Raw genomic sequence first — 56415 nt, 5'->3', positions numbered from 1 at the left:
GCCTATATCCGCGAAAAGCATCCCGAACTAGTGCCTTTATACGAGGAGATCTACAACCGCCGCCGGACGGACTATTGGCAGGCGCTTGAACACGAGATGGCCGCCTATGCTGCCGCAAACGGCCTGCCATATCGCGTGAACGACCTGCCGTACGGCCGCTCCGAGAAGGGCCGTCCGGTTGTGGTCAACTACTTCTATCACGAAAAAATCCGACTCAACAACCGATCCTCGGAGCGGTAGGATGCCGTAAACGGAAAACCTCTTAAAACACGATAAACGATGAAACAGATTGAAAAGATCGCCGAATCCGAAAATTTCAGTGCAATCGGGCTCGGCAAATTGAGCGAACTGAACGAATTCGTGCTGGAGCTGAATCCGGCCGTCAAGATCCCGGGCAAGGTCTTCGGTGGTGCGGCCTTGCAGGCAACGGGTGCGGAGTTCTCCTTCCAGTCGTTCGCTCCCGGTACGGAAACCGGATTCCTGCACACCCACAAAACACACGAGGAACTTTACTTCTTTCTCTCGGGCGAGGGTAAATTCCAGGTCGACGGCAAGATCTTCCCGATCGGTGAAGGTTCGGTAGTGCGGGTAGCTCCTGCGGGACGACGTTCCGTCCGCAATACGGGCCGCGAGGCACTTGTCATGCTCTGCGTACAGTACAAGGGCGGGAGCTTTACGCCCGAGGACGCTACCGACGGTGTGATTCTGAACGATCCGGTCTGCTGGTAAGGCCTTCATACGGCAAACGACAGGCGTGATGCCGCTACAAACGGTATCACGCCTGTCGTATTTCCTCCCAGCACGCCGGAACCGGACACAGACCATGCAGACGGCAACAGCTGGATTTTGGAGCGGGCCTGTTACATTTCCGGTTCAATTGCCAGGCTTATGATCATTCGGTACGGTCTGCCGGTTCCCTTTTTCCGTATTTCCGTTCGAAAAGTTCCGCATTCCGGGTACCCCATTCGATCATCGCGTCGATGATCGGAATGAGCGTTTCGCCCAAAGGGGTAATGGCATATTCGGAGCGGGGCGGCAACTCGGCGTAGATGGTCTTGCGGACCAGACCGTCCTCGACCAGCTCCTTGAGCTGGAGATCGAGCACCCGGGGCGTGGCCTCGGGGAAGATGCGGTGCAATTCGCTCGGACGCAGCGCATGGTGGCGCAGTTCGTCGAGGATGCAGGACTTCCATTTCGAGTTGATCAGACTCATGGTCAGCCGCAGCGGGCATTCCAGATCGACGGGTAGCTTTCTCTCGTACATGTGCGTAGGGCCGTTTTCGGTTCTTGTGAAACAAAGGTAGCGATAATTGCCAAAAAGAGCATACCCGACAAATTTTTCGGTATATGAATCATTTTTCGGTACTTGACTGCACGGTGCCGCGGCCATATCTTTGTCCCGACAAGAACCTTTCAAACAGACCGATTATGAGAACTGAAATCAAAGAGTACCGGGCCGTCGAGGAGGCGGCCATGAAGTTCGTCCGAAGCGTTGCCGAGGGCAACAGCAGCCATGCGCGCGAGCTGTTCATCGACGAGGCCGTGCTGTTCGGATACCTCGACGGCCGGCTGGAGCATGGCGGCATCGAACAGTTCTACCGGAACGTGGACAGCGTGGGTGCCGATGCCGGATTCAGGGCCCGGATCGACGTGCTGGATGTCGAGGAGACGCTGGCCGTCGTGCGCGTGCTGGAGGAGAACTGGGGCGGCCGCATCGACTTTACGGACTACCTGCTGATGATGAAGATCGACGGCACGTGGCGCTGCGTGGCCAAGGCCTACAACCAGAATTCAAACACCATTCAAAAATAACACGCCATGAAAATAACGGTAATTACGGGCAGCCCCCGCAAGCTGGGCAACAGTTTCGCCATGACCGAAGCCTTCATCAGCGAGGCGGAGCGCCGCGGACATACGGTGCAGCGGTTCGACGCGGCATTCCTGAAGATCGGCGGCTGCCACGCCTGCATGACCTGCTACAAGACGGGTAAGGCCTGCTCGTTCGACGACGACTTCAACCGCATCGCCCCGGCCATTCTCGAATCGGATGCCGTGGTCTTCACGATGCCGGTCTACTGGTATTCGATCCCGGCACAGATCAAAGGGGTGATCGACCGATTGTTTTCGCTGGTCGTCGGCGGCAAGCCGGTGGACGGGAAGCGGTGTGCGTTGATCGCCTGCTGCGAGGAGGAGGATACGACGGTGCTCGACGGCGTGCGGATTCCCATGGAGCGCACGGCGGCCCTGCTGAAATGGGAGATGGTCGGCGAGGTGCTCATCCCGGGCGTACTGAACGAAGGTGACATCGCCCGGACTGACGGTTGCCAACAGGCGGCAGCTCTGGCACAGCGGTTCTAACCTCCGCTCGCGAACGTCCGGATCACATGCAGGCCGCAGCGGGATTCCACGCTCCATGCCGGAATCCCGCTGCGACCTTTTTCTATTGGATGAAATTATGGAGACGGTTGGCCGGGTTGAGCGGCGTCTGATCGATCAGTTCGAGCGACCGGACCATGTGGAGCGTTCCCTGCTTGTACTTCTGAAAATGCGCCGAGGCGATATGCTTCTCGTAAGCTGCACGGCTTGCGTAGGTTTCGAGGATGGTGATCCGGCACGGATTCTCCCGCTCGGCCACGGCATACATCGTCAGCACGCCCGGCTCGGTGCGCAGCGAAACTTCGCCCACCTCCGCGGCGAAGCGCATATATTCGTCGAGATACTCCGGCCGGACCTCGATCTTCGAGAGCCGCACGATACCGTCCCCGGCCATCGGCTCCTTGGCACACATCGAAGGCTCGCTGTCGAGCCGCAGGCAGCGGCCGATCACCTCGCCCGTGGAGAGGTAGGAGTAGGTCGGGAACTCGAACAGCACGGGCTTCAGCCGCGCGTAGTCGATCCGTCCGCGGTCGTCGAGCACCTCCGGCGAGGCGTAGGTCGCCGCAATCGAGCAGATGAAGTTGTCGAAACCCTCCGTCTCGTAAATATCCACGACGTCGCACGCCATCGTCAGCGGCGAGCGGTCGATCACCGGCGCGCCGTTCGCGCCCCGATGCCAGGAGAAAACCTGCGACTTGTCCTCGCGGGCTCCGCTCACACTCCCCACATAGTCGGCCGCAGGCAGCATCTCGCGGCTGACGAGATTGACCGAGAGTTTGCGCGTGGCGCGGATCCCCCGGTTGGTGTAGTGGCTCTGGCTCATGCTGACCAGAATCCGGTCGTGGCCGATAATCCCGACGTGCGCCACAACAAGCCAGTTTACGCGGCCTTCCACCTCGGCCCCGACAACCGTCAGCGGCATGGGATAGAGTGCCAACGTGTTTCCGATGAGTTTCTTTTCCATGGTGGTTGTATTTGATGGATTCGACGATTGAGTCTGTGCCAGCGTGCCGCCCGACAGCGTCAGGCCCAGCAGCAGGCACGCGAAAATGATCATGCGGTTTGTCATGGTTTGTCGTTTTATACATCCATCGCAAAAGTAGCGGTTTACCCGCTTCCGGATGTAACGAAAGCCGGGGCATTCCTACCCGTTTTACGGAATCCCGGGCCCACCGATTCGGAGATATGCCCGAAAATCGTTATTTTTGCGAAGACAACCCCTCAAAGCCTTCCTTGATGAGCAAGATTCTGAGAATAAACTGCGTGGGTGATTACAGCCGCTGGGTCGGACACATCGATCGCCATCCGCTGGTGAGCGTTATCGACTATGCCGAGGTTTCGCCCATCCGCCACAGTCTGAACAACTACGGCGTCTACGCACTCTTCCTGCGCGACGACGCCAGCGTGGAACTCGACTACGGCTGCGGACGCTACGACTACAACCAGGGCACGCTGCTGTGCGTGGCCCCGGGACAGGTAGGCGGCAAGGAGGACAACGGCGAGCGGGTTTCGATTACGGGCTGGGCGCTGCTCTTCCATCCCGATCTGCTGCGCGGCACGCCGCTCGAAAAACGGATCCGCGACTACTCCTTTTTCGACTATCGCGTCAACGAGGCGCTGCACATGACCGACCGGGAGCATGACATCCTGGTTTCGCTGATGCGTCGGATGCGCGAAGAGCTCGACAACGAACGCGATGCACAGCAGGATGCCATTCTGGTCGGCTACATCGGACTGGTGTTGAATTTCTGCCAGCGCTTCTACAACCGCCAGTTCCAGACCCGCAAGACGGAGAACTCCGACATTCTGGTCCGCTTCAACCAGCTGCTCGCCGACTATTACGAGCAACGGCTCCAGCTGACCCTCGGGTTGCCCACCGTGCAGTACTGCGCCGACAAGCTGTGTCTCTCGCCCAACTACTTCGGCGACGTCATCCGGAAGACGACCGGCGACACGGCCGGCAACCACATCCGCCGGTTCGTGATCCAGCTTGCCAAGGACGGGCTCTCCGCCGGAGAGAGCGTCGCGCAGGTGGCCGACCGCCTCGGATTCGAATATTCGCAGCACTTCAGCCGTATGTTCCGGAAGCAGGAGGGTATCACTCCGACGGAGTACGGCCGCAGGCGGCGCTCCTGACAAACAACCGTTCGGCATTCCGTCCCAGAATCCGGTCGGCATATCCGGCCAGCTCGCCGTCGGCGGCGAGCGTCTGTTTCAATCGTTCCAGATTGGCCTGCAACACGGTATCGGGCAGATAGGGATAGTCCGAACCGTAGAGGATGTGGTCGGGCGTGGTGATGGTGAGCAGCGCATGCAGGACCTCTGCCGTGGGATTCCCCGCCAGGTCGAAATAGAGGCGCGACAGGTTCGCGTCCCAATCAATCGGCTGCATGCAGCCCTGCGACACCATCGCCGGGAGGATGGATTTCATTCTCGGCAATGCCAGCGGCAGGAACGAACCGCAATGGGGCACGACCACCTTCAGATTCGGGTAGCGGGTCAGTACGTTCCGCGCCAGCATGTTCACCACGGCCCGAGTGGTTTCGGCCGGATATTCGTACATGGCCAGCGGTGTGGTGGCGATGATCTCCTCGGGACTGGGCGTCGGGCGGTGCGGATGGAGGATGACGACGGCATGACGCTCGTCGAGCACCTCCATCAGCGGATCCAGCGCCTCGTCACCCACATACTGCCCGCGGCTGTTGGTCGCCAGTTTCACTCCGTCGGCCCCCAGCGTATCGAGCGCATAGACCGCTTCGCGGATGGCGGCCTCCACATCGGGCAGCGGCAGGGCTGCACAGAACCGGAACCGGCCGTGGTATCGCTGTTTGATCTCCGCCGAGACCTCGTTCACACGGCGGATACAGCGGGCCGACTCCTCCGTATCGCCATAGTAGGGCTGCGGGGCCGGCATCGTCAGCACGGCCGTCCGGATGCCCGCACGGTCCATGAAGTCGATGTGCCGCGCGGCATCCCACACTGGCAGCGGGAAGGTCTCTTCGAGCTCCGCACCGTGTGCCTTCAGCACCTCCCGGTATTCGGGAAGGATGATGTGGGTGTGGAGATCGACCGTCTGTCCGTAAAGAGACGCCAATCCGAAAGGCATTTCCGCAAGCAGCAAAGTGAACAGTCGCTTTCTCATATCGCATGCTTTTTAATGCTCCTCGCGGTCTGCTCCGAGCGTCTCCAGCCAGGCCGGGATACGGGTCGTCATACTGCCCAACGAACCGGAGGTGAGCAGCAGCGACTCTTCGAATGTGGCTTCGGGAACCAACGCGGCAGCATCCCGTTCGGAGGTGCCGATGCCGCTGCTCCCGCTGCTGGCAAAGAGGGCAATCCGCTTTCCGGCCAGCAACGCGGCATGATCGTGCAGGAATGCCTGCATCGGCGAAGCCATGTGCCCGAACCAGATCGGATAGCCGACAAAGATAATATCATATTCGTCAAGACTCTCGACTGAGGTGGTAATGGCAGGGAAATTGCCTTGTGCAATGGCCTCCAGCTCCGTCTGTGCGCGGTCGAGCATTGCGTTGTAGTCCGTATCGTAGGGTACAGCCGGCTCCACCTCCGCCATCTCACAATCCAATGTGGACTGAATGGTCCGTGCCATCCGCTCCGTATTGCCCGTGCGCGAGCAGTAGAGGACAAGGTAACGCCCGTTGGCTCCGTTCGTGTTGCCGCCTTCCTCGTTGTCTCCGTTGTCCCCATTCCCGTTATCCTCGGGCGAGGTCTGTTCCGGCTCGTTCGATGACGGACTGGTCTCGCCGCAGGCCGTTGACACGGCAAGCGTCGACAGCAGCATCCAGAGGATCAAAAACAGCTTTTTCATACGCTTCTCTTTTAATGGTTTGACGCTTTCCAAAAGTCCGGATCGGGAATCGACTATCTGTACGACTCCCGGTAGATGCGCACGATCTCCTCGTCGCTCATCTGAACCCGGTCGCTGGTGAACATGACGCCCATCACCTCGCGCGTGTTGCGCATCAGCAACTCGAATTCGTCGGGCGTGATGCCGTAGTCGGACATCTTCAGGTCGGCCACGCCGCAAGCCTCCTGCAACCGGGTGAGGGCCGTGAGGAAATCTTCGGGCTTCGTGGCTTCGGGCATTCCCATGACCTGCGCCATGCGGACGAAACGTTCGTCGCAGGCGTGGTGTTCGATGAAGTATTTATAGTATGCCCGGCTGATCATGATCAGTCCTGCGCCGTGAGGCAGTGCCGGATGGTAGGCCGACAGGGCGTGTTCCAGCGCGTGTTCGCTCGTGATCAGCGTCAGGCACATCACCACGCCCGACAGCGTATTGCCAAAAGCCACGTGGGTGCGGGCTTCCATGTCCTTGCCATCCTTCACGGCGCGGGGGAGGTACTTCGCCAGATTTTCGATGGCCGTCAGGGCGTACATGTCGCTCATCAGGTTTGCTCCCCGGGCAATGTAGCCCTCGGTACTGTGGAACAGGGCATCGAAACCCTGATAGGCCGTGAAGGTCGGCGGCACGCTGGCCATCAGCTCCGGATCGACGATCGAGAGGACCGGGAAGAGCGAAGCATCGCCCACGAAGGCCTTCTCGAAGGTATCCTCCTTGGTGATGACGCCCGAGTTGTCCGTTTCCGAGCCCGTCCCGGCCGTGGTGGTGATGGCGACGATGGGCAGCGGACGGACGGCAATCGGTTTGCCTTTGCCCGAACCGATGGGCACATAGTCCCAAAGCTCCCCGTCGTTGGTCGCCATCACGGCGATGGCCTTCGTGCAGTCCATCACGCTGCCGCCGCCCAGCGCCACGAGGAAATCGCAGCCGTGCTCACGAGCAGCCTTCGCCCCGGCGTCGACATTGCCGACCGTCGGATTCGGCATCACCCCGTCGAAGAGGACCGTCTCCACGCCGGCCTTGTGCAGCTGCTCCTCCGTGCGCGAAAGATAGCCGTTGGCACGGGTCGATTTTCCGTTGGAGATCACGATCAGGGCACGGCGTCCCGGCATCGGCTGTTCATTCAGTTTGTCCAGCATCCCGGTCCCGAACATCACCCGGGTCGGAACATACATGTAGTACATAAGATTGGTTTCCATCTTTTAGAATTGTTTTATGTAAGAATATCTTGTTTGTCTGTCTTTATTTACCCATCGTCTCCCGAACCCGGGCCAGCAGATTCGGAATATCGAGATGTTGCGGACACTTGGCCAGGCATTCGCCACACGCAACACACGAGGAGGCCGGGTCGCCGCGCTGAACGGGCGACATCGACACGGTATAGTCGGCCAGCGCCCGCTGCCGGTTGCCGTGCAGCAGGTAGTTGTTGTACACATAGGCAAGGATGTAGCCGATGGCCACGTTGTGCGGGCAGGGAATACACTGGTAGCAACCCGTGCAGTCGATATGTCCCGGCGCTTGGCGGTAAGCATAGATGGCGGCCCCCAACGCCTCACGCTCGGCCGGCGAAAGCATGTTCGGCCGGGCCTTGGCAGCATATTTCAGATTCTCCTCCACATCCGCCATGGAACCCATGCCGCTGACGGCCACGCTCACCTCGGGAATATCCCACAGATAGTCCAACGCCCACTCGGCATCGGGCTTGCGAATCCCTGTCGAGGCCAGTGCATCGTGCATCGTCTGCGGCAGACGGGCCAGAAATCCCGTGCGGACGGGCTTCATCACCGCCAGCCCCATTCCGTTGGCTGCGGCATACTTCGGGCCGAGCACCCCTGCCTCGTATTCGTAATCCAGGTAGTTGTGCTGAATCAGGCAGAAATCCCAGGCCGGGGTGTATTCCACCACCTTTTTGAACAGCTGCAGGCTGTCGTGGAACGAGAAGCCCATGAAGCGGATCTTGCCCTGGGACTTCAGCCGCTCCATCTTTTCGATGAGCCGGTAGGGCAGCACATAATCCTTCCACGCGCGGTGCATGATCATGTGAATATGATAGAAGTCGATCACGTCCGTACCAATGGTACGGCGCGACTGGTCGAAGAACTTTTCGAAATCATCCACCGACCGCATCTCCCACCACGGCATCTTGGAGGTGACATACACCCGGTCGCGCCAGCCTCCGGCCAAAGCACGGCCCACCGCCTGTTCGCTCTCTCCGCCCAGGTAGACACGCCCCGTGTCGATATAGTTTACACCGCCTTCGATGGCACGGCGTACCATGGGCGTGGTCTGGTCGAAATCTACGTGTCCGTTCTTCATCGGCAGCCGCAGCATACCGAAACCCAGCGCCGAGACCTTCACGCCGGTCCGCCCCATCGGGCGGTACTGCATCTGCGGATTGTAATTGAGAATCTCTCTCGACAACCGCTCCCGTACGACTTGTTTTTCAACCTCCTGCGCCAGGGCTTTCGGACCGATTATCGCACTGGCAGCTGCGGCAAAAAGTCCGCTTTTAAGAAAATCACGTCTATCCATATCGCTTCCCGTTTATCTATCTGACCCCCGGTCAAACAGAATTATGACCGTTATGTCTGCTGCAAAGGTAATCTGGCGGGAAGCAACCGACGTAACGATTTCATGGAAGAATGTGCGGCTTTTACGGATTATGAATACCTATAAATTGAACGACGGGGATCTGCAATAGAACCCTCGCCGCCGCATCTTCGTTTTTCAAACGCCGGTTTATGCCGTCAGCACCTTGCCGATACGACGCATCTCACGGCTGATGTTCGCCTCGGAAATCTTCGCGTAGCGCCGCGTCATGTTCGTATTCGTATGGCCCAGAATCTTGGCGATGATATCGATCGGCATCCCGTATTCAATCGCCAGCGTAGCGAACGTATGGCGCGCCAGGTGCGTGGTCAGATGCTTGGAAATCTGACAAATATCCGCTATCTCCTTCAGGTAGGCGTTCATCTTCGTATTCGACGGGACGGGCAGCAGTTTGCCCCGTGCCCGACAGTTGGCGTCATCGCGGTACTTCTCCAGCAGGGCCGCCGCCTGCGGAAGCACCGGAACACGGCTCATCACCGAGGTCTTTTCCCGCGGCTTATGGATCCACAGTTGCCCCTCCTCGTCCGTCGTGAAGTGTTCCCGCCGCAGATGGTCGACATCCGTGAAGGCCAGTCCCGTCAGCGCGCAGAAGCAGAAGACATCCCGGATGCGGTCCAGACGCTCGTTGGGCATCTGTCTCCTTAGCAGCAGGTCCAGCTCCGCTTTCGTCAGCGGCACCTTGACGTTCGTCTTGTCGATCTTCATCTTATAGTAACGGAAGGGATTTTTCTCGATCCATTCGTTGCGGACCGCATAGAGCAGGAAGTTTTTCAAACAGCAGAGCAGATTGACCGCCCCATTGTTGTGGCAGTTGTAGGCCGTCTGCATGTAGGTGTTCAATCCATCGACGTAGGCGTAGTCGACCGTCTCCAGCGGAAGATCCTCTTTGTGGTAGATATCCCGGATATATTCAGTCATGTAGCGCAGCAGGCGGTGGTACTTGTTGGCCGTGAGCTGCGTGATACGGGTGCCAACCTCCTGCTGCCGTTTCTCGCAGTATTTACCGAACTCCGCCAGCACCATCCGACTCGATGAGGCGGAGCCCAGCAGCTGTTTGACGGCAAAGCAGGTCGGCGTCCTGTTCTCCTGGATCAGGCGGTCATAGGCAGCAAGGATAGAGGCCCGGTAGCTGGCGACGATGCGGTTGATCTGCTGGTCGACCTCATCCTTGTAGAGCGAGCGTTCGAGACGCTGGTTCCAGCGTTCCGGCTCAATCTGGCATTGTGTATAGATTTCGGTCGACTGACCGGTCGTAGTGATACGGGCATAGATCGGGGCCTTGCCCTTTTTCGTGACTTTGGTCTTCTTGCAGAAGAAGACGACGCTGAAGGTGGTTCGTGGCAACATGGCTGCTTGGTTTTTGGATAAATTAAACGTCTTCAGCACTGGAATGTTGCAGAGTAAAATGATGCAAATCAGCGAAATAGAGCTAAATCGTGACCTGTTTTCGGTCCGAGCAAAAAAGGTCACGATGAAGGCCTGAAATACTTGCTGCCTTTTGCGTCAACAAGAGTGGGAGAATATAAGAAAAAGCCTTGCATATCGCTGATATACAAGGCTTTTTGCTTTCTATCGAGGTTTCTTTCTGGCCCCCTCTGGAGCGGAAAACGGGACTCGGACCCGCGACCTCAACCTTGGCAAGGTTGCGCTCTACCAACTGAGCTATTTCCGCAATATGTATCCGAACTCGTGCTTCGAGACTGCAAATATAAACCGAATTTTCGATTCCGCAAAATTTTTCGTGACTTTTCCAAAAAACAAAACTCCCCGGTCGTACAAAGACCGGAGAGTTCCGTTGGATAATGATTCAGCGTGCGGTTTAGCGAACCTTGAATCCCTCGTCGGCACGCATCGGGATCGGCAGCGAAGCGTAGTATCCGCTTTCGAGCTTGCTCCGCACGGCCTTGAAGGCCTCGATCGTCACCTCTACGTCCTCCAGCGTGTGGGCGGCCGTCGGAATCACGCGCAGGATGATTTCGCCCTTCGGGATCACCGGATAGATCACCATCGAGCAGAAGATGCCGTGGTTCTCACGAAGGTCCACAACCAGGTTCGTCGCCTCCTGAATGCCGCCTTTCAGGAAGACCGGCGTTACGGGCGAGTTGGTTACGCCGATGTTGAAGCCGTTCTCTTTCAGGCTGCTTTGCAGGGCGCGGACGATCTCCCAGAGTTTCTGCTGGAATTCCGGGTGGTTGCGGATCAGATCCAGACGCTTCAAGGCGCCGATGACCATCGGCATCGGCAGCGACTTGGCGTAGAGCTGCGAGCGCATGTTGTAGCGGAACAGGTTGATCAGCCAGCGGGGACCGCAGACAAAGGCGCCGATGCCGGCCATCGACTTGGCGAAGGTGTTGAACAGCACATCCACACCGTCGACTACGCCGAAGTGCGAAGCCGTACCGCGGCCGCCCTCACCCATCGTACCGAAGCCGTGGGCATCGTCGACCAGCAGACGGAACTGGAAATCCTTCTTCAAAGCCACGATTTCGTCGAGCTTGCCCAGGTCGCCCTTCATGCCGAACACACCCTCGGTGATGACCAGCACACCGCCGTTCTGTTCGTCGGCGAGTTCCGTGGCGTGTTTGAGTTGGAGGCGGAGCGACTCCATGTCGTTGTGCCCGAAGACGAAGCGCTTGCCCTTGTGGAGGCGCAGACCGTCGATGATGCAGGCGTGAGCCTCGGCATCGTAGACGACCACGTCACGCGGGGTCAGCAGGCAGTCGATGATCGAGATCATGCCCTGATAGCCGAAGTTGAGCAGGAAGGCATCCTCCTTGCCGACAAATGCGGCGAGTTCGCGTTCGAGCTGTTCGTGATAAACGGTCTGGCCGCTCATCATGCGGGCGCCCATCGGGGCTGCCATGCCGAATTTGGCGGCGCCTTCGGCGTCGGCCTTGCGGACTTCGGGATGGTTGGCCAGTCCGAGATAGTTGTTCAGACTCCAGTTGAGCATTTTCTTGCCCCGGAAAGTCATGTGGGGACCGATCTCGCCCTCGAGCTTGGGGAATGCGTAATAGCCGTGGGCATAAGCCATGTACTGACCGATAGGTCCGCCGGCATTTTTTTCCAGACGTGCAAAAATATCAACCATATTGTTTTTGTAATTAAGTTTATGTGCCTTTTTTCGTTTTGGACGCGCAAAGGTACAAATAAAACGAATTTTGCAGTCAAAAGTAGCCGTTTTTTATTCCATGGAGATACGCATTTATACCTATTTTTCAAGGATTCAGCCGCCGGCAGCGGAAGGCAACCGGCGGCAAACGTCGTGAAATCTACGACGGTTACGGACAACGCCGGACGACCCGGACCGGATGTATTCCCGTGCGGCGGCTGCGGCGGCTGCGGGCTGGCGGAAGAGGCGTCGGTGGAGATCATCCTTGCAAAGAAGATGAAAACGGAAATATTTCGCTATATTTGCCCTTGTAATCTCAAAGGGGATTGCGACATTTTACGCATTGCACGAAAGTGTAAGTTCTATTCCTGACGAACGAAATCTGGTAAATTTTATTCAAGACGGGAGTAGGCATGGTTATTTCTGCGTCACGGTTCGTGGCGTGGAATTGTGTCCTATTTAGTCTTGAAGGTTTACCAGAGCCTGTTCGTCGAGGTAGGATTTCAGTTCCACGCTTTCTTTTTGTATGAATGGCTCCGATGGGACTGCGGGGCTTGAAAAACAGGATTTTATGAAAGATCTTTTCAAATTCGGACGGTTGCTGGTTGCGGCGGCTGTCCTGACGTGTGCGGCGGGCTGTTCGGACGACAAGGACGGGTCCGGCGGCGGCCCGGAACTTCCCGATCCCGAAGGTACGGTATTGGTCTCGATGAGGTACAGTACCAAAGATACCTACACTCATTCTTATGGGGGCTCCTATGTTTATTTTCAGGAGTATCCCGTATCGATTCCCGATTTTACCACAATACGTCTGACCTCTTCGGGGACGTTGAAAGGAGGAACTTTTGGGGGCATTATTACTGATAATTGGGATGAGCAAACCACAAATGGGACCAAATTCGTGACGATCGGCAAAACGAACGGCCTGGCAGCCGTGACGACCATCCCGCAGTCCGGTTGGGCCGAAGAAGTTGCGGCGCTGCCCGGATATGGCTGCGTGGCCGAATACAACGGTGTTTACTGCCGGATTTACGTGGTCGATTATATGCTCGACAACGCGGGAAACCGTATCGGGGTCGTTCTGAAATATCAGGCCCCTTTCACTCCTGAACCGTAATCTTCGAGGTTTATGACCCTTTGGGATTAATCGGCGGATGCGTAACCCGCCGATTTTTCGTTCGCGGCAGCCCTCAATGACAACCCCCGGAAGATTCTCTCCTCCGGGGGTTGCACTCCTATACGATCCGGTCCGCTTCCTCCCTTTCGCAGGGCGGCCGGCGGCCGGTGCAGCCTGCTACTTTTTCGACTTCGGGGCAAGCATCATGTTCATCTTCTTGCCGTCGAGCTTCGGCATCATCTCCACCTTGGCGACATCTTCCAGATCGGTGGCGAAGCGCAGCAGCAGGATCTCGCCCTGCTCCTTGAAGACGATCGAACGCCCGCGGAAGAAGACGTAGGCCTTGACCTTGGCGCCCTCTTTGAGGAAGTTCTGGGCGTGTTTGAGCTTGAAGTTGTAGTCGTGGTCATCGGTCTGGGGTCCGAAACGGATCTCCTTGACGACGACCTTCGTCTGATTGGCTTTCAGCTCCTTGGCCTTTTTCTTCTGCTGGTAGAGGAACTTCTGATAGTCGGCGATGCGGCATACGGGCGGTTCGGCCTTGGGCGAGATCTCGATCAGGTCGAGTTCCAGCTCGTCGGCCAGCCGCAGTGCGTCGCGGATCGACATCACTTGTGCCTGGGGGACGTTGTCGCCCACCACGCGAACTTCCGGCGCCGTAATCTGTTCGTTGATGCGGTGCGGATTCTCCTTTTCGGGCATCCGGCGTCCGTGAGGGTTGTTGCCCGGTGCGGGTTTCGGTCTGTTATTCCCGGGGTTGAACGGCCGCGGCGGGAATGGTTTCGGTGCTGCGATAGTTGTATGTGTTTAAGTTAATAATGTGTTGTCTCTCTGTGCGGGAGATCAGTTTTTGACGATCTTGTTGGCCTCGACCTCCTCCTTGACCAGCCCGGTCAGGAAGTCGCGGAAGGCCTCCATCGACATCTGACCCTTGTCGCCTTCGCCCTGTGCGCGGACCGAGACCAGTCCTTCGGCCTCCTCCTTCTCGCCGACGATCAGCAGGTAGGGGATGCGTTTGAGCTCGTTGTCGCGGATCTTGCGGCCGATCTTTTCGTTGCGGTCATCGACCTCGGTGCGGACGTCGTAGCGGTTCAGGAACTCGGCGACGCGCTGTGCATAGTCGTTGAACTTCTCCGAGATGGGGAGCACGACGACCTGCTGGGGCGAGAGCCACAGCGGGAATTTGCCGCCGGTATGTTCCAGCAATACGGCCACGAAACGCTCCATCGAGCCGAACGGCGCGCGGTGGATCATGATCGGGCGGTGGAGTTTGTCATCGGCGCCCTTGTAGGTGAGGTCGAAACGCTCCGGGAGGTTGTAGTCCACCTGGATGGTGCCTAACTGCCACTTGCGGCCGATGGCGTCCTTGACCATGAAGTCGAGTTTCGGGCCGTAGAAGGCGGCCTCGCCGTACTCGACGACCGTCGTGAGACCCTTCTCCGCAGCGGCCTGCATGATGGCCGACTCGGCCTTCTCCCAGTTCTCGTCCGAACCGATGTATTTCTCCTTGTTGTTGGGGTCGCGCAGCGAGATCTGGGCCGTGTAGCTGTCGAATTTCAGCGTCTTGAAGATGTAGAGCACGATGTCGATCACACGTTCGAACTCTTCGAGCAGCTGGTCGGGGCGCACGAAGAGGTGTGCGTCGTCCTGCGTGAATCCGCGGACGCGGGTCAGTCCGTGGAGCTCACCCGACTGCTCGTAGCGGTAGACCGTGCCGAACTCGGCCAGACGCACCGGCAGCTCCTTGTACGAACGGGGTTTCGAGCGGTAGATCTCGCAGTGGTGCGGGCAGTTCATCGGTTTGAGCAGGTACTCCTCGCCCTCGATCGGGGTGTGGATGGGCTGGAACGAGTCCTTGCCGTACTTGGCGTAGTGTCCCGAGGTGACGTAGAGCTCCTTGTTGCCGATGTGCGGGGTGATGACCTGCTGGTATCCGTACTCCTTCTGGACGTTGCGCAGGAACTGTTCGAGTCGGTCGCGCAGTGCGGCGCCCTTGGGCAGCCAGAGGGGCAGACCCTGACCCACGCGCTGCGAGAAGGTGAAGAGTTCGAGGTCCTTGCCCAGTTTGCGGTGGTCGCGTTTCTTGGCCTCCTCCATCATGGCGAGGTACTCGTCGAGCATCGACTTCTTGGGGAACGAGATGCCGTAGATGCGGGTGAGCATCTTGTTCTTCTCGTTTCCGCGCCAGTAGGCTCCGGCCACGGAGGTCAGCTTGATGGCCTTGATGTAGCCCGTGTTGGGGATGTGGGGACCGCGGCAGAGGTCGGTGAAGGCGCCGTTGGTATAGAAGGAGATGGTTCCGTCCGCGAGGTCGGTGATGAGTTCGACCTTGTACTGGTCGCCCTTCTCGGTGAAGGTCTTCAAGGCTTCGGCCTTGGGGACTTCGCGCCGGATGAGCGGTTCCTTGTTGCGGGCGAGTTCCACCATCTTGTTTTCGATCGTCGGAAGGTCGGCTTCGGTGATGGGCGTCGGGCTGTCGACGTCGTAGTAGAAGCCGTTCTCGATGGCGGGGCCGATGCCGAACTTGATGCCCGGGTAGAGGGCTTCGAGGGCTTCGGCCAGCAGGTGCGACGACGTGTGCCAGAAGGCGTGCTTGCCCTCCTCGTCGTCCCATTTGTAGAATTTGATCGAGGCGTCGGCGTCGATCGGGCGCATCATGTCTACCGTAGCGCCGTTTACCGAGGCCGCCAGGGAGTCAGCAGCTAAACGAGGGCTGATGCTCTCTGCGATCTGGTAGGCAGTTGTCCCTTCGGCGTACTCGCGTACGGAACCGTCGGGGAATGTGATTTTGATCATAAAATTTTATATTAAAATTTTCGGGGCCTTCGGCGCTTCCACAATTACGAGACGGAATACGCCTCCGGTTTGCCCGGTATTTTCGTATTTATTCTTTATCGGCGGCCGGGCGCTCTTTCGATGCGGCGTCACGGTTCGACTTCTCGCGTTCGGCGCGCGGCAGCGGATTGGACGACCATTCGCTCCATGCGGCCCGGTTGCGGACGATGTCGATAGCCGTGTAGATGGCGTTGCGCATCGACTGCGGATCGGCCTTGTCCTTTCCGGCAATGTCAAAGGCCGTGCCGTGGTCGGGCGAGGTGCGCACGGCCGCGAGTCCGGCCGTGAAGTTCACGCCGTCGGGCGAGAGGCTCTTGAAGGGTGCGAGCCCCTGATCGTGGTACATGGCCAGGATGCCGTCGTACTTGGCATATCCGCCTCCGGCGAAGAGCCCGTCGGCGGCAAAGGGTCCGAAGGCCAGCACCCCTTCGCGGAAGGCCTCGACGATGGCCGGGCGGATGATCTCCTGCTCCTCGCGGCCCAGCAGCCCGCCGTCGCCGGCGTGGGGGTTGAGGGCCATGACGGCGATGCGGGGCTCCACGACTCCGAAGTCCTCGATGAGCGAGCGGCGGAGGATGCGCAGATCCCCGACGATCTTCTCCTTCGAGATGCTGGCGGCGATCTCCGAGACGGGGATGTGCTTGGTCACGAGCCCCACGCGCAGCACGTCGCTGCACATGATCATCATCGACTCGCCCTCCAGCTCGGCGGCGAGGTATTCCGTATGCCCCGTGTACCGGAAGTCGTCCGACTGGACGGTCTCCTTGTCGAAGGGTGCGGTCACCAGTGCGTCGAGTTCCCCGGCCTTGAGGTCGCGCATGGCGGTGCGCAGGGCCTCGACGGCGGCGCGCCCCGCTTCGGGGGTGGGTTTCCCGGGCTGCACTTCGGCCATTTCGCCGCAGGCGACCAGGTTGATCTTTCCGCGCCGGGCCTCGGCGGCCGAGGCGACGGGCACGTAGGAGAACTGCTCGATCTCGGCGATGGCATTCCGGTGGCAGGCAGCAGCCCGGGTCGATCCGTAGATGACGGGTGTGAAGAACTCCGTGATGCGCGGGTCGGCGAGGGCCTTGATGATCACCTCCCAGCCGATGCCGTTGGGATCGCCCTGCGTGATGCCTATTCTGAATTTCTGTTCGGTCATAAATCGGTTCTTCGTTGCCGCCCGCGGGAATTCGCCCGCGGGATACGCGCCTGTGCGCTAATTGCAACTGTTACAACTTACAAAGTTATAAAAATTCGGAATATGCAATGCTTCGGGAGGGGATAAAAATGCGAATTCTGCCGCCGGAACTTCTATTTTGCGCCGCGGAGGGCGGTCCGGCGCCGGAATTCGGCGCAGACGATGCCCGTGGCCATGGCGACGTTGAGCGATTCCGAGCCGCGGCGGCCGGCGGGCCAGGGCGGGATGAAGAGTTTGCGGGTGACGCTCCGTGCCACGGCTTCGGTCACGCCGCGGCCCTCGTTGCCCATGACGACGATCCCCGTCGGTGAAAGTTCCTCGGTGTAGATATTCTCCCCTTCGAGGAAGGTCCCGTAGACGGGAATCCCCCCGGCGGCAGCCTCCGCGAGGAGCGGCGCCAACGGCGTGTAGTGCACCCTCACGCGCAGGATGGCGCCCATCGTGGCCTGTACGACCTTCGGGTTGAAGCAGTCGGCCGTGCCCTCCGAGCAGAGGATGTCCCGAATGCCGAACCAGTCGGCCAGCCGGATGATGGTCCCCACGTTGCCGGGGTTCTGCACCTCGTCGAGCGCCAGGGTGAGCTGCCCCCGCAGGTCGGCGGTTTTCAGCCCGTAATGCGGGATCTCGACCAGCGCCAGCGAGTTCGAGGGGGTTTTCAGCTGCGAGAGACGCTCCATGTCGCGCGGCGCGACTGTCTCGACCTCCTCTCCGGCGAAGATCCCCTCCAACGCATAGATCTTCCGCACGCGGAGGTGCGACGCGCGCAGTTCGCCGATGAGCTTCTCGCCCTCGGCCAGAAAGAGTCCGTGTTCCGCACGGCCGCGCTTGTCGGCCAGCGAGCGGACGAGTTGGATTTCGGCTTTCGTCATGGCTCCTTTTCAATGGTGTAGGTGACGCCCTCGGTGGCGGGCCACGTCTCCGGGAACAACGCCCGGGCCTCCTCGACCAATACACCCTCGTCCTTGTAACGCGACGAGTAGTGGCCGATGACGAGCCGCCGGGCTCCGGCTTTCAGAGCCGCTTTCGCCGCATCGACGGTCGTCGAGTGGCCCCGGTCGCGAGCCGACCGCTGTTCGGCGGCGGCGTACGTGGCTTCGTGGTACATCAGGTCGACCCCGGCGCAGAGCCCGGCGGCGCGCGCCGAGAAGTTCGTATCCGAGAGGTAGGCGTACGACCGCGCCCGGTAGGGGCGGTAGGTGAGTTCCCCGTTGGGGATCACCTCGCCCGTCTCCGTCACGATCTCCTCGCCGCGCTTGGCGGCGGTGATCTGCGCGATCGAGAGCCCGTATTTCACGATCTTGAACTTGTCGACATTCAGCGGCGGCTCCTTCTCGCGGAAGAGGAACCCGGCGCACGGCACCCGGTGGCGCAGCGGAATGCTCCACACCTCGACCGTGCGGTTTTCGAAAAGCAGGGCGTGCTTCGTGGTCCGTACCTCGTGCCATACGACCTCGTAGGGGAGCTCCGCGTCGAAGAAGCGCAGGTGCGTTTCGAGCATCTCGCCGAACGGTGCCGGGGCATAGACGTCGAGCGGCGTGCGGCGCCCGTAGAGCCCCAGCGTCGAGATCAGCGGGAAGAGCCCGAACACATGGTCGCCGTGGAGGTGCGAGATGAAGACGGCGCGGATTTTCAGCGGGTTGATGCCGCAGCGGATCAGCTGCTGCTGCACGCCCTCGCCCGCATCCACCAGATAATGCTGCTCGTGGATGTTCACCGCCTGCCCCGAGGGGTGGCGGCTCGGGGTGGGCTTGGCCGAGGCGCAGCCGAGGATGGTTACCGCGAAGCTCATGGGGCTATTTCTTGTTCTTGTACTTGATGAATGTTGCTTTCAGCCGATACGAAACCCTCTCGTCGCGTTTGGTTGTCGCCGTGCGGGTGCTGCTGCCGTCGCTGTTCTGTTCGATATGCTCGGTGGTCGTGTAGGTCGGGCTGGTGACCGATTGACCTATGCCTTCGAAAACCACGGCGTCGGCACCCTTCTCGCAGGCCTCTTTCTCAATGACGCTTTGCGCTTTTTCGAGTGTGCCGAAGAGGTGGGGCGTTGCCAGGATGTGGCCCATGGTCTCGTAACCTTCGGGCACGTCGTTCCAGCTGAAAAAGAGTTCCGGAGAGTTGGTTGCCGGATAGGCCTTGCCGATGTAGGTGGTCTCAACAGCACAGGATCCGGTCGCACAGACAGCGCACAAGGCGCCCAGAAACATCGGAATGCGTTTCATCGTATTATATTTTTTGTGGTTTTATCGCAGCAGGAATCGTTCGCAGTCCAGGGCGGCGACGCAGCCCGACCCGGCGGCCGTGATGGCCTGGCGGTAGTGCGGGTCCCTGACGTCGCCGGCGGCGAAGACGCCCTCGACCGAGGTCTTCGAGGTGTTGTCCTCGACCTTGATATACCCCTCCTCATTGAGATCGAGCTGTCCGGCAAAGAGTTCCGTATTGGGATGATGCCCGATGGCGAGGAAGAATCCGGCGATGTCGATCGTGCGCTCCACGCCGTCGTTGCGGCGCAGCAGGGCGCCCGTCACGCCCTGTTCGTCGCCCAGCACCTCGACGGTGTTGTGCTCGAAGAGCACCTCGATGTTCGGCGTGTTGAAGACCCGCTCCTGCATCGCCTTCGAGGCGCGCAGGAAGGGCTTGCGGACGATCATGTAGACCTTGCGGCACAGCGAGGCGAGATAGGTGGCCTCCTCGCAGGCCGTGTCGCCGCCGCCGACCACGGCCACGTCCTTTTTGCGGTAAAAGAATCCGTCGCACGTGGCGCAGGCGCTGACGCCCTGCCCGCGGAACTTCGTCTCGGAGGGCAGCCCGAGGTATTTGGCCGTGGCGCCCGTCGAGACGATGAGCGTTTCGGCCAGCAGCTCCTTTTCGCCGTCGACCTCCACGCGGAACGGGCGCGCCGAGAGGTCGACCTTCGTGACGGTGCCCGCACGCAGATCGGTGCCGAGGCGCTCGGCCTGCTGACGCATGCGTGCCATCAGTTCCGGGCCGTCGATCCCTTCGGGGAATCCCGGGAAGTTCTCGACCTCGGTGGTCGTGGTGAGCTGCCCCCCGGGTTCGATGCCCTCATAAAGCACCGGAGCGAGGTTGGCGCGCGACAGATAGATGGCGGCGGTATATCCGGCAGGTCCGCTGCCGATGATCAGTACCTTGATCGTTTCCTGATTGTTTTCCATGGTTATTGTCCGTTTTTGCTGTTCTTTCTTTTCGTGATTCGGGCGGCGGACGATTCTGGCCGTTGCCCCTGCGTCGTCAGGTCCGGGCTTCGCGCTCCCCGAACTCTGACTGCTGACGTCCCAGATAGTCGAATTCGGCCCAGAGCCCCTCCTTGCGGACGAAGACGTTGCTTTCGACCGGATCGTAGTCGATGATTTCGTAGACGGGCGGGATGATCCAGTTCCCCTGCCGGTCGATGAGTCCCATGCCCGTTTCGGTTTCGACCTCGGCGCGCCCTTCGTGGAAACTGCAAGCCCAGTGGAACGTCGAGGGGATGACCACGCGGTTCTCCGTGTCGACGAAGCCCCATCCGGAGTCATCCTCGACACAGGCCAGCCCTTCCGAGACGGGGTAGACCCATCGGTGTCCGGTGAGTTTCCGCAGCGGGTTGTACTCCGTTTCGACGTCCGAGACCCGCATCGGGTCGGAGTGGCGGAGAACCTCCTCCCGCAGGGCGTCGAAGGCAGGTTCGTCGATTTCGCACCGTCCGAAGCGGGCGTCGTGGTAGCGCAGCGGAATGAAGCGGTCGCCTACCCACCGGAGGTTCGTCTCCCGGAGGTTTCCGTGTGCGAAATCCAGCTCGCGGAGCGCTTTTTGGAGTTCGCCGAGTGCCGAGAGCAGCCGATCGGTGGGGAGTTTCCCGAGCGCCTCCCGGAAGGAGATTCCGTCGGGCAGGTGCTGGATCAGCAGGTCGCAGCGCCGCTCCTCGCCCGAGGGCCCGTACCAGCGCATCTCGCCCGGCAGGATGCGGCAGGGCGTGAGCCAGTCGCTGTTGAGGCGCCCGATGCGCGAGACGGTTCTTTCGATCGAGAGGATGGCCGACGACGACAGCGGCAGCGAAAGCAGCCAGCGGTGTCCCTGCCACTCAATTTCGGTATCGGCGAAGCGGGTCGTGCGCATGAGTTTCGGAAGCCCGTCCGCACCGACGACGGCCCGGGCGTCGGCCAGTTTGTCGAAGACGAGGTCGGGCGTCAGCAGCGCCCGGGTAAAAGTTTGGATCGTAGGAGTCATGGCTATTCGGTCTTTACGCTGATGGAGCCGATGTTGAGCATGGCGATGAGCTGTTCGGCCGAAGCGTTGTAGCTCATGCCGCGGAAGGGCGGCATGGCGCCGGGCCCTTTGGCTTCGCGGATCGCCTCGTTGAAGACTTCGGGCATGGGGCTCGAACATGCGTAGAGCAGCGAGGCGTACCGGTTGGGGTAGGCAGCCTCCTCCTCCGAGGGGAAGAAGACGGCCTGCTGCGAATCGCCTGCTGCGATGTGGATGTTGATCAGCAGCACGTTGCCGTCGCACGTGCGGAGCGCGCGGATCCGTTCGCAGACCGCGCGCAACTCCTCCTCGTCGCAATCCGTGGCCTCGCCGTCCGTGATGTTGAAGATCGTGGGCGGGAAGCTCTCGGCGTGCTCCGGCCGGCGGCACCACGCCTCGGCGATCTCACAGGCCTGATCCAGCGCCTGGTGCATGGGCGTCTGCCCGGCGGCTTCGGGGAAGACCCACGCCGGCGTGGGGATCTCGCGCAGCGAGGTGCTTCCGTCCGGCAGGTGGCATTCGATGACTTCGCGCCGCATGGTGACCTCCCGGGCGGCGAGCTCCGCGACGGAGATCATCTCCCGGTTGTCGGGCAGCAGCGAATAGACCTCGTCGTTGCCCGAGTAGGTCAGGACCGCGATGTCGTAGTAGTCGCGGACGCCGTCGTTGCGCCGGGCGCGTTCGATCAGTTCGAAGATCAGCGCATTGGTGATCGAGGCGACGGCTTCGGCCTTGGTTGTCCGCCGTCCGCGGAAGAGAATCTCTTCGGTCATCGAGCCCGAGCCGTCGATCAGAAGGATGAAGGCGGTCCGATGGGTTCGTGTGATGCTTTGCGTATACATGGGTCGTGACGTGTTTTCGGGTTTTTATTTCAGGCCGCGCACGGCGAAGTAGTCCTCGCGTCGCACCTCGTCGCGGTCGTCGTCGAGTCCGTAGCTGACGGCCATGTCGAGCGAGCTGTCGCGGTCGCGGTCGGCATCGGTCGTGCGGCGCATGGCGGCATGGGCGTTGTGTCCGGCCGCGATGGCTTCGTTCATCTCCGCGGCGGTGGGCGTATGTCCCAGCAGGGCGGTATAGACGTCCATGGCCCAACTGTGGGCGTAGTCGTCGTAGTGGACGTCGAAGACCCGGAAGCGGTTGTCGATGGCCGGCAGGCCGGCGAGTTCGCCGCGGTCCACGGCGTCGAGGATCTCCGTGACGGCGCGGTGCGTGATGTACTGCCCGGCCAGATCGGCCCAGCGTCCCGTGCCGTCATACCGTGGGTTGGACTCCCCGCGGTCGAGCAGGGCGCCCAGCGCGGCCACGATGGCGCGGTTGTAGAGTTTCAGCCCGCGTTGGAGCGAGGCGCTGCGGATCAGTGTCTTGTTGTAGGTGTAGACCGCTGCGTCGGGGTCCTGCTCCTGCAAGGTGTGGAGGATATTCACGGCCTCGATCATCGCCCCCGTGACGTAGGGGTTGTACTCCGCGAAGTCGATGACGTCGCGGCGGACGGTCCGGCGGTCGCGGGCCGGCCACTTCTCGATGTCGCGCACGGCACCGTAGCTGGTGAGGTTCGATCCGGGCATGAGGTGGCTGCGCCCCTCCTTCTCGATCAGATAGGAGTAGGGGAAGGCCGAGGTGTCGTGGTGGTAGGAGTGGTGCCCCATGACCATCGTGAAGGCCCCTTCGAGGGCCGGGGACATGATGTAGGCTCCGGATGCGAACTTGCAGCCCCGCAGGTGGACCGACTGATGGACGGCGCCGCTCTTGAAGAGGTGGTTGCTCTGGTTCGAACCGCTGCCGGCGTTGAAGAAGGAGAACATCCCGGCGATGAGCAGCGACGACTTGTGGTGCGAGACGGTGTAGGGGCCGGCGAAGATCGAGGCGGCTTCGCCGTTCTCGCAATGGGAGTTGGCGAAGAAGAGCGACTCGGCGGCCGAGAAACCCTTGTCGAGGATGCAGCTCTCGCCGACGAAGCAGCGTTCGACGATCGAGCCGTTCCCGATGCGGGCTCCTTCGGCGGCGATGAAGTCGTAGGCCTTGACGTCGACGCCGATGCGGACGCCGTTGCAGAGCGTGGCGTTTTCGAGGGCCGAGGCGCCGTCGATTTCGACGTCATTCCCGATGCGGACCTCGCGGATGAAGCGGGCCCCGACGATGCGGCAGTTGCGGCCCACGTCGCCGATCTCCGCCGAGCGGCTCTCGGCATGGGCGTCGATCATGCGTTCCAGCGCGGCGATGGTCTGCGGGCGGTGGCGGTAGACGGCCATGACGTAGGCCACCTGGGCCGACATCGTGTCGAAGATCCGGACGGTGCGCCCGCCGCATTCGTTCATCGTGGCGACGCCGACGCCGTTTCCGAAGGCCGAGCGGTGCCGGCATTCGAGGGCCGTGACGCTCTCGACGAGCGACCCTGCGCCGATCCGGTAGTTGCGCACGCGCGAGCGGATCACGCGGGCTCCGGAGGCGATCTCGACCATTCCCTCGAAATGGCTTCGGAGCAGCTGCTCGGGTCGGAAATCCTCCGCGACGCGTATCTGCGACCACTCCTCGGCCGAGTTGCCGAGGACTTGCAGGGCGGCGATTTCCGTTGCGGTCAGGGTTCTCATGGCTGTCATGTTTCGTAAGTTCCGGCTTCGGGCTGCGGCGAGTCCCCTGCCGATCCTGCAAAGATAATGAATTGCGTTCAAAAGTCAAATTCGCGACCCGAGCGGTCGATTTCGAACCGTTTCCCGTCGCGTTCGGCCTGTGCGCGGCCGTTGCGGAAGGGCTTCACCCACCGGCATCCGGGACAGCTGATCCGGACGCGGCCTTCGGGGTCGATGAAGTGCCACGTGCGGCCGAGCAGCACGGCGGCAAGCCCCTCCGAGAAGTCGAAGCCGCTGTCGTAGAGCGGCGGTACGACCACCCGCCGTGCGGTCCGGTAACCCCAGCGCCCGTTTTCGGCGAAGAGTTCCGGAACCTCCGGGTCCGGAGTTCCGCCGGTCCGTTTCCGGTCCGGGACCTCCTCCTCCGGATCGCTGTCGGCCGGGCTCTCCGCGCTCTTTCGGGCGGCTTCGGCAAGCAGTTCCGAAAGCCCGAAGAGTTGCAGACCGGGAGCCTGCAACAATTGTGCAATGCGATACGGACCGGCCATTCCCGCCCGCTCGAAAAGGCAGAATGTCTCCTGCAAGGCGGCATCGGCTGCGATCTTCCGCGGGTCGTAGAGCAGCATGTCGGGATTTCCGTAGCGGTCCCAGAGCGTCGGGTCGACGGCCAGCGCGTGCAGGGCCGTGGAGATCAGCGCCGCGGGATAATCGTCGAGCCGCTCGTTGAAATCCGCCGGCGTGCGGGCCGGATGCTGGTAGGCGGCCGTTCCCAGCTCGGGGCTTGTCTCGCCGGCGAACTGCGGCAGATACATGGCGTCGAGATCGATCGGGTGGAGGTGCCCCGCAGCATCGACCAGAATGTTTTCGGGTTTCAGATCGCCGTGTGCCCGGTCGTCGGCGACCATCCCGGCGGCGAGCCGGTCGAAGGCCGCGGCCAGACGGGCCAGCCGTTCCGTATCGCGGAGCACGGCGGCTTCGGTGATCGCCTCGTGGAGGTTCATGCCTTCGATCCACTCTCCGAGGACGACGTCCACCCAGACGCCGCTCTCGGGCGACGTGTAGAGGTAGAGCTCCCTTTCGAGCAGGCGATCTCCGTAGATCTCCCGCAGATGGCGCTGCGGCCGCAGGTAGCACCGCAGCGTGCGGATCCTTCCTTCGCGGCGGATGCGGAAAACGGCCGCGGAGTTTCCGACGTGGAACTCCGGGCGTCCCGTTTCGTCGCGGCATACGTCCAACTCTCCCAGCGTGCGGGTCAGTCCGCAGGGATCGTCGAGGGTCATCAGGTATTGGCGGAGTGTGAACATGGGGCGTATGGCCGTGGGGTTTCGGAGTTTCGGGCGGATCGACGGGTCGGACGGCGCATTTGTCGGTCGGCCCGGGGAAAGAAAAAAACCGGATTGGAAACCCGGTTTTTCGCATAGTCTGTGCCGCGTGCCGGTCAGTGGCAGGAGCAGTGTCCGTCGTGGTCGTTGCAACCGCAGCCGCAATCGTCCCCGCAGTCATCTCCGCAACCGTGGTCGCCGCACGAACCGCACGAGCAGTGTCCTTGCAGATCTTCGGGCGTGACGTCGCGCACCGAGACCACCTCGACCTCGAAGTTCAGGGTCTTGCCGGCCATCGGGTGGTTGAAGTCCATCTTGACGTGCTCGTCGCCGACCTCCTTGACCGTACCCATCATGCGGTTGCCCTGGGCGTCGCTCATCGGCACCTGGCTGCCCACGAAGAGGATGTCTTCGGCCAGTTTGCCGTCGACCATGAAGATGGTTTTCGGCAGGTCGACGATCGCCTCGGCGATCACTTCGCCGTATCCGTCCTTGGGTTCGAGCGTGAAGGCCACCTTGTCGCCGGGCTCCTTGCCGAGGATCGCCTCCTCGAATTTCGGGAGCAGCATGCCGGTTCCGAAGATGAATTCCAGCGGCTGTCCCGGACGGGACTGGTCGGCGATCTGTCCGTCGACGGTGAGTTTGTAGTCCACGCCGACCATCTTGTTCTGTTCTGCTTTCATATCTTTGTCTTTGAATGTTTGTTTTCGCTGGTTTTGGAGCCTCCAAAGGTACGTACTTCGGGGCGAGTTGCCAAATTCTCGGGCAAAATTTTCACCGAACGACACCCTGAAAACATCGTGCCGAATCCGACAAAAACGGCGGCAGGAATCCCCGCCGCCGTTTTCAGTGCGTTCCGCCGCCCGTTCAGTCGCAGTTGCGGCAGCAGAGGTTGCGGTCTCCGTAACCGTTGTCGATCTTCGAGACGTAGGGGAAGAATTTCGCCGTGCGGACCCATTCCAGCGGGAAGGCGGCCTCCATGCGCGAGTAGGGGTGTGGCCACTCCCCGGCCAGTTCGACGGCCGTATGGGGCGCATTGACCACCACGTTGTCCTTCCCGCCGGCGGCGGCCGCCGTCTCGCATTCGCGCTTGATCCGCACCAGCGCCTCGATGAAGCGGTCCATCTCCTCCTTGGGTTCCGACTCGGTGGGCTCGACCATCAGCGTCTCGTGCACCGGGAACGAGAGCGTCGGGGCGTGGAATCCGTAGTCCATCAGACGGTGAGCGATGTCGCCGCAGTCGATGTCGTACTCCTTCTTGAAGTGGGTCAGGTCGAGGATCATCTCGTGGCCCACGCGGCCCGTTTCGCCCGAGTAGTAGGTGCGGTACTCCGCTTTGAGGGCCGACGACATGTAGTTGGCGTTGACGATGGCCATTTCGGTGGCGCGGCGCAACCCCTCGGCGCCGAGCATCTTGATGTAGCCGTAGGTGATGGGCAGCAGCAGGGCCGAACCCCACGGTGCCGATGCCACGGCCGTGATGCCCTCCTCGCCGCCGGTGGCGACGATCGGGTGGGTCGGCAGGAAGGCTTTCAGGTGCTCGGCCACGCAGATCGGACCGACGCCCGGACCGCCGCCGCCGTGGGGCATGGCGAAGGTCTTGTGGAGGTTCAGGTGGCAGACGTCCGCCCCGATGTATCCGGGGTTCGTCAGGCCCACCTGTGCATTCATGTTGGCGCCGTCCATGTAGACCAGACCTCCGGCGTCGTGCACCGCGTCGACGATCTCGCGGATGCGGCTCTCGAAGACGCCGTGCGTCGAGGGGTAGGTCACCATCAGCCCGCACAGCTCCGAACTGTACTCCCGGGCTTTGGCTTCGAGGTCGGCGACGTCGATGTTGCCGCGCTCGTCGCAGGCCACCGTGACGATCTTCATGCCGGCCATCGCCGCCGAGGCGGGGTTCGTACCGTGGGCCGAGGCGGGGATCAGCACGACGTTGCGGTAGCCCTGACCGCGGCTCTGGTGGTAGGCGCGGATCACCATCAGCCCCGAATATTCGCCTGCGGCGCCCGAGTTGGGTTGCAGCGAGCAGGCTGCGAATCCGGTGATCGTGGCCAGGTCGTGTTCCAGTTCGGCGATCAGTGCCAGATAGCCTTCGGCCTGATCCGCCGGGGCATAGGGGTGCATGTTCTGGAATCCGGCCAGCGACAGCGGCTGCATGAGCGCCGCGGCGTTGAGCTTCATGGTGCACGACCCGAGGGAGATCATCGAGTTGGCCAGCGAGATGTCGCGCAGTTCCAGCTGTTTGATGTACCGCATCAGGGCGCTCTCCGAACGGTAGCGGTTGAAGACCGGCTCTTGCAGGTAGGCCGACTGGCGGCGCAGCCCGACGGGGATGCAACTTTCGGTGACGGCCTTTACGGTCTTGGCTTTCCGGCCTTTGGCGGCGGCGAAGATCCCGATGACGGTCTCGATCTCCTCGGGGGTGGTCACCTCGTCGAACGACATGCGCACCTTCCCCTCCGAGGGATAGAAGAAGTTGATGCCCTCGTCGAGCGCGAGCGACTGCACGACAGCCGCTTCGGCCTCGACCTCCAACGTGTCGAAGAACGCCTTCGCGGTGAGTTTGTAGTCCAGCGCTTCGAGGGCGCGGGCGACGGTCGCGGCGGCCAGGTGGGCCGTCCCGGCGGCGCGGCGCAGCCCCTCCGGACCGTTGTAGACGCAGTAGAAGCCGACCATCGAGGCCATCAGTGCCGAGGCGGTGCAGATGTTCGACGTGGCGCGTTCGCGCTTGATGTGCTGCTCGCGCATCTGCAACGCCATGCGCAGGGCCTTGTTGCCCAGACGGTCGACCGAGACGCCGATGATGCGCCCCGGCATGTTGCGCTTGAAGGCTTCGCGCGTGGTCATGTAGCCGGCGCTCGGACCGCCGAAGCCCATCGGGGTGCCGAGGCGCTGGGTCGAGCCCACGGCGATGTCGGCGCCCCATTCTCCGGGGGCTTTCAGCAGCGCCAGCGCCAGTGGATCGGCCACGGCCGTGACGAGCGCCCCCTTGGCGTGGGCCGCCGCGGCGAAGTCGCCGTAGTCGCGGAGCGAGCCGTCGGCGGCCGGATACTGCACGACGGCCCCGAACTCGCGGCCCGTGAATTCGTATTCGTCGTATTCGTCGATGATGAGCTCGATGCCGAAGGGTTCGCTGCGCGTGAGCAGCACGTCGAGCGTCTGCGGGAAGAGGTTGCGGTCGACGAAGAGCTGGTTGCGGCCCTCCCTGACGGCCTCGCGCGAACGCAGGGCGAACATCATCAGCATCGCCTCGGCAGCGGCCGTGCCCTCGTCGAGCAGCGAGCAGTTGCCGATCTCCATACCCGTGAGGGAGATCAGCGCCGTCTGGAAGTTGAGCAGGGCTTCGAGGCGTCCCTGCGAGATCTCGGCCTGATAGGGCGTGTAGGAGGTGTACCAGGCGGGGTTTTCGAAGACGTTCCGTGCCACGGCAGCTGGCACGGCGCACGGGTACCATCCCATGCCGATGAACGAACGCAGCGTGCGGTTGCGGTCGGCCAGCGCGCGGATGTGGGCCGCGAACTCGTATTCGCTCATCCCCTCGGCGGGCAGTGCCAGCGGTTTTTTCAACCGGATGGATTGCGGGATGACCTGTGCGATCAACTCGTCGACCGAACCCACGCCGATCACGTCGAGCATGGCCCGGAGATCCTTTTCGTTGTTGACGCCGATGTGGCGTCCGGAAAATTTGTCGAACATATTTTTGGTGTTAGCTGTTTGTTGTTTCCGTACTTGTCCGGACGGCGGATTCATTGTCCGTCGCTGCTTTTTGCCGTGCGCGGGCGCATCTTCCGGAATGCCTCGTCGGGCCACGGACAGGGCGCACCCGTCGCCCGGAACGAGGGGCGCTGGGCGTCGGCTTCGCGCAGCCGCTTCGCGAGCCGTCCGGCCAGCCGCCGCACCACCTCCGGATGCTCCGCCGCCAGATCATGCTGCTCGCCGATGTCGCGGCGGATGTCGTAGAGCCGCAGCCGGCCCGTCTCCCAGGTGTAGATCAGGTGGTAGTCTCCTTCGAGCCAGGCCGAATAGGCCCCGTAGCCCTCCTCCTGATTCTGGGTCTCGCCCCAGAGGTTCGGGAAGTGCCAGACGATCGGACGCTCATACCGTTTGGCGGGGTTGCGCAGCACGCCGGCGAAACTGTGCCCGTCGGTCTTCTGGCGGGTTCCGTATCGCTTCACGCCGGCCATTTCGAGGATCGTCGGGAAGAAGTCCTCAATCATCACCGGCTGGTCGCACGTCGTGCCGCCCCGCGTCACGCCGGGCCAGACGACGATCATCGGCTCGCGGACCCCGCCGAGGAAGGCCGAGCCCTTGCCGGCCCTTGCCGGCCAGTTCGGGTCGCGGTTCTCCACCCCCTGCCGGACGTTGTTCAGCCCCTGCCCGCCGTTGTCCGACATGAAGAGGATGATCGTGTTGCGGGCCGTTTCGGGGTGCTGCCCGAGGAAGTCGAGCAGGTCGCCCAGACTCCGGTCCATCCCCTCGACCAGTGCGGCGTAGCGCGTCTCGCTCTCGTTGAGCGGGGCGCCGAGCTGTGCGTCGCGGCGGCCGCGGTAGTGTGGCGTGAAACGGACGTCCTCCTCGTAGGGGGCATGGACGGCATAGTGTGCCATATAGAGGAAGAAGGGCTGTCCGCGTCGGATGGGCTCTTGCAGCGCCCCGATCGCCTCGCGCGTGAGCACCTCGGTCAGGAAGAGGTCCTGACCGTAATACTTTTCCAGTCCGAGGACCTCCTGTGGCGTACCCTCTCCGAAGTTCTTGCGGGCCAGGTAGCTGCCCGGAGCGCCGTTGGCGCCGCCGGCGATGTTGACCTCGAATCCCAGCGTCCGGGGGTCGGCCCCGGGGGTGGTCTTGGCTCCGAAATGCGCCTTGCCGCAATGGATCGTGCAGTAGCCGTGGTCGCGCAGCAGTTGCGGGAGTGTCGTCACCGGCGTGGCGTTGCGCGTGTTGTGCGGCGAGGCCGCCGTGTCGGGCTGGATGCCGTTCCAGTGCCAGTCGGGGAGTTCGAGCACGTCGCTCGCCGCATCGGTCGCCCGCCCGTAGTCGAGCGTCCAGTTGGTGACGCGGTGCCGGGCGGCGTTCATGCCCGACAGCAGGCTGCACCGTGAGGGCGAGGAGATCGCACAGGCGTAGGCCGCCGTGAAACGCACGCCCATTTCGGCCAGCCGCTCCATGTTGGGCGTCCGGTAACGGTCGTTGAGCGGCGTGCGGCATTCGTGGAAGGGCACCGAGGTGTCCTGCCAGCCCATGTCGTCGACCAGAAAGAGCACGATGTTCGGCGGAGCGGTCTGTTCCGTTGCGGTGTGCGGGGTTTCCCCGGCCTCCGAGCCCTGTGCGGCGAGCGGGAGTGCGGCGAGCGGGAGGATCAGGCGGCGGTCCATGACGGGTAGCGGTATGGGAGGTGTTTCGGACTCATGCGGCGGGGTCTCTATTGGAATCAGTATTGGAAGGAACTTCCGCCGATGAATTCGCGCAGGATCGACGTCGGCGGGATCTCGTCCGGCGGGATCGGGATGAAGTTGTCGAGGAATTTCAGCATCCGGCGCGCCTCGTCGAACTCCGGAACCGTGTCGGGAACCTCGCGCAGGATCTTCTCCGCAAAGGGACGCAGCACCGAGATTTCGTAGAAGAGCGACGAGTTGAGCATCACGTCGGCATTCTCCTGATAGGGGAAGATGTGCTTCTCCTCGCCGCGGCGCACCGAGGCCCACCGCGAGAGGGTCGACAGGGCGTCCGAACCGCGCTGCTTGTAGTCGCGCGTGAGGCGCCGCAGCAGGCGGTTGTCCGTGGTGGCGATCCGCGAGAGGTTGTCCATGGCCACCGACGTGAAGCACGAGATGTAGATGCGGAACTTCTTCGAGTCGGGGATCGAGGGGGTCAGACGCGGGTTCAGTCCGTGGATCCCCTCGATGATCAGGATCGAGCGGTCGTCGAGCGTCAGCGGCGTGCCGTGCTGCGTGCGCCGTCCCGTGATGAAGTCGTAGCGCGGGATGTCGACGCTTTCGCCGGCCATCAGCCGCCGCAGGTGGTCGTTGAACAGGTCGAGGTCGATGGCTTCGAGCGCCTCGTAGTCGTAGTCTCCGTTTTCGTCGAGCGGGGTCTTCTCGCGGTCGACGAAGTAGTCGTCCAGGGAGATCATCACCGGGTGCAGCCCCAGCACGCCGAGCTGGATGCTCAACCGTTTGGCCGAGGTGGTCTTGCCGCTCGACGAGGGGCCCGAGATCAGCACCATCCGGATGCCCCGTTCGCGGTTGGCCTGCTGGATGGCGTCGGCGACCTCGGCGAATTTCCGTTCGTGGAACGCCTCGGCGATCTTGATCATGCCGCCGGCGTCGCCCGCAAGGGCGCGGGCGTTGACCGCGCCGATCGTCGGGACGCCCATGAGCGTCACCCACGACTGGTACTCCCGGAAGATGCCGAACATCTTCTCCTGCCGGTCGTGCCGGTTGAGGCGGTCGGGTGCCGTGCGCGACGGCAGCACGAGGTAGAAACCCTTGTAGCAGGGTTCGATGTCGAACAGGTGGATGTATCCCGTCGAGGGGGCCAGCGATCCGTAGAAGTATCCGGCCGTGTCGCCCAGCGTGTAGAGGTCGCTGTAAAGCCGCGGCCGGGTGTCGAGCAGTTCGATCTTGTCGGCGAATCCCTCCTCGGCGTAGCGTTTGCGGACCTCGGTGGTGAGCATCCGCTGCCGGGTGATCGGCAGGTCCAGGGCGATGAGTTCGCGGATCCGGTCGCGGATCCGCGCGGTCTCCGCCGCGCCGAATTCGTCGATGCCCTCGATCTCGCAGTAGAAGCCGCTCTGGCCCAGCGAGTGGCGGATGTGGAGCGTCTGGCCCGGGTAGAGGTCCTTGACGGCCTTCTGCAACAGGAACCACACCGTACGCTGGTAGACGCGGATGCCGGCGAACGACGTGATGTCGACGAACTGCACCGTGGCCGGGCTGTATATCTTGTAGTTCAGTTCCCGGATGCGGTTGTTGACGAAGGCCGCCAGAAACGGGTGCTCTCCGGCGGGGAGCTGCCCGGCGATCTCCGACAGCGAGGTGCCCATCGGGACGTCGAGCGTCTCGCCGAGGTTTTCACAAATGATTGAAATGGAGTCGTTCATCGGATTTTTTCTCGTTCTGGATTCCAAAGATAGGAATAATTTGTACTTTTGACAACCGTTTCTCCGAAATGGGAAAGAAATTCGACGGATATGAAAACCTTCATCGGAAAGATCTTCACCCGGGGGCTCCTGGCGGGAGCCCTGTTTGCCGCGCTGGCCGCCTGCGCGCCCCGTGAAACGACTCTTGTGCTGCTGTCGACGAACGACATGCACGCCCGGATCCAGCACTTCCCCCGCCTTGCGGCAGCCGTGGAGGCGTGCCGCGACACGGCGCAGCTGGTCGTGGTGGTCGATGCCGGCGACCGCTGGACCGGAAACGCCTATGTCGACAAGGCCCCGACGCCCGGCATGCCGATCGTCGCCCTGATGAACCGCCTCGGCTATGACGTGGCGACGCTCGGGAACCATGAATTCGATTTCGGGCAGGCCTTCCTCGGCCGCATGATCGACAGCATGGCGTTCGAGGTCGTCTGCGCCAACCTCCGCAGCGACACCTGCACCTTCCCGCAGCTGCCCCCGTATGTCGTCATCGAGCGGCAGGGCCTCCGCATCGGCTTCGTGGGTGTGGTGACCAACTACGAGGGCCCGGGCCATCCGGCCGGGAATGCCGCCAACTTCGAGGGGCTCGAATTCCCCGATCCGCAGCAGGAGGCCCGCCGCTGTGCCGAGGAGCTGCGCCCGAAGGTCGACGTGCTGGTGCTCGTCTCGCACATGGGCGACGACCGCGATGCCGAACTCCTTGCCACGGAGACGCGCTACGACGTGGTGATCGGCGGCCATACCCACGAACTGCGCGACACGCTCGTCAACGGGACCCTCCTCACGCAGACCGGGAAGAACCTCGCCAATGTCGGCGTCACGACGATCCGCCTGCGCGGAAAACGGGTCGAGAGCGTCGACTACCGGATTGTGCCGCTCGCCGGCTATGCGCCCGATCCGGCGTATTGCGCCGAGGTGGAGCGTTATTACGCCGATCCGGAGCTGAACCGCCCCGTCGGGGAGTTCTCCGCGGCGGCCGATGCGTGGGGCGTGGCCAACTGGATGGCTGCGGCGGTGGCCGACGAGGCCGATGCCGAGGTGGGATTCTACCACGTCGGCGGCGTGCGCCTCGATTCGATCCCGGCCGGCGGCATGAGCACCGCCCGGGTCTACGATCTGGAACCCTTCGGCACGGAGATCGCCGTCATGCGCATGACTCCGGCCGACATGCGGCGCATGATCCTCTCGAAGTACAACGATACGGAGAACCGCAAGGAGGCGCACCGCATCGACCTCGTCTCGACGACCCCCTATGAGATCATCACCGATGCGCAGGACAACGCCCTCGATGTCCGTTTCCCGCAGCTGCGCGAAGGGCGCAGTTACCGGGTGGCCATCAGCGACTATGTCTTCAAGAACTACCGCGACCTGAACTATGCCGACGGTGCGATCACCGGCGTGAAGGTGGCCGACGTGCTGCTCGAAGAGTTGGAGGAGGATTCGCCGCTCGAACCCGACAACCGGCCCCGTCAGCGGATCACCCGGCGTCGTTGACCGGAGTGCGGACTTCGGGAAGAAATAAACCGCTGATTTTTTGAAGTTTTCGGAAAATTGACTACCTTTGTGGCCCTTGCGTGCGCGTACAAAGCCGCACGTGGGGGCTACAAACTTTATTATTAACCATTTAACGAGCGATTGCATCGCAAAATTTCCACACATGGAAGAACTGAAAAACGGAGTTGCCAACGAGAATTTCGACTGGAACGCCTTTGAGAACGACCTGGCCGTCTACGATCAGGACAAGGCCGCGATCACCGAAGCCTATGACAAGACGCTTTCGAACGTCAACGTCGGCGAAGTGGTCGAGGGTACCGTTACCGCCATCACCAAGCGCGAAGTGCTGGTGAACATCGGCTACAAGAGCGAGGGCGTGATCCCCGTCTCGGAGTTCCGCTACAACCCCGATCTGAAAGTAGGCGACAAGATTGAAGTCTACGTGGAGTCGGCCGAGGACAAGAACGGTCAGCTGGCCCTCTCGCACAAGAAAGCCCGTCAGCTCAAATCGTGGGACCGCGTCAACGAGGCCCTCGAGAAGGACGAGATCATCAAGGGTTACATCAAATGCCGCACGAAGGGCGGTATGATCGTCGACGTATTCGGCATCGAGGCCTTCCTGCCCGGATCGCAGATCGACGTGAAGCCCATCCGCGACTACGACGTATATGTCGACAAGACCATGGAGTTCAAGGTCGTGAAGATCAACCAGGAGTTCCGCAACGTGGTCGTTTCGCACAAGGCCCTCATCGAGGCCGAACTCGAAGCCCAGAAGCAGGTCATCATGTCGAAGCTCGAAAAGGGCCAGATCCTCGAGGGTACCGTCAAGAACATCACCTCCTACGGCGTATTCGTCGACCTGGGCGGCGTAGACGGTCTGATCCACATCACGGACCTCTCGTGGGGCCGCGTAAACCACCCCGAGGAGATCGTTTCGCTCGATCAGAAGATCAACGTCGTGATCCTCGACTTCGACGAGGCCAAGAAGCGCATCGCCCTGGGTCTCAAACAGCTCACCCCGCATCCGTGGGAGGCGCTGGACGCCAGCCTCAAAGTCGGTGACAAGGTCAAGGGCCGCGTGGTCGTCATGGCCGATTACGGCGCCTTCGTCGAGATCGCTCCCGGCGTGGAGGGTCTGATCCACGTTTCGGAGATGTCCTGGAGCCAGCACCTGCGTTCGGCACAGGAGTTCATGAAGGTCGGCGACGAGGTCGAGGCCGTTATCCTGACGCTCGACCGTGAGGAGCGCAAGATGTCGCTCGGCATCAAGCAGCTCACGCCCGATCCGTGGGAGAACATCGAGACCAAATACCCCGTCGGCACCCGCACGACGGCCAAGGTCCGCAACTTCACGAACTTCGGCGTCTTCGTCGAGATCGAGGAGGGCATCGACGGCCTGATCCACATCTCGGATCTGAGCTGGACCAAGAAGGTCAAGCACCCGGGCGAGTTCACCCAGGTAGGCGCCGACATCGAGGTGGTTGTTCTGGAAATCGACAAGGAGAACCGCCGTCTGTCGCTGGGCCACAAGCAGCTCGAGGAGAACCCCTGGAACGAGTTCGAGAACCAGTTCCCGGTAGAGAGCATCCACGAGGGTACGATCACCGAGCTTACCGACAAGGGAGCCGTCGTCGCTCTGGGCGAGAACATCGAGGGCTTCTGCCCGTCGCGCCAGCTCGTCAAGGAGGACGGCACGACGCCGAAGGCCGGCGACAAGCTGAACTTCAAGGTCATCGAGTTCTCGAAGGCCACGAAGCGCATCACGCTTTCGCACCTGCGCACCTACGACGACGCCCGCAAGGAGGCCGTTGCCGCCGAGAAAGCCGAAAAGCGTGCCGCAGCCGACGCTACGAAGTCGACCGTGAAGAAGATCAACGCTTCGGTTGAGAAGACGACCCTCGGCGACATCGCCGGTCTGGCCGCCTTGAAGAGCGCCATGGAGGCTGCCGAGAAGAAGGCTGCCGCCGCTCCGAAGAAGGCCGAGAAGGCTGAAAAGACCGAGGAATAATCCCGAGTGGGAGAGGGGGCGGATGGCCGGTCGGCCGTGTGAGACCCCGCTCCTGAACGACGACGCCCGCACTCATCGAGTGCGGGCGTTTTTTGCCTCTTTCCGGCCCGAATCCTTGCTCCGTGAATAAGAAATCGCTATCTTTCCACGTTACTTGGATAAAATCCCGAAACCATGAAAAATGCAGTGCTGTTGGGCGCTCTGCTGCTGATCGGAGTGCAGATGTGGACGGAAGAGGGGCGGGCGGCTCTCCCCGTGCCGCCGCCCAATCGTTCTCCGTCCTGCCCGGCGGGTATGCGCGGGACAACTGGAAAGTCTGGTACCGTGGACGTGAGACCCGCGGCGTGACGCCCGGAGGCCCCGGCCTGCCGTGGTAGCCGGGGCGGCGGATGGAGTCTCGTTGGCGCCGGATATGAAAAAGGGAGGTTTCCTGTGCAGGAAACCTCCCTTTTTGTTGTATGGATGGTTCGCAGGCCTATTCGGCAGCGGCCACCGAGAACTTGATCGTAGCCTTGACCTCCTTGTGCAGGCGGGCCGTAGCCTCGTACTCACCCACGGTCTTGATGGGCTCGACGCTGATCTGCTTGCGGTCCACGGTGATGCCTTTGGCGGCGAGGGCCTCGGCGAGGTCCGTAGCCGTCACCGTACCGAAGAGCTTGCCCTCCTCGGCCTTCATCGAGAGGGTCAGCGGCAGGTTCGAGATCGTCTCGGCCAGCGCCTGTGCGTCGGCGAGGATCTTGGCATCCTTGTGAGCACGCTGTTTGAGGTTCTCGGCGAGGATCTTCTTGGCGGCAGCCGTAGCGGCTTTGGCGTATCCCTGCGGGATCAGGTAGTTGTTTGCGTAGCCGGGCTTCACGTTCACGATGTCGTTTGCGTAGCCCAGATTCTCGATATCTTTGATCAGAATTACCTCCATGGTCTTGTCCTCCTGTTAATTATTTCATGCAATCGGTTACGAAGGGCAGGATGGCCAGGTGGCGTGCGCGTTTGACGGCCTGTGCAACCTTCTTCTGGAACTTCTGCGAGGTTCCGGTCAGGCGGCGGGGCAGAATCTTGCCCTGCTCGTTGAGGAACTTTTTGAGGAACTCACCGTCCTTGTAGTCCACATACTTGATGCCGAGCTTCTTGAAGCGGCAGTATTTCTTTTTCTTGACGTCGACCGATACGGGGTTGAGGTAACGGATTTCCGACTGTGCCTTGTTTTCCTGTGCCATGGTTTACTCCTCCTGTTTGTTAGAAAGTTTTGCACGACGCTTCTCCGAGTACTCGACGGCGAATTTGTCCTGCTTGAAAGTCAGGAAACGGATCACGCGCTCATCGCGGCGATACTGCGTTTCGAGGGTGTTGATCAGCGAGCCTTCGCCCGTGAACTCCATGAGGAAGTAGAAACCGGTGGTCTTCTTCTGGATCGGGTATGCGAGCTTGCGAAGACCCCACGACTCCCGGTTCACGATCTGACCGCCGTTTTCGGTGATAACACCCTGGAATTTGTCAGCGACCTCCTGTACCTGCGCATCGGACAGCACGGGCGTGACAATGAAAACGGTTTCGTAATTGTTCATAATGTGTTTAATTAGTTGTTAGTCCCATTTCGGGACCGCAAAGATACGAAAGAATAATTAAAAATGAAAAACAGGGGATTAAAAATTTCATGCACAGCGGAATTTCTCGTTTTTTTTCGTATCTTCGCATTACATATCGACAAACACGGAAAGTGTAAGTCTGTTCCCTCGGGATGAACGTAGGAAATTCATTTGGATGGGGAATGGGCACGCATCTTGCCGCGTCGTATCCGTATTCTGCGGATATAGGCGTGGGAGTTGTTGCTTATTTTGAATCCAAAGGTATCCTACGACCTATCCCGATAGAAATAGGCTTCGGCACCACGCTTTCTTTTTGTATTTTACCGTCGGGGTGCGGGCGGCAAAACTGATTTCTTCATGGAAAATACCTACTGGAAAAAAACCGTTGGTGCGCTGATCGGTGCCATTTGGCTCTATACGTTGGCCAACATTGCTGCAAACCTCTTGGATTCGATCGATTCCTTATTGAATCCCAATGGTTGGATGGGGACTTTCGCGGGAATGATGCAGGGAGAATCGATGTTTGATTTGTTCGATGTTCTGGGGTGGCTTTTGGGCTTTTTGACGATTTTCGGATACGTCTATTTTTATATCTTGTTGTCGAGGTTCATGTATCTTCAACCGCATGAAGCCGACCATGAAGGGGTACGCCGAATTAGATTGTCGTATATATTGATGGTTGTCGCTTTGTTTGCCGGATTTTTAGGAATGTTGGGAAAGATTGCCGCTTTCGTCATTATCGTCATCAGCTATATAAAGATGTTTTCGGGATGCCGGATGCTGAAAAACTCGGAGACATATACGATGGAAGCCCGCCGTGGGGCCGCTATGCTTTTCAAGGTTGCGATTTTTACGTTGGTTGCCAAAGTCGTCGGATTATTACCCCTTATCGGCGCACCTGTCGAAGCTATCATGTTGTTTATTCTCTTTTTCTGTACATTGGCAGGATGGCGCCGCATTCAACGTGGAGCCCCGGAGCTATCTTCGGAGATGATTGTTGTGCAACAATCATTTGCTGAAAAGGAGCAACGTAGTACAAGATGCCTGGTTTTCGCCGCTTGGGGCGCGTTTCTTGCTCTGGCTGCTGCGGTTTCCATGTTGCTTGGTCCGGATACATCCTATTTGTACGCATTGCTTATAGCTTCGGCACTCCTGTTGCTCATTTCTGGTATTTGCTTGAAGCAGAGCGAAGAGGTATAGCGGAAACCAACTTTTTGGAAGCGTTTCCACCTAATTTATTGGTAGGCCATTACGCTTTTAAACTGTCGCTTCCGGAAACCCCTGTGCCTTTAACTTGATGTCCGAGCCGTCGGGAGTGACGAGGTAGGCGCCGGTCGATTCGGCCGTGATGTGGCCGATCACGTCCACCAGCCCCAGCCGCATCACCTGCTCCTGCATCGCCAGCGGGACCGTGAACAGCAACTCGTAATCCTCCCCGCCGTTCAGCGCCGCCACCACCGGGTCGGTGTGCATCTCCTCGGCCAGCGCCGTCGTCTGCTTCGCGATCGGAATCCGTTCCAGATAGATCCGTGCCCCGCACTTCGACGACTTGCAGAGCTGCATCAGGTCGCTTGCCAGTCCGTCCGTGAGGTCGATCATCGACGTCGGCGTGATCTTCTCCTCGGCCAGCGCCTCGATGATGTCCCGCCGCGGACGCGGTTTCAGGTATTTTTCCAGCAGGTATTCGTAGCCCTTGAACTGCGGTTCGGGGTTTGCGACATCCGCGAGGACCCGTTTCTCGCGTTCGAGCAGTTGGAGCCCCATGTAGGCCGCCCCGAGGTTGCCCGTCAGGCAGATCAGGTCGTGGAGCTGCGCGCCGCTGCGGTAGGCGATCCGCTCCTTCGGGGCGTGGCCCAGCGTCGTTACGGTGATCACCAGCCCGGTCATCGAGGCCCGCGTGTCGCCGCCCACGAGGTCGATCTCCTGCTCCTTGCAGGCGAACGAGATCCCTTCGTAGAGATCCTGCAACGCCTCGACCGGGAGTTTCGACGAGACGCCCAGCGAGACGGTGATCTGCGACGGCCGGGCATTCATGGCCAGCAGGTCGCTCACTCCGGCCGTGACGACCTTGTATCCGAGGTGTTTGAGCGGGAAGTAGGTGAGGTCGAAATCCACCCCCTCGTAGAAGGAATCGGTCGAGCACAGCATGGTCTCGCCGGCCGGCGGGGCGATCACGGCGGCATCGTCACCAACGCCGCGGAGCGTGGTGGCGTGTTGAATCGAAAACTCCTTCGTCAGCAGGTCGATCAATCCGAATTGTCCGAGCGAGGCGATCTCGGTGCGTTTTTTGGGCTCCATGTTTCTGAATTTTTTTACAAAAGTAGCCAAACATTCTTTATTTGGACAAAAATAACCTATTTTTGTGTCGACCAAATCATAAAAACGGGTTAGTTATGGTAAATATCGTCTTATTCGGCGCCCCGGGGTGCGGCAAGGGAACCCAGGCCCAGCGTTTGAAGGAGCATTACGGAATCGACCACGTCTCGACGGGCGAGGTGATCCGCGACGAGATCCGCCGCGGTACGGAGCTCGGCCGCAGCATGGAGTCCTACATCAAGGAGGGCAAACTGGCCCCCGACTCGATCGTCATCGGCATGATTGCCAACTATGTGGCCGACCATCTCGACGCCAAAGGCTGCATCTTCGACGGCTTCCCCCGCACGACGGTTCAGGCCGAGGAGTTCGACAAGATCCTTGCCAGACACGGCTTGAAGGTCGACATCATGGTGGATATCCACGTTCCGGAGGAGGAGCTGGTCCGGCGCATCCTGCTGCGCGGCAAGGATTCGGGACGTGCCGACGACGCTTCGGAGGAGGTGATCCGCGGCCGTTTGGACGTCTACCACCGTCAGACGGCCGTCGTGGCTGATTACTATGCCGGACAGAACAAGTATGCTTTGGTCGACGGGGTCGGCACGATGGATGAGGTCTTCGACCGGATTGCTGCCGTAATCGACGGTTTGAAATAGCAGCGGTCCTCTCGGGCTGTTGCAGACCGGTTCGTCCTGTGGGACGGACCGGTTTTTTATGTGCCGGACGGTGCGAACTCCGGCGGGGCAGGGCGGTTTTTGTTTCTGTCTTTGTCGGGGCGGGATGGATGCTGCCCCGTTTGTTGGCCGCGGTTTCGACCCGGAGAAACGTTGCGGCGTTGAAATGACAAAGCCCGGACTTTACGGTCCGGGCTTTGCAGGTTGTTGCGCAAGTGTTTAGAGTGCGTTTACGTGGAGCTGGATGGCGCTCTTCAAGTTCGCAGCCTTGTTCTTGTGCATGATGTTGTGCTTGGCCAGCTTGTCGAGCATTGCCGTCACCTTCGGCAGCAGAGCCTCGGCGGCGCTCTTCTCGGTCGTCGAACGCAGGGCCTTCACGGCGTTGCGCGTCGTCTTGTGATAGAGCCGGTTGTGAGCACGTTTCGTCACCGTCTGACGAATCCGTTTCTTGGATGACTTATGGTTTGCCATAATCCCTTGTTGATTTATTTTTTACTTTTTCTGTTTCCTGCACTTGAACGGCCGTGGCCGCTGTCGGATAGACCTTGCGGTCCGCTCCTCGATGTTTTATACCCGTCATGGGGTTGAATCCTTCCGACTCTCTCTGCGGGAAAATCGCCGCGGGGAATCATCCGGCCCCCCCCTGTGTAGCCCATAGCAGAATCGAACTGCTCTTTCAAGAATGAAAATCTTGCGTCCTAACCGATAGACGAATGGGCCTCTACCACTATCGCGCTCCCCTGAATGGGGCGTTTTAGCGGTGCAAAGGTAAATAAAAAAGTGTCTTGAACAAAAAATATGCGGAAAAAATGTGAAAAAATAGTGTAAAATACCTGTGGACAAGGCCTAACGCAGACGTACACTGCGCGTTGCGGGATCAAACCGGGCCTCTTCGCCCGAGAAGAGACGTTCGAGAAGCCCGCTTTCGGCCATCTCGTCGGCCGGGAGGGTGTACAGGGTCGGAGTGTCGATCAACGCCACGCTGTCGCAGAGCGAAAGCGCGATGTCGAGGTCGTGGGTCGAGAAGAGGATGCATTTGTGCTCGTCGTGTGCCAGTCGGCGCAGGAGCGTTGCCAGTGCATAGCGGTTCGGCAGGTCGAGGAAGGCCGTGGGTTCGTCGAGCAGGATCAGCGGCGTGTCCTGGGCCAGCGCCCGCGCGATCATGACCCGCTGGCACTCGCCGTCCGACATCCGGTCCATGGTCTTGCGGGCGAAGTCCGACATTCCGACCAGCCGGAGCGCCTGCTCCACGACGGCGCGGTCCGTATCCTGCATCCGCCCGATCCAGTTGGTGTAGGGGGCGCGTCCCAGCGAGACGACATCCTCGCACGTGAGGTTGGCGATCCGTACCTTGTCGGTGGTGACGAATGCGACGGTGGCGGCGCGCTGCCGGGGCGTCATCTCTGCCAGCGGTTGCCCGCAGAGTTCCACCCTCCCCGCCGCGACCGGCCCCAGTCCGGCTACGGCCCGCAGCAGGGTGCTTTTGCCCGTGCCGTTGCGTCCGATCAGGGCGGTCAGCGATCCCGCTTCGAACGAGGTGCAGACGTCGGAGAGCAGCGTGCGGCTGCCGTAGGCGAGGTCGATATGTTCGAGACGGATGCTCATCGGTTCAGAAGAGGTTGCGGTTGCGGATGACGACGAAGATCACGACCGGGATGCCCATCAGCGCCGTGATGGTGTTGATCGGCAGGGCCAGCGTTTTGGCCAGCAGGTCGCAGATCAGCAGCAGGGCGGCACCCGCAAGCATCGAGGCCGGCATCAGAATGCGGTGGTCGGCCGAGGTGAAGATCATGCGGGCCAAGTGCGGGACGGCGAGTCCGATGAAGCCCACCGGGCCGCAGAAGGCCGTGACGGTCCCGGCCAGCAGGACCGTCGAGAGGAAGACCCGTGTGCGCGTGCGCTGTACGTTGAGCCCCATCGTGCGGGCGTAGTTCTCGCCCAGCAGCAGGAGGTTCAGCGGCTTGATGACGGCGACGGCCAGCACGAGCCCTGCCGCGACGACCGGCAGCATCAGCATGAGCCGGCTCCCGGTGACATCGCCGAGCGATCCCATGGTCCAGATGACGAAGGCTTTGAGCGCGGCTTCGTCGGAGAGGTATTGCAGGATCTCGACGACGGACCCGACGCCCGAACTGAACATCATGCCGAGGATGAGGATCACCATGATGTCCTTGATGCGGTGGCTGACGGCCATGACGACGGCCAGCACGAGGGCGGAGCCGAGCCATGCGGCGCCGATGATGCCGAGCGACTGGACGAACGAGTGTCCGGCGATGCCGAGCAGGGGCGCCCCGAGCAGGAACAGCGCCACGCCGAGCGACGCTCCGGAACTGACGCCCAGGACATAGGGTCCGGCCAGGGGGTTGCGGAAGAGGGTCTGCATTTCGAGCCCGCTGGCGGCGAGTGCGGCGCCGGCCAGCAGGGCCGTGACGGCTTTCAGCAGCCGGATTTTCAGGATGATGGTGCGGAGCGCCGGGTCGCACTCCCCGCCCGACAGTGCGGCCCAGACCTTCCCGAGGGGGATGTCGACCGACCCTACGGCCAGATCTCCGATGAAGAGCGCGGCGGTCAGCAGCGTCAGCAGCGTGAACAGCAGAGCAGGGCGCGTCATCGGCTATTCGAGTCGTTTATAATAATAGGTGGAGTCGTCCCCGCCGCAGAGGATCGTGCGCAGGTCGTGCAGCACGACATCGGGGCGCACGGTTCCCGATTCCCAGAAATCGGAGCCTCCGGCCGGAGTCTGACGGCGGTTGTTGTTCCAGACGCAGCGATCCACGACGGCCGGAATTTCGGCGAATTTCGGATTCTGGGCCGTGAGCTCTTTCAGGGAGTCGCAGGCTCCGACGTTGATCCAGAAATCGGCGCCGCTGGCCAGCAGATAGGCCTCTTCGAGTTCTACGGCCACCGAGGCGTTCGAACGGTTTTTCGGGTAGACGTAGCTTCCGCCGGCATCCTCGATCAGGCGGACCATGTAGCTTTGGACGGGCGGCATGAACCACGTGTCGCGGTAGGGCGTGTTCAGCATCACTTTCGGACGGGCGTCGGCCGGATCGAGCCGGGTTTTCTGGGCGTTGTAGCGGGTTGCGATTTTCCGCAGGGAATCGATGCCCGCCCCGCGCAGGTCGCAGAGCTCGGCGGCGGCGACGATCCATTCGGCTTTTCCCAGCGGCGACTCCTCGACATAGTCTCCGACGTAGAGATAGGGGATTCCCAACTCGCGGAGTTTTCCGGTGACGACCGTATTTTCACCCGAGACGCCGTAGAGCAGGATCAGGTCGGGATTCAGGGCCGTAAGGAGTTCGAAGTCGAGGTTGGAGTCGTACCCGACGTCGCGGAGCTCGCCGCAGAGACTGCGTTCCCGGATGATGGGGTTGTGGATGTATTCGATTCCGGAGACCCCGACGATGCGGGGAGCCTGTCCGATGGCATCGAAGAGCGCGACATGGCTCGATGACATGCAGACGACCCGTCGGACGGGCGCCCGTACGGCCTGAACATCGGTGTTCCGGGGGGCCTTTGCCTTTCCGCGCAGGAGGATCAGGTGCTGGTCGAGGTTTGCGGCACCCTGCCAGGGGCTGTGGACCGTGATGAGGGTGGAGGCATCCTTCAGGGTGCCTCGGATGTCGAATCTCGACGCATAGATCGGGGTGTAGACCTCGGTCGAGAAATCGCTGATGTGCCGCTCTGCGGAGCCGGAACAGCTGCTTGCGCATGCGGCAGCGAGGGCGAGTATGAGGGTTAAAAAACGTTTCATTTGTGCAAAAGTAGAAAAAAATCTTGCAGAAAAGTGTTTGTTTTTGAAAAATATCGTATATTTGCAGTCCCAAAGCGAAGGGTTTTGCTCTTTTGCGGGCGGAATCGGGGCGTAGCTCAGTCCGGTTAGAGTACACGTCTGGGGGGCGTGTGGTCGCTGGTTCGAATCCAGTCACCCCGACTAACCGAGAATCCTTGATATTCAATCGAATATCGAGGATTTTTCTTTTGTGATGTATAGCCGGAAAAATGGCGGTGGTACACAAGTGGTACATAAATAGTCGCCATCCGAAAATTTCAATCTCAGTCGTTAAGTATTTGGTTGTTGGGTGGTTGCTGTATTTGGGCCTATACAGTCGCTTCGAATAGGCGGATAATGAATTTAATCGGGTTCGTGGCTATATAAGCTGTAATCGCCCCGGAAACGCCTCTATCGGGATTTAATAAAACGACCTGCCGCATGACGGCAGGTCGAGGAACGGTCGGGATAAAAGTTGAATGAGGCGGGTGGATGGATAACAACTTACAACTATGGTTTTATCCGCGACCGGAATTATATATATATGAAACAATCAGAAACTACAATATCGAACACTATGCCCACCTCTTGTAATCTCATAATTGGTGCAGGGGTCTTCAAATAATGCTTGATATAAGACATGACCTAATATGGAACTTTGTCCTGTTTGAGACTTGGGATATCTCAAAAGGATCGCTTGCAGTGCATGATCATTAGCCCAGTCAATTTGTTTTTTGCCGACAAGGTCTCGTGCCGAAAAAGGCTTGCCATTTCGGTTGAATCCTTTTTGTCGGATAATCTCCATTAAATTTCTGCGAACATCGGTAAGTTCGTCTGCTGTCAATGCCCGTACCTGTTTGGGCTGAATGGCGGTCGGCTGTAATTTGCCGTTTAGCTTTTCGTATAACATGTGCTGTAATCAGTTAAAATTCGATTTCTTCAATAGCGGTAAAACGGGAGGTCCAGGGATCTTTATCATATGCATCTTTACATCCGAAGGGAACTCCCAGATAACTATACGCACTGTAACTTCCGAACGAAGAGGTCGAAACATCAGGTGGGGTTGTTGCTTTACAATACACTTTGGTAAAGTACAAAGGCCATCGGCGGTTGTAGGTGTCCAATCTGCAAAAAACATCGGTGCCTATTTGCTTTATTCCGCTGCCGATGGTCAGATACCCATTGAATCCGGTGCAATCGCGAAAAGCGCAGCCTTCAATTGTTGTTACCTGGTCGGGAATTACCAGATTACCGGTAAATCCGGAACAATTGCAAAAGCAATATTCTGGGATGGTAGTTATTCCGGTGCCGAACGTCAAAGAGCCGGTAAATCCGGAACATTCGTAAAAGGCATATGTCCCCAATGAGGTGACGCTGTTGGGAATGTGCAGGCTTCCGGTCAAGGCCTCGCATTGGTAGAAGGCGCGTTCTCCAATCGTCTGCAAGCCTTCGGGCAACACCAGATTCCCAGCCAACGAAGAGCACCCTTCGAATGCGGATGCTCCGATCGAGAGGACTGTGCCTGGAATTTCTATCGAAGTAATGCTGCTTTCCTTAAACGCATTGTCCGGTATGGCTTCCAGGTTCAGAGGCAGAATGACTATTTTAATCGTACTGCTTTTGAAACAGCTGGCCGGAATGGTCGTATTGTCGATCTGTGCCAGATCGACCGATTCCAAAGCGGGCATGGTGCGCATGAAGTCGTAGTCGAACGTGTTGAGTTTCCCGGTCAGTTTCAGCCCGATCAGTTTCTCTTTCTCATCGGCGGAAATGTAGTTTTCCAACGTCCCTGCCGTTTCGACATGGACCGTCTTGTATCCCGAAGCCTTTTGGGCGAACAGAATGCTTTGGGCAATCAACCCGCTGTCGTCTTTCAGATTGACGGTCGAGTAACGATAGGTGGTGTTTGGGTTGGCCTGTGCCGTAAAGGTGAGTGTCTCCTTATGGGTTGCCGCGCGTGTTTCAGCTATCGAAAGCCATGTCTGGTCGGCTTCCGGAATCTCTACCGAGTAAGTTACGTTGGTTTCTACCTCGACTTGCACCGTTTCTCCTTCTGCGGCGATTTCCACGGTGTTGGTCGAAACGAGGATGACGCTTTCGACAAAATTGAGGATGCGCATGATGGTATTCGTCCCTTTGGATACAAAGACCAGCACCCGGCTTGCCCCGAGATCAGCCGACGGGGTTGTGACGATGATTTTTCCGGATCGGTAATCCGTCGGTGAAACCGAGGCTTTATAAAGATCCTGCGCTACGACTTCAATCAGCGTGTTTTCGTCTGCTCCGGTAATTGTATACTCGATTTCATAGGTTTTGTCCGGCAAAACATTGATCGAATCCGTATTGCCGAATACGATATCCAATGTTTCGGATGCCGTTGCTTTCGGAATCGTAATCGTGCTGTCGTCATTCAAGGTGAATATAACGCTGTCGTCGGTTTCTTCAACATCCTTGAAAATACCTCCGGCCTGCCCCGGTTCACCCGGTTCTCCTTTGTCGCCGGTCGCTTTTCCAAGTTGTGTCCAGGAGGCTCCGTCGTTGTAGGAAACATACCAATCCCCATCCTCTATTTTTAACTGAGGAGTAATCCCATCTTTTCCATCTTCACCGGGTTTCCCGTCCTGACCGTCCTGACCGTCGTTCCCGTCTTCGCCTGGCTTGCCGTCCTGTCCGTCGTTTCCGTCCTCGCCTGGCTTGCCATCTGTACCGTCGCGACCTTCTGCCTGAATCTTATTGCCTGAATCATCCGTCAGCCAGTCGCCGTTCAGCGTCCAGTAATAAACCCCGTCGGTATCCTGCTTTACTCCGATTATCGGCGTTGATCCGTCGTTCCCATCTTCGCCGGGTTTGCCATCCTGCCCATCCTTGCCGTCCTCTCCATGATAGATGGTGATGGGTGCACTTTTGGCAAAAGAGATGGTGTAGCCGATTGTCTCCCCGTCTTTGGTGATGGGGGTAACTCCGGTAATGTAATCATTGTCTTGGAGGGCATTGACGAGGGCCTGCAAGGATGAGATGTTGGTATTCATCTGCTTGCACAACTCTTCGAGTTTGGAGACTCGATTTTCGAGGTCATCCACACGTCCGGTCAAAGCCGAATCGTCGTAGTCTTCGCCGCATCCCGATAAAACCGAGACGGCGAATAAAAAACAAAGAAGCTTTTTCATAATATGGCTGGTTTGGTTCGTGTTTATGCTTCGTCTCCTTTTACAACTTTGTTCTGATAATCCATATATCCGCAGTACTTGCAACGGCGTGTTATTTGCACTCGGTTGTGATGGACATAATAGATTTGGTTGTCTCGTTTTACCCGTTCGGTTTTTGCAAGTCCGAGAAACTTTTCATCGATCTCCTGCATGGCCCGGAGTTTACCGCAATGCGGACAACGACGAGATGTTATCCAATGGATAATCGAGTATACGATCGATCCGATGAAAAGCAGCAGAATTACGATCCCCCAACCGCTGTCGGAATTTTCTGTGTTTGCATTCGATGATGTTGATAAGGTTGAACTCTGATCCGATGTCTTGGATGTTTCCGATGATACGGAACTCGGGGCTGATGGCTTGGTCGTTGTTGCGGAAGAGCGGGATCCCCGATCATCGCGGGTTCCGACAGTTTGTGTGGCTCTTTTCGGTATTGTGTTATCAACGGATCCACGGGAGAGGCTGGCTCCTTCCTCCTGGGGCATTCCCAATATCGGATTTGTATCGCGGATCTCCTCGGTCTCGACTGGTTCCTGGCTGTCTTTTTTCTGCTGACGCTCCGCTTTACGCTTTTCTCTGCGGTCTTCCCGTTCCTGGCGCCGTTCTTCGCGTCGTTCTTTTCGCTGAACTTTCTTATCCGGCTCCTGGCTTTGTGGCATTGCGGATAAACCGGATAGGGTAAATGAGAAAATCAAGAGTCCGCAAATGATTCGCTTGTTCATAGCAACAAAGGTTGTTGCCATTCGACTCCGGTATGGCGGGATTTGTACAAAAAGAAAGTGTGGAGTCGTTAGTTTATCTATGCAGAGGCTCTGGTAAAGCCCGAATGTAAATAAACAGATACAATACCCCACCCCACACCTGTATAGTATGGGATCAAATCTCACATACCAATACAGATGACGAGTGTTGTAGCAATCCTTACATTCAGTGAAATTTACCAGATTTCTGCATAAGGATAAAAGCTAAACACTTTCATCAAATATGTACGCCGCTTGCGCGACATACAAAGATAAAAAATGTTTTTTAAACAGCACTCTTCGGGAGGGGTATTGTTGCCATTATGGCTGAATAACGGCTCGGGAAATGGGCGATACGTCACCTCCACGGTTCCGGAACTCTACCCATGCCGTCTTGTAGCCTGCCCTCATACGGATACTTTTCCATAAATTCCATTCCATGTTTGTTTCGTTTTATTGATTTCAGGGGCAAAACTATCATTGGAGTGTGCGGGAACGTGGCATACCGGGTCATTTTTGATGATAAATAACCTCAATGCGATGAAGTCTGTTTTTGTATGCGCTCGGGGAGAGTGGTGTGATTGGGCGTCGAAGCTATTGGGGAAATCCCGGGAATCCGTCCGCGGAACGCTTGGCTTGTCAGCCCTTTTTTCGTATCTTTGAACCCGTCCGGCGCCTTGTGGACAAGGAATATGCAAGGCCGGATTGACTCACTCCTTCAAGTAAAGCACGATGAAATCGGATCGGAATTTCCCGCTGGATCTGTTGCGGGTCCTGGCCTGCTACCTGGTGATCCATCAGCACGCCAGCGAATTTTTCTATGTCGGGGAGGCCGGAAGCGTCGTCCCCGGTGAGAACACCTTCTGGATCGGAATCATTACCAGCATCGCCCGGATCTCCGTGCCGCTGTTCGTGATGATTTCGGGTTTCCTGCTCCTGCCGATGAAGGGGGCCGGTTCCGAATTCTTCAAGAAACGCTTCGTCCGCATCCTCGGCCCCTTCGTCGTATGGTCCGCCCTCTATGCCCTCTATTATGTGGCCACCCGCGGGGATTCCTGGGGACAAGCGATCACGAATATCCTCCATATCCCGGTCAACTTCGGCGTGGAGGTCGGGCATCTCTGGTATATCTATATGCTGGTCGGGCTCTATCTGATCGTGCCGGTGATCTCCCCGTGGCTGGCGAAGTGCTCCAAAGCCGAACTGCAAGGGTATCTCGGGCTGTGGGGCGTTACGACGCTGATTCCCTATATTCATCTGATCTTCCCGCAGATCTGGGGCGAGTGTTTCTGGAATCCGACTCCGGCGTTCTATTATTTCAGCGGATTCATCGGTTATTTCCTGCTGGGATTCCATGCCCGCAGATACGGCCCGTTGTCCCTCTCCTGGGCCGTGCTCCTCACCGTCGTGGGATACATCGTCACGGCGGCGATCTTCTGCTCCCGGGTGGAGACGGCCGCCACGATCCCGGATCTGGAACTCAGCTGGGGATTCTGTACCGTCAATGTCGCGATGATGACCTACGGCGTCTTCTCGATCTTCCTGCATGTCAAGGCCCGGGGCGAAAGCCGCATGGGACGGCTGGTGCAGGACATCTCGTTGAAAAGCTATGGCATCTACCTTGCGCACATCATGATCCTGACGCTGTTCGTCGGATGGCTCCGGCCGCTGTTCTCCTCCACGCTGACGGCGGTTCCCGTTATGGCGCTCTGCTCGTTCGTCTGCACATACCTGCTGGTGCGTCTCCTGTCGTACCTGCCCCGGTCCAAATATTGGTTGGGATGAGCCGCGGTGTGATTGCTGCGGTCGGGCGGCGTATCGCTCCCGACCGTATCGCGGAACTCCGCGACGATGAGATCTTCGTTTTCGGGAGCAACCTCGCCGGCATGCACGGCGGTGGCGCCGCACGGATCGCATGCCGATGCTTCGGCGCCGTGTGGGGGCAGGGTGTCGGTTTGCAGGGGCAGAGCTATGCCATTCCGACCATGCAGGGCGGAGTGGAGACCATCCGCCCCTATGTGGACGAATTCATCGACTTCGCCCGGCGGCACCCGCATCTGAAATTCCTCGTGACCGAGATCGGCTGCGGCATTGCGGGCTTTACCCCCGACGAGATCGCTCCGTTGTTTGCTGCTGCGGCGTCGGTGGAGAACATCTGGCTGCCGGCCCGCTTCTGGGAGGTGCTGACCCGATAGGCTCGGCGTTCCCGCCCGGAATGCGGTTTCCATGAAAAACCGCCGGAACGCTTCTGCTCCGGCGGTTTTCTCTAATTTTTATTGGGCCTGCTTTTTTCGGGCGACTTCCGTCCGGTCTTCTTCGTCGGCCGTCCGTTCTTCTCTGGTGTCTTCTCCGTCTTTCTTCGGGACCCCTCCGTCTTTCTTCGGGACCCCTCCATCCTTCTCCGGTTCCCTCTGTCCTTCTTGGTGGCCTCTTCGTTGCTCCCTTTTGAGTCGCTCCTCCCCCCCCCTCTTCGGCCCCTCTTCGCTAAAATTCCGAGGTGAAGTGGAAGCGGATCTCCTTGAAGTTCTCCTGGGCCAGGGCCAGCGCGTAGCTCGTATCGGCCAGGAAGACGTCGCGGCCGTGCTTGTCCACGGCCATATTCGTGTGCTTGCGGCGTTTGAAGTCGGCCAGCTGGGTGGCGTTGTCGCTCTCGATCCAGCATGCCTTGTAGATCGAAATCGGCTCCCAGCGGCACGCGGCATTGTACTCGTGTTCCAGCCGGTACTGGATCACCTCGAACTGCAAGGCGCCCACCGTGCCGATGATCTTGCGTCCGTTGAGCGACGAGGTGAACAGCTGCGCCACGCCCTCGTCCATCAGCTGGTCGATGCCTTTGGCCAGCTGCTTGAATTTCATCGGGTCGGCATTCTCGATGTAGCGGAACTGCTCCGGGGCGAAGGAGGGTATTCCCGTGAATTTCAGCTTCTCACCCTCGGTGAAGGTATCTCCGATCTTGAAGTTGCCCGTATCGTGCAGACCCACGATATCGCCCGGATAGGCGAAGTCGATCACCGACTTCTTCTCGGCCATGAAGGCCGTCGGCGAGGAGAACTTCATCTGCTTGCCGCTCCGCACGTGGAGGTAGTTCTTGTTGCGCTCGAAGACGCCCGAACAGATTTTCAGGAAGGCGATGCGGTCGCGGTGGTTCGGGTCCATGTTGGCGTGGATCTTGAAGACGAAGCCCGTCATTTTGGGCTCTGCGGGCTCCACTTCGCGGGTTTCGGTCGGCGCGGGCCGCGGCGACGGCGCGATGCGGATGAAGCATTCGAGCAGCTCGCGCACGCCGAAGTTGTTCACGGCCGATCCGAAGAAGACCGGTGCCAGTTCGCCCCGCAGATAGGCCTCGCGGTCGAACGTGTCGTAAACCCCCTCGACCAGCTCGACATCCTGCCGCAGCTGGTCGGCGAACTTCGCGCCGACGTGCTCGTCGACGACTGCGGATGCGAGGTCCGTGATCTCGACCGTCGAGGCGTCGGCCGTGAGCTTCTCGTCCGAGGTGAAGAGCGAGAGCCGCTTCTCGTAGAGGTTGTAGACCCCCTTGAACGTGGGGCCGTTCGAGATCGGGAAGGTCAGCGGCCGTACGCGGATATGCAGCTCCTTCTCCACCTCGTCCAGCAGGTCGAAGGGCTCCTTCGCGGGGCGGTCCAGCTTGTTGATGAAGACGATGACGGGCGTATTGCGCATCCGGCAGACATCCATCAGCTTGCGCGTCTGCGACTCGACGCCCTTGGCGCCGTCGATGACGATGATGACCGAATCGACGGCCGTCAGCGTGCGATAGGTGTCTTCGGCGAAGTCCTCGTGGCCCGGCGTGTCGAGGATGTTGATCTTGCGGCCCTCGTACTCGAATCCCATGACGGAGGTGGCCACCGAGATGCCGCGCTGGCGTTCGATCTCCATGAAGTCGGACGTCGCGCCCTTCTTGATCTTGTTGCTCTTGACGGCTCCCGCCACGTGGATGGCGCCGCCGAACAGCAGCAGTTTCTCCGTCAGTGTGGTTTTTCCCGCATCGGGGTGGGCGATGACCGCAAAGGTCCGCCGCCGGGTGATCTCTTCCTGTAAGGTCATGTACTATTCTTTCGGGTAATCCATGTTGTAGTGGCAGCCCACCGACTCCTTGATCTCGCGGCCCTGCTTGATGATCAGGTAGGCCACGGCGATCATGTTGCGCAGTTCGCACAGTTCGCGGTTGGGCTTGGTCTTGCCGTAGAGCTCCTCGGTCTCCTCGAAGAGGATCGACAGCCGCCGCATGGCGCGTTTGAGCGAGAGGTTCGAGCGCACGATGCCCACGTAGTTGGTCATGATCTGCTGCACCTCGCGTTTCGACTGGATCAGCATCAGCATCTCCTCGGTGTGCTGCGTGCCGTCGAAGTCCCAGTCGGGAATTCCCTCCTGGAAGTCGACCTTGTCGATCCGTTCCGCGGTGTGGCGGGCCGCCTGGTCGGCGTAGACCACCGCTTCGATGAGCGAATTCGAGGCCAGGCGGTTGGCTCCGTGCAGCCCCGTGCAGGAGGTCTCGCCCAGCGCGTAGAGGTTGCGGATCGAGGTTTCGCCGTTGGTGTCGACCCGCACGCCGCCGCAGCAGTAGTGCGCCGCCGGGGTGACGGGGATCCAGTCCTTCGTGATGTCGATGCCGATCGAGCGGCACTTTTCGCAGATGTTCGGGAAGTGGCTCCGGATCGAGTCGGGGTCCTTGTGCGTGACGTCGAGGTAGACGAAGTCCATACCCAGACGGGTCATTTCGCGGTAGATCGCCCGGGCCACGATGTCGCGCGGGGCGAGCGACTTCATCGGGTGGTACTTGTCCATGAACTCCGTGCCGTCGGGCAGGCGCAGGATCGCCCCGAAGCCGCGCATGGCCTCGGTGATGAGGAAATTGGGCTTTTCGCCGGGGTTGTAGAGCGTCGTAGGGTGGAACTGGATGAACTCCATGTTCTCGGTGATGGCCTTGGCGCGGTGGCACATGGCGATGCCGTCTCCCGTGGCGACGATCGGGTTCGAGGTCGAGGAGTAGACGTTTCCGCAGCCGCCCGTGGCGACGATCGTGAACTTCGAGAGCATCGTCTCGATCTCGTTCGTGTCGAGGTTCAGGACGTAGGCTCCGAAGCAGGCCAGTCCGCGCGTGTGGCGCGTGACGAATTCGCCCAGATGGTGCTGCGTGAGCAGGTCGATGGCGAAGTGGTGTTCCAGGACCGTGATGTTCGGGTGCTGGCGGACCGACTCGACGAGCGCGCGTTCGATTTCGGCGCCCGTGAGGTCCTCGTGGTGGAGGATCCGGTGCTCGGTGTGGCCGCCTTCGCGGTTGAGCTCGAAACGGCCGTCGGGCGTCTTGTCGAAGCGCGTACCCCAGGCGATCAGATCGGCGATCAGTTCGGGAGCGCGGCGCACGACCAGTTCCACGGCCTGTTCGTCGCACTTGCCCGCCCCGCAGACCAGCGTGTCGCGGATGTGTTTCTCGAAGGTGTCGGGGGCGTACGTTACCGAGCAGATGCCGCCTTGCGCGTAGTTGGTGTTGCACTCGATCATCTCGCCCTTGGTCACGATCGTGACATGTCCGTGGGCGGCGGCTTTCAGCGCGAAGGAGAGCCCTGCGGCGCCGGAGCCGATAACCAGGAAGTCGGTCTTCATAGGTTTCTTTTTTGCATTATGCGACGCAAAGTTACAAAAAATAGTAACTTTGCCGCACAATTTCCGGCAAAAATGGAACGACATATCGACATAAACCGTTTTGATTACGCGCTTCCCGACGCGCGGATCGCGAAATTCCCGCTCGCCGAACGCAGCGCCTCGAAACTCCTCGTCTACCGCGGCGGCGAAATCTCCGATCGGCATTTCGCCGACATCGGCGACGTGCTGCCCGCGGGCGAGCTGCTCGTCTTCAACAACACGAAGGTGATCCGTGCGCGGATCATCATGCACAAACCCTCCGGGGCGCGCATCGAGGTCTTCTGCCTCGAACCGCACGCGCCGGCCGACTACGAACGCGCCTTTGCCGTGGTCGGGGCGTGCGAATGGTCGTGCATCGTGGGCAACCGCAAGAAGTGGAAGGAGGGGTATGTCGAGATCAATTTCGAATCGGACGGCCGGGCCGAATACCTCCGGGCATGGATCACCGAAGACCGCGGACGCGAATGCACGGTGCGCTTCGAGTGGACGGCGCCGATGACCTTCGGGCAGCTGCTCGAACACCTCGGGCGCATCCCGATCCCGCCCTACCTGAACCGCGAGAGCGAGGAGATCGACAACACGCGCTACCAGACCGTCTACTCGAAGTTCGAGGGGTCGGTGGCGGCTCCGACCGCGGGCCTGCACTTCACGCCCGAGCTGATCGAGTCGATGCGGCAGCGCGGCTTCGAGTTCGAGGAGGTGACCCTGCACGTCGGGGCCGGGACGTTCCTGCCCGTCAAGGACGAGGACGCCGCGAAGCATCCGATGCACACCGAGCACTTCGAGGTGCGCCGCGCGACGGTGGCGCGGCTGCTCGACCGCTGGGGACACATCACGGCCGTGGGGACCACCTCGGTGCGGACGCTCGAATCGCTGACGGCCCTCGGCTGGCGCATCCGCACGGCGGGGACGCCCGATGCCGGACGGGTCGTCGGGCAGTGGGAACTTTACGACATCCCGGCCGCATATACGGGGCGCGAGGCGCTGGCGGACCTGCTGGGATACCTCGACCGCGAGGACCTCGACCGCCTGAAAGCCGCGACGCAGATCATGATCACCCCGCTCGGCTATGAATTCCGCATCGTGCACAACATCGTGACGAATTTCCACCAGCCCAAATCGACGCTGCTGCTGCTGGTTTCGGCCTTCGTGGGCGACGACTGGCACCGCATCTACGACTATGCGCTGGACCACGATTTCCGTTTTTTGAGTTACGGCGACTCGTCGGTGCTCATGCGGTAGGACGGGCCGGAACGGGGCGCGAACTGTCTGCGGCGTCCGTGCGGGGGTCGGACGGGGTGCGGTTTGCCATTGCGGTATCCGGGGATGTCCGGTGCTGCACCCGGGAACGAAAAGAACGGGGCCGATGAGGCCCCGTTCCGGTAAAGAATTGGAAAAGCATTCCGGCCCGGCGATCAGACCCGAATGTGGCGGACGGATCAGTTGATCCGTTTGTAATACTCCTTGTCCGTGCAGGTTTTGCCGTCCTCACCCTCGTAGTCATAGGCAAGGACCAACTCGGAGGAGGTCAGTTTCTCAATACGGATGATTTTCGGGTAATCCGGATCCTTGAGATCCGTCATCGTCAGCATTTTGGATTCAATGGTGTAGGTGTATTCCCGGTCCGAGGAGTAATCTGTCACTTCGTAGTGGGTTTTTGCTGTCCCGTCGGCTCGGAACTCTATCGTAAAAATATAACCGAATTCCGCACCCCACTCTTCGTCCCAGTCGTTGTATTCGCCGTCGTAATCCTTGGTCAGTTCCCAGGTCCCGACCAGCCGGGCCAGGTCCACCGTATCGTCGTCATCCTTCGAGCAGCCGCTCCACGTGAGGGCCGCCGCGAACAGCAGAAGCGTGAACAGTCGTTTCATGACAATGCGCCGGATCAGAAGTTATAACCGATCTGAATCGAGAAGTTGCGGTTGTGGAACTTGGCCTCCTTGCCCCACTCGTCCTCGATGGCCATGTTCACCAGACCGAGGTCGTAGGCGATACCTACATAATAGTGCTCCTTGAAGGTGACGCCGGCACCGAACGTGAGGCCGAAGTCGAAACGTTTTGCGCCGAAGTGGCCTTCATCATCGGTGGATTTGCCGAAGAACGGGATTTTTTCCGTTGTCTCTCCGTCGTCATAGACCTCCTTGCCGCCCAGTCCGAATGCAAAGTGCGGACCGACATTCACCTGCACGTTCACCGACTGGCTGACATCGGCGCGGAACGAGCCCAATACGGGGATTTGCAGGTACATCGGACGGTATTTGTCCTTGTATCCGCCGATCTCTTCCTTGGCGCCGCGCGTCGTGAAGAGCAGGCCGGGCTGGACGTAGAATCCGTTGGTGATCGGGAGGTCAACGACGCCGCCGAACTGGAATCCCACGCGGGAGTTGAGGTCGAGATCTTGGGCCGGGCCGTATTTGCCGCCGATGTTCGAGATGTTCAGACCGGCACGCACGCCGTACGCGATTTCGCCTTTCTGGTCCGTGCCGAACATGTCGCGGATCTCCTGGGCGGAGGTTGCCGTAATGCCCAGGAAGAGCATGGCGGCCAGCATGAAGGATTTCTTCATCATGGTAGAGAAAGTTTTGGGTGCA

General features: G+C 60.0%; 51 protein-coding genes and 3 tRNA genes (1 of these 54 only partly in view). 14 read left to right on the top strand and 40 right to left on the bottom strand.

Annotation, left to right across the window (positions count from 1 at the left end; all coding sequences use genetic code 11):
* Positions 1–240, top strand: partial view of a radical SAM mobile pair protein B gene (locus B5G16_RS10810; protein WP_087263756.1) — the 3' end only. Its footprint begins 657 nt before the window's first position; 240 of the gene's 897 nt are visible here — the last part of the coding sequence; its start codon lies beyond the left edge, outside the window; it ends in the stop codon at positions 238–240.
* Positions 241–279: 39 nt separating this feature from the next.
* Positions 280–729 (top strand): cupin domain-containing protein, encoded by a 450-nt coding sequence (locus B5G16_RS10805; protein WP_087263755.1) that lies wholly within the window; start codon positions 280–282, stop codon positions 727–729.
* A 163-nt stretch (positions 730–892) separates the two neighbouring features.
* Here B5G16_RS10805 and B5G16_RS10800 read toward each other — a convergent pair whose 3' ends face one another.
* Positions 893–1264 carry a winged helix-turn-helix transcriptional regulator gene (locus tag B5G16_RS10800; RefSeq protein WP_087263754.1) on the bottom strand — a complete coding sequence of 124 codons (372 nt, stop codon included), beginning with the start codon at positions 1262–1264 and terminating at the stop codon, positions 893–895.
* A 164-nt stretch (positions 1265–1428) separates the two neighbouring features.
* Between B5G16_RS10800 and B5G16_RS10795 the strand changes: the two genes are divergently transcribed.
* Together B5G16_RS10795 and B5G16_RS10790 are read left to right on the top strand one after the other, a co-directional pair.
* Positions 1429–1812, top strand: a complete 384-nt coding sequence (locus B5G16_RS10795; protein WP_087263753.1) for a nuclear transport factor 2 family protein — start codon at positions 1429–1431, stop codon at positions 1810–1812.
* A gap of 6 nt (positions 1813–1818) precedes the next feature.
* A complete protein-coding gene (locus B5G16_RS10790; protein WP_087263752.1) occupies positions 1819–2358 on the top strand; it encodes a flavodoxin family protein in 540 nt (179 codons plus the stop codon).
* A gap of 82 nt (positions 2359–2440) precedes the next feature.
* Here B5G16_RS10790 and B5G16_RS10785 read toward each other — a convergent pair whose 3' ends face one another.
* Positions 2441–3340, bottom strand: a complete 900-nt coding sequence (locus tag B5G16_RS10785; protein ID WP_087263760.1) for a flavin reductase — start codon at positions 3338–3340, stop codon at positions 2441–2443.
* A 272-nt stretch (positions 3341–3612) separates the two neighbouring features.
* Here B5G16_RS10785 and B5G16_RS10780 point away from each other — a divergent pair, with 272 nt between their 5' ends.
* Positions 3613–4512, top strand: coding sequence for a helix-turn-helix domain-containing protein (locus B5G16_RS10780; RefSeq protein WP_087263751.1), 900 nt, complete (start codon positions 3613–3615; stop codon positions 4510–4512).
* Here the strand turns inward: B5G16_RS10780 and B5G16_RS10775 are convergent.
* The 7 genes from B5G16_RS10775 to B5G16_RS10745 all read right to left on the bottom strand — a co-directional run bounded on the left by B5G16_RS10775 (position 4475) and on the right by B5G16_RS10745 (position 11942).
* Complete coding sequence (locus tag B5G16_RS10775) at positions 4475–5518, bottom strand: amidohydrolase family protein (RefSeq protein ID WP_087263750.1); 1044 nt, start codon at positions 5516–5518, stop codon at positions 4475–4477. The genes B5G16_RS10780 and B5G16_RS10775 overlap by 38 nt on opposite strands.
* A gap of 12 nt (positions 5519–5530) precedes the next feature.
* Entirely contained in the window at positions 5531–6205 is a 675-nt protein-coding gene (locus tag B5G16_RS10770) for a flavodoxin (protein WP_087263749.1), read from the bottom strand.
* 53 nt (positions 6206–6258) lie between these two features.
* Positions 6259–7440, bottom strand: a complete 1182-nt coding sequence (locus B5G16_RS10765) for an iron-containing alcohol dehydrogenase (RefSeq protein WP_204228084.1) — start codon at positions 7438–7440, stop codon at positions 6259–6261.
* A 43-nt stretch (positions 7441–7483) separates the two neighbouring features.
* Positions 7484–8773, bottom strand: a complete 1290-nt coding sequence (locus B5G16_RS10760) for an aldo/keto reductase (RefSeq protein WP_087263747.1) — start codon at positions 8771–8773, stop codon at positions 7484–7486.
* A 207-nt stretch (positions 8774–8980) separates the two neighbouring features.
* Positions 8981–10198: a site-specific integrase gene (locus tag B5G16_RS10755; protein WP_087263746.1), complete on the bottom strand. Its 1218-nt coding sequence runs from the start codon at positions 10196–10198 to the stop codon at positions 8981–8983.
* A gap of 249 nt (positions 10199–10447) precedes the next feature.
* Positions 10448–10523, bottom strand: a tRNA-Gly gene (locus B5G16_RS10750).
* 147 nt (positions 10524–10670) lie between these two features.
* On the bottom strand, positions 10671–11942 hold the full coding sequence (locus tag B5G16_RS10745; protein WP_087263745.1) for an aminotransferase class I/II-fold pyridoxal phosphate-dependent enzyme: 1272 nt from the start codon (positions 11940–11942) through the stop codon (positions 10671–10673).
* Positions 11943–12534: 592 nt separating this feature from the next.
* On the opposite strand from B5G16_RS10745, the gene B5G16_RS10740 reads away from it, so the two are divergent.
* Positions 12535–13080: a hypothetical protein gene (locus tag B5G16_RS10740; protein ID WP_087263744.1), complete on the top strand. Its 546-nt coding sequence runs from the start codon at positions 12535–12537 to the stop codon at positions 13078–13080.
* Positions 13081–13257: 177 nt separating this feature from the next.
* Here the strand turns inward: B5G16_RS10740 and infC are convergent, their stop codons facing one another.
* The 15 genes from infC to B5G16_RS10665 form a co-directional block, all read right to left on the bottom strand.
* Positions 13258–13782, bottom strand: coding sequence for a translation initiation factor IF-3 (gene infC / locus B5G16_RS10735; RefSeq protein ID WP_087263743.1), 525 nt, complete (start codon positions 13780–13782; stop codon positions 13258–13260).
* A gap of 141 nt (positions 13783–13923) precedes the next feature.
* Positions 13924–15876 carry a threonine--tRNA ligase gene (gene thrS, locus B5G16_RS10730; protein WP_087263742.1) on the bottom strand — a complete coding sequence of 651 codons (1953 nt, stop codon included), beginning with the start codon at positions 15874–15876 and terminating at the stop codon, positions 13924–13926.
* Positions 15877–15964: 88 nt separating this feature from the next.
* The gene (gene pdxA, locus B5G16_RS10725) at positions 15965–17056 is read right to left on the bottom strand and encodes a 4-hydroxythreonine-4-phosphate dehydrogenase PdxA (protein WP_087263741.1); all 1092 of its coding nucleotides are present in this window, start codon (positions 17054–17056) and stop codon (positions 15965–15967) included.
* A gap of 152 nt (positions 17057–17208) precedes the next feature.
* Positions 17209–17964, bottom strand: coding sequence for an RNA methyltransferase (locus B5G16_RS10720; RefSeq protein WP_087263740.1), 756 nt, complete (start codon positions 17962–17964; stop codon positions 17209–17211).
* Positions 17961–18884 (bottom strand): ribonuclease Z, encoded by a 924-nt coding sequence (locus tag B5G16_RS10715; RefSeq protein WP_087263739.1) that lies wholly within the window; start codon positions 18882–18884, stop codon positions 17961–17963. Before B5G16_RS10715 ends, B5G16_RS10720 begins: the two co-directional genes overlap by 4 nt.
* Before the next feature lie 4 nt (positions 18885–18888).
* A complete protein-coding gene (locus tag B5G16_RS10710; RefSeq protein WP_087263738.1) occupies positions 18889–19311 on the bottom strand; it encodes a hypothetical protein in 423 nt (140 codons plus the stop codon).
* Positions 19312–19332: 21 nt separating this feature from the next.
* Positions 19333–20265, bottom strand: coding sequence for a thioredoxin-disulfide reductase (trxB, locus tag B5G16_RS10705; protein ID WP_087263737.1), 933 nt, complete (start codon positions 20263–20265; stop codon positions 19333–19335).
* Positions 20266–20341: 76 nt separating this feature from the next.
* A complete protein-coding gene (locus B5G16_RS10700; protein WP_087263736.1) occupies positions 20342–21316 on the bottom strand; it encodes a WG repeat-containing protein in 975 nt (324 codons plus the stop codon).
* Positions 21317–21318: 2 nt separating this feature from the next.
* Positions 21319–22176, bottom strand: coding sequence for a vWA domain-containing protein (locus tag B5G16_RS10695; RefSeq protein WP_087263735.1), 858 nt, complete (start codon positions 22174–22176; stop codon positions 21319–21321).
* Between the two features lie 24 nt (positions 22177–22200).
* The gene (locus B5G16_RS10690) at positions 22201–23931 is read right to left on the bottom strand and encodes a DUF4954 family protein (RefSeq protein ID WP_087263734.1); all 1731 of its coding nucleotides are present in this window, start codon (positions 23929–23931) and stop codon (positions 22201–22203) included.
* A 68-nt stretch (positions 23932–23999) separates the two neighbouring features.
* Complete coding sequence (locus B5G16_RS10685) at positions 24000–25205, bottom strand: WG repeat-containing protein (protein WP_087263733.1); 1206 nt, start codon at positions 25203–25205, stop codon at positions 24000–24002.
* Positions 25206–25339: 134 nt separating this feature from the next.
* On the bottom strand, positions 25340–25906 hold the full coding sequence (locus B5G16_RS10680) for an FKBP-type peptidyl-prolyl cis-trans isomerase (RefSeq protein WP_087263732.1): 567 nt from the start codon (positions 25904–25906) through the stop codon (positions 25340–25342).
* A 184-nt stretch (positions 25907–26090) separates the two neighbouring features.
* A complete protein-coding gene (gcvP, locus tag B5G16_RS10675) occupies positions 26091–28922 on the bottom strand; it encodes an aminomethyl-transferring glycine dehydrogenase (RefSeq protein ID WP_087263731.1) in 2832 nt (943 codons plus the stop codon).
* Between the two features lie 50 nt (positions 28923–28972).
* Positions 28973–30601: a sulfatase gene (locus B5G16_RS10670; RefSeq protein WP_087263730.1), complete on the bottom strand. Its 1629-nt coding sequence runs from the start codon at positions 30599–30601 to the stop codon at positions 28973–28975.
* A gap of 56 nt (positions 30602–30657) precedes the next feature.
* Entirely contained in the window at positions 30658–32328 is a 1671-nt protein-coding gene (locus B5G16_RS10665; RefSeq protein ID WP_087263729.1) for a nucleoside kinase, read from the bottom strand.
* Between the two features lie 90 nt (positions 32329–32418).
* On the opposite strand from B5G16_RS10665, the gene B5G16_RS10660 reads away from it, so the two are divergent.
* Together B5G16_RS10660 and rpsA are read left to right on the top strand one after the other, a co-directional pair.
* Complete coding sequence (locus B5G16_RS10660) at positions 32419–33861, top strand: bifunctional metallophosphatase/5'-nucleotidase (protein WP_087263728.1); 1443 nt, start codon at positions 32419–32421, stop codon at positions 33859–33861.
* Positions 33862–34024: 163 nt separating this feature from the next.
* Positions 34025–35869 (top strand): 30S ribosomal protein S1, encoded by a 1845-nt coding sequence (gene rpsA / locus B5G16_RS10655; RefSeq protein WP_087263727.1) that lies wholly within the window; start codon positions 34025–34027, stop codon positions 35867–35869.
* A gap of 475 nt (positions 35870–36344) precedes the next feature.
* Here rpsA and rplI read toward each other — a convergent pair whose 3' ends face one another.
* Genes rplI through rpsF form a run of 3 tightly spaced genes read right to left on the bottom strand, consistent with a single transcriptional unit; the run spans position 36345 to position 37431 of the window.
* Complete coding sequence (gene rplI, locus B5G16_RS10650) at positions 36345–36785, bottom strand: 50S ribosomal protein L9 (protein WP_087263726.1); 441 nt, start codon at positions 36783–36785, stop codon at positions 36345–36347.
* Positions 36786–36804: 19 nt separating this feature from the next.
* Positions 36805–37083, bottom strand: a complete 279-nt coding sequence (rpsR, locus tag B5G16_RS10645) for a 30S ribosomal protein S18 (RefSeq protein WP_018694586.1) — start codon at positions 37081–37083, stop codon at positions 36805–36807.
* Between the two features lie 3 nt (positions 37084–37086).
* Positions 37087–37431, bottom strand: coding sequence for a 30S ribosomal protein S6 (gene rpsF / locus B5G16_RS10640; RefSeq protein ID WP_087263725.1), 345 nt, complete (start codon positions 37429–37431; stop codon positions 37087–37089).
* A gap of 378 nt (positions 37432–37809) precedes the next feature.
* On the opposite strand from rpsF, the gene B5G16_RS10635 reads away from it, so the two are divergent.
* A complete protein-coding gene (locus B5G16_RS10635; RefSeq protein WP_087263724.1) occupies positions 37810–38652 on the top strand; it encodes a hypothetical protein in 843 nt (280 codons plus the stop codon).
* A gap of 57 nt (positions 38653–38709) precedes the next feature.
* Here the strand turns inward: B5G16_RS10635 and thiL are convergent, their stop codons facing one another.
* Positions 38710–39750 (bottom strand): thiamine-phosphate kinase, encoded by a 1041-nt coding sequence (thiL, locus tag B5G16_RS10630; protein ID WP_087263723.1) that lies wholly within the window; start codon positions 39748–39750, stop codon positions 38710–38712.
* A gap of 95 nt (positions 39751–39845) precedes the next feature.
* On the opposite strand from thiL, the gene B5G16_RS10625 reads away from it, so the two are divergent.
* Positions 39846–40421, top strand: a complete 576-nt coding sequence (locus B5G16_RS10625; protein ID WP_087263722.1) for an adenylate kinase — start codon at positions 39846–39848, stop codon at positions 40419–40421.
* Positions 40422–40658: 237 nt separating this feature from the next.
* On the opposite strand, the gene rpsT is transcribed toward B5G16_RS10625, so the two are convergent.
* The 5 genes from rpsT to B5G16_RS10600 all read right to left on the bottom strand — a co-directional run bounded on the left by rpsT (position 40659) and on the right by B5G16_RS10600 (position 44193).
* Positions 40659–40910, bottom strand: a complete 252-nt coding sequence (rpsT, locus tag B5G16_RS10620) for a 30S ribosomal protein S20 (RefSeq protein ID WP_087263721.1) — start codon at positions 40908–40910, stop codon at positions 40659–40661.
* 177 nt (positions 40911–41087) lie between these two features.
* A tRNA-Glu gene (locus tag B5G16_RS10615) sits at positions 41088–41159 on the bottom strand.
* 126 nt (positions 41160–41285) lie between these two features.
* A complete protein-coding gene (locus tag B5G16_RS10610; RefSeq protein ID WP_087263720.1) occupies positions 41286–42044 on the bottom strand; it encodes an ABC transporter ATP-binding protein in 759 nt (252 codons plus the stop codon).
* Between the two features lie 4 nt (positions 42045–42048).
* On the bottom strand, positions 42049–43050 hold the full coding sequence (locus tag B5G16_RS10605; protein WP_087263719.1) for a FecCD family ABC transporter permease: 1002 nt from the start codon (positions 43048–43050) through the stop codon (positions 42049–42051).
* A gap of 3 nt (positions 43051–43053) precedes the next feature.
* Entirely contained in the window at positions 43054–44193 is a 1140-nt protein-coding gene (locus tag B5G16_RS10600; protein WP_087263718.1) for an ABC transporter substrate-binding protein, read from the bottom strand.
* 105 nt (positions 44194–44298) lie between these two features.
* Between B5G16_RS10600 and B5G16_RS10595 the strand changes: the two genes are divergently transcribed.
* Positions 44299–44373, top strand: a tRNA-Pro gene (locus B5G16_RS10595).
* Positions 44374–44764: 391 nt separating this feature from the next.
* Here the strand turns inward: B5G16_RS10595 and B5G16_RS12610 are convergent.
* Genes B5G16_RS12610 through B5G16_RS12605 form a run of 3 tightly spaced genes read right to left on the bottom strand, consistent with a single transcriptional unit; the run spans position 44765 to position 48139 of the window.
* On the bottom strand, positions 44765–45121 hold the full coding sequence (locus B5G16_RS12610; RefSeq protein ID WP_143260874.1) for a hypothetical protein: 357 nt from the start codon (positions 45119–45121) through the stop codon (positions 44765–44767).
* A gap of 13 nt (positions 45122–45134) precedes the next feature.
* Positions 45135–47378, bottom strand: coding sequence for a leucine-rich repeat protein (locus B5G16_RS10590; RefSeq protein ID WP_087263717.1), 2244 nt, complete (start codon positions 47376–47378; stop codon positions 45135–45137).
* A gap of 23 nt (positions 47379–47401) precedes the next feature.
* Positions 47402–48139 carry a hypothetical protein gene (locus tag B5G16_RS12605; protein WP_143260873.1) on the bottom strand — a complete coding sequence of 246 codons (738 nt, stop codon included), beginning with the start codon at positions 48137–48139 and terminating at the stop codon, positions 47402–47404.
* A gap of 750 nt (positions 48140–48889) precedes the next feature.
* Between B5G16_RS12605 and B5G16_RS10580 the strand changes: the two genes are divergently transcribed.
* Together B5G16_RS10580 and B5G16_RS10575 are read left to right on the top strand one after the other, a co-directional pair.
* Positions 48890–49942, top strand: coding sequence for an acyltransferase (locus B5G16_RS10580; RefSeq protein WP_087263715.1), 1053 nt, complete (start codon positions 48890–48892; stop codon positions 49940–49942).
* Complete coding sequence (locus B5G16_RS10575) at positions 49939–50352, top strand: A1S_2505 family phage non-structural protein (RefSeq protein WP_087263714.1); 414 nt, start codon at positions 49939–49941, stop codon at positions 50350–50352. The genes B5G16_RS10580 and B5G16_RS10575 overlap by 4 nt, the downstream gene beginning before the upstream one ends.
* A gap of 289 nt (positions 50353–50641) precedes the next feature.
* Here B5G16_RS10575 and B5G16_RS10570 read toward each other — a convergent pair whose 3' ends face one another.
* Positions 50642–52225 carry a peptide chain release factor 3 gene (locus tag B5G16_RS10570; RefSeq protein WP_087263713.1) on the bottom strand — a complete coding sequence of 528 codons (1584 nt, stop codon included), beginning with the start codon at positions 52223–52225 and terminating at the stop codon, positions 50642–50644.
* Positions 52226–52228: 3 nt separating this feature from the next.
* Complete coding sequence (nadB, locus tag B5G16_RS10565; protein WP_087263712.1) at positions 52229–53785, bottom strand: L-aspartate oxidase; 1557 nt, start codon at positions 53783–53785, stop codon at positions 52229–52231.
* 72 nt (positions 53786–53857) lie between these two features.
* On the opposite strand from nadB, the gene B5G16_RS10560 reads away from it, so the two are divergent.
* Positions 53858–55066 (top strand): S-adenosylmethionine:tRNA ribosyltransferase-isomerase, encoded by a 1209-nt coding sequence (locus B5G16_RS10560; protein WP_087263711.1) that lies wholly within the window; start codon positions 53858–53860, stop codon positions 55064–55066.
* A gap of 197 nt (positions 55067–55263) precedes the next feature.
* Here the strand turns inward: B5G16_RS10560 and B5G16_RS10555 are convergent, their stop codons facing one another.
* Both B5G16_RS10555 and B5G16_RS10550 read right to left on the bottom strand, forming a co-directional pair.
* Positions 55264–55695, bottom strand: coding sequence for a lipocalin family protein (locus tag B5G16_RS10555; protein ID WP_087263710.1), 432 nt, complete (start codon positions 55693–55695; stop codon positions 55264–55266).
* A 14-nt stretch (positions 55696–55709) separates the two neighbouring features.
* On the bottom strand, positions 55710–56393 hold the full coding sequence (locus B5G16_RS10550) for a porin family protein (RefSeq protein WP_087263709.1): 684 nt from the start codon (positions 56391–56393) through the stop codon (positions 55710–55712).
* Positions 56394–56415: the final 22 nt, after the last annotated feature.

This window comes from Alistipes sp. An66, assembly GCF_002161445.1.
Lineage (GTDB): Bacteria > Bacteroidota > Bacteroidia > Bacteroidales > Rikenellaceae > Alistipes > Alistipes cottocaccae.
Note: the sequence above shows the minus strand (reverse complement) of the source record. Positions and strands in the feature narration are given on the sequence as shown.

Coding starts and splice junctions, on each gene's coding strand:
- B5G16_RS10805 (WP_087263755.1), top strand. CDS start 280: ATGAAACAGATTGAAAAGATCGCCGAATCCGAAAATTTCAGTGCAATC.
- B5G16_RS10580 (WP_087263715.1), top strand. CDS start 48,890: ATGAAATCGGATCGGAATTTCCCGCTGGATCTGTTGCGGGTCCTGGCC.
- rpsF (WP_087263725.1), bottom strand. CDS start 37,431: ATGAACAATTACGAAACCGTTTTCATTGTCACGCCCGTGCTGTCCGAT.
- rpsT (WP_087263721.1), bottom strand. CDS start 40,910: ATGGCAAACCATAAGTCATCCAAGAAACGGATTCGTCAGACGGTGACG.
- B5G16_RS10710 (WP_087263738.1), bottom strand. CDS start 19,311: ATGAAACGCATTCCGATGTTTCTGGGCGCCTTGTGCGCTGTCTGTGCG.
- infC (WP_087263743.1), bottom strand. CDS start 13,782: ATGCCCGAAAAGGAGAATCCGCACCGCATCAACGAACAGATTACGGCG.
- B5G16_RS10760 (WP_087263747.1), bottom strand. CDS start 8,773: ATGGATAGACGTGATTTTCTTAAAAGCGGACTTTTTGCCGCAGCTGCC.
- B5G16_RS10785 (WP_087263760.1), bottom strand. CDS start 3,340: ATGGAAAAGAAACTCATCGGAAACACGTTGGCACTCTATCCCATGCCG.
- B5G16_RS10755 (WP_087263746.1), bottom strand. CDS start 10,198: ATGTTGCCACGAACCACCTTCAGCGTCGTCTTCTTCTGCAAGAAGACC.
- thiL (WP_087263723.1), bottom strand. CDS start 39,750: ATGGAGCCCAAAAAACGCACCGAGATCGCCTCGCTCGGACAATTCGGA.
- rplI (WP_087263726.1), bottom strand. CDS start 36,785: ATGGAGGTAATTCTGATCAAAGATATCGAGAATCTGGGCTACGCAAAC.
- B5G16_RS10635 (WP_087263724.1), top strand. CDS start 37,810: ATGGAAAATACCTACTGGAAAAAAACCGTTGGTGCGCTGATCGGTGCC.
- B5G16_RS10600 (WP_087263718.1), bottom strand. CDS start 44,193: ATGAAACGTTTTTTAACCCTCATACTCGCCCTCGCTGCCGCATGCGCA.
- B5G16_RS10590 (WP_087263717.1), bottom strand. CDS start 47,378: ATGAAAAAGCTTCTTTGTTTTTTATTCGCCGTCTCGGTTTTATCGGGA.
- B5G16_RS10795 (WP_087263753.1), top strand. CDS start 1,429: ATGAGAACTGAAATCAAAGAGTACCGGGCCGTCGAGGAGGCGGCCATG.
- pdxA (WP_087263741.1), bottom strand. CDS start 17,056: ATGACCGAACAGAAATTCAGAATAGGCATCACGCAGGGCGATCCCAAC.
- B5G16_RS10685 (WP_087263733.1), bottom strand. CDS start 25,205: ATGTTCACACTCCGCCAATACCTGATGACCCTCGACGATCCCTGCGGA.
- rpsA (WP_087263727.1), top strand. CDS start 34,025: ATGGAAGAACTGAAAAACGGAGTTGCCAACGAGAATTTCGACTGGAAC.
- B5G16_RS10665 (WP_087263729.1), bottom strand. CDS start 32,328: ATGAACGACTCCATTTCAATCATTTGTGAAAACCTCGGCGAGACGCTC.
- B5G16_RS10775 (WP_087263750.1), bottom strand. CDS start 5,518: ATGAGAAAGCGACTGTTCACTTTGCTGCTTGCGGAAATGCCTTTCGGA.
- B5G16_RS10720 (WP_087263740.1), bottom strand. CDS start 17,964: ATGACGAAAGCCGAAATCCAACTCGTCCGCTCGCTGGCCGACAAGCGC.
- B5G16_RS10575 (WP_087263714.1), top strand. CDS start 49,939: ATGAGCCGCGGTGTGATTGCTGCGGTCGGGCGGCGTATCGCTCCCGAC.
- B5G16_RS10790 (WP_087263752.1), top strand. CDS start 1,819: ATGAAAATAACGGTAATTACGGGCAGCCCCCGCAAGCTGGGCAACAGT.
- gcvP (WP_087263731.1), bottom strand. CDS start 28,922: ATGTTCGACAAATTTTCCGGACGCCACATCGGCGTCAACAACGAAAAG.
- B5G16_RS10605 (WP_087263719.1), bottom strand. CDS start 43,050: ATGACGCGCCCTGCTCTGCTGTTCACGCTGCTGACGCTGCTGACCGCC.
- B5G16_RS10610 (WP_087263720.1), bottom strand. CDS start 42,044: ATGAGCATCCGTCTCGAACATATCGACCTCGCCTACGGCAGCCGCACG.
- thrS (WP_087263742.1), bottom strand. CDS start 15,876: ATGATCAAAATCACATTCCCCGACGGTTCCGTACGCGAGTACGCCGAA.
- B5G16_RS10695 (WP_087263735.1), bottom strand. CDS start 22,176: ATGTATACGCAAAGCATCACACGAACCCATCGGACCGCCTTCATCCTT.
- B5G16_RS10670 (WP_087263730.1), bottom strand. CDS start 30,601: ATGGACCGCCGCCTGATCCTCCCGCTCGCCGCACTCCCGCTCGCCGCA.
- B5G16_RS10715 (WP_087263739.1), bottom strand. CDS start 18,884: ATGAGCTTCGCGGTAACCATCCTCGGCTGCGCCTCGGCCAAGCCCACC.
- B5G16_RS10690 (WP_087263734.1), bottom strand. CDS start 23,931: ATGACAGCCATGAGAACCCTGACCGCAACGGAAATCGCCGCCCTGCAA.
- B5G16_RS10560 (WP_087263711.1), top strand. CDS start 53,858: ATGGAACGACATATCGACATAAACCGTTTTGATTACGCGCTTCCCGAC.
- B5G16_RS10765 (WP_204228084.1), bottom strand. CDS start 7,440: ATGGAAACCAATCTTATGTACTACATGTATGTTCCGACCCGGGTGATG.
- B5G16_RS10800 (WP_087263754.1), bottom strand. CDS start 1,264: ATGTACGAGAGAAAGCTACCCGTCGATCTGGAATGCCCGCTGCGGCTG.
- B5G16_RS12605 (WP_143260873.1), bottom strand. CDS start 48,139: ATGAACAAGCGAATCATTTGCGGACTCTTGATTTTCTCATTTACCCTA.
- B5G16_RS10550 (WP_087263709.1), bottom strand. CDS start 56,393: ATGATGAAGAAATCCTTCATGCTGGCCGCCATGCTCTTCCTGGGCATT.
- B5G16_RS10770 (WP_087263749.1), bottom strand. CDS start 6,205: ATGAAAAAGCTGTTTTTGATCCTCTGGATGCTGCTGTCGACGCTTGCC.
- B5G16_RS10660 (WP_087263728.1), top strand. CDS start 32,419: ATGAAAACCTTCATCGGAAAGATCTTCACCCGGGGGCTCCTGGCGGGA.
- B5G16_RS10625 (WP_087263722.1), top strand. CDS start 39,846: ATGGTAAATATCGTCTTATTCGGCGCCCCGGGGTGCGGCAAGGGAACC.
- B5G16_RS10740 (WP_087263744.1), top strand. CDS start 12,535: ATGAAAGATCTTTTCAAATTCGGACGGTTGCTGGTTGCGGCGGCTGTC.
- trxB (WP_087263737.1), bottom strand. CDS start 20,265: ATGGAAAACAATCAGGAAACGATCAAGGTACTGATCATCGGCAGCGGA.
- rpsR (WP_018694586.1), bottom strand. CDS start 37,083: ATGGCACAGGAAAACAAGGCACAGTCGGAAATCCGTTACCTCAACCCC.
- B5G16_RS12610 (WP_143260874.1), bottom strand. CDS start 45,121: ATGTTATACGAAAAGCTAAACGGCAAATTACAGCCGACCGCCATTCAG.
- B5G16_RS10555 (WP_087263710.1), bottom strand. CDS start 55,695: ATGAAACGACTGTTCACGCTTCTGCTGTTCGCGGCGGCCCTCACGTGG.
- B5G16_RS10700 (WP_087263736.1), bottom strand. CDS start 21,316: ATGACTCCTACGATCCAAACTTTTACCCGGGCGCTGCTGACGCCCGAC.
- B5G16_RS10570 (WP_087263713.1), bottom strand. CDS start 52,225: ATGACCTTACAGGAAGAGATCACCCGGCGGCGGACCTTTGCGGTCATC.
- nadB (WP_087263712.1), bottom strand. CDS start 53,785: ATGAAGACCGACTTCCTGGTTATCGGCTCCGGCGCCGCAGGGCTCTCC.
- B5G16_RS10745 (WP_087263745.1), bottom strand. CDS start 11,942: ATGGTTGATATTTTTGCACGTCTGGAAAAAAATGCCGGCGGACCTATC.
- B5G16_RS10780 (WP_087263751.1), top strand. CDS start 3,613: ATGAGCAAGATTCTGAGAATAAACTGCGTGGGTGATTACAGCCGCTGG.
- B5G16_RS10680 (WP_087263732.1), bottom strand. CDS start 25,906: ATGAAAGCAGAACAGAACAAGATGGTCGGCGTGGACTACAAACTCACC.